General features: G+C 53.4%; 50 protein-coding genes (2 of these 50 cut by a window edge). 1 reads left to right on the top strand and 49 read right to left on the bottom strand.

Annotated features, from left to right (window positions below):
- The 3 genes in view from NST44_RS16685 to uxaC are tightly spaced (at most 2 nt apart) and all read right to left on the bottom strand, a layout consistent with a single transcriptional unit that may run on beyond the window.
- Positions 1 to 1,496, bottom strand: partial view of a UxaA family hydrolase gene (locus tag NST44_RS16685; protein WP_210095124.1) — the 5' portion only. 28 nt of this gene lie to the left of the window's left edge; only the first 1,496 of its 1,524 coding nucleotides appear in the window; the start codon lies at positions 1,494 to 1,496; its stop codon lies beyond the left edge, outside the window.
- Positions 1,493 to 3,010 (bottom strand): tagaturonate reductase, encoded by a 1,518-nt coding sequence (locus tag NST44_RS16680; RefSeq protein ID WP_213616432.1) that lies wholly within the window; start codon positions 3,008 to 3,010, stop codon positions 1,493 to 1,495. Before NST44_RS16680 ends, NST44_RS16685 begins: the two co-directional genes overlap by 4 nt.
- A 2-nt stretch (positions 3,011 to 3,012) precedes the next feature.
- Positions 3,013 to 4,440 carry a glucuronate isomerase gene (gene uxaC / locus NST44_RS16675; RefSeq protein WP_210095135.1) on the bottom strand — a complete coding sequence of 476 codons (1,428 nt, stop codon included), beginning with the start codon at positions 4,438 to 4,440 and terminating at the stop codon, positions 3,013 to 3,015.
- Between the two features lie 194 nt (positions 4,441 to 4,634).
- Here uxaC and NST44_RS16670 point away from each other — a divergent pair, with 194 nt between their 5' ends.
- Entirely contained in the window at positions 4,635 to 5,492 is an 858-nt protein-coding gene (locus NST44_RS16670; protein ID WP_210095126.1) for an AraC family transcriptional regulator, read from the top strand.
- Between the two features lie 187 nt (positions 5,493 to 5,679).
- On the opposite strand, the gene NST44_RS16665 is transcribed toward NST44_RS16670, so the two are convergent.
- The 46 genes from NST44_RS16665 to flhA form a co-directional block, all read right to left on the bottom strand.
- Positions 5,680 to 8,319 (bottom strand): FtsK/SpoIIIE family DNA translocase, encoded by a 2,640-nt coding sequence (locus tag NST44_RS16665; protein ID WP_340900169.1) that lies wholly within the window; start codon positions 8,317 to 8,319, stop codon positions 5,680 to 5,682.
- A gap of 61 nt (positions 8,320 to 8,380) precedes the next feature.
- Complete coding sequence (locus NST44_RS16660) at positions 8,381 to 8,638, bottom strand: YlzJ-like family protein (protein ID WP_213616428.1); 258 nt, start codon at positions 8,636 to 8,638, stop codon at positions 8,381 to 8,383.
- A complete protein-coding gene (locus tag NST44_RS16655; RefSeq protein WP_007128696.1) occupies positions 8,635 to 9,408 on the bottom strand; it encodes a ClpP family protease in 774 nt (257 codons plus the stop codon). Before NST44_RS16655 ends, NST44_RS16660 begins: the two co-directional genes overlap by 4 nt.
- A 391-nt stretch (positions 9,409 to 9,799) precedes the next feature.
- Positions 9,800 to 11,479, bottom strand: a complete 1,680-nt coding sequence (locus NST44_RS16650) for a ribonuclease J (RefSeq protein WP_007128697.1) — start codon at positions 11,477 to 11,479, stop codon at positions 9,800 to 9,802.
- Between the two features lie 231 nt (positions 11,480 to 11,710).
- On the bottom strand, positions 11,711 to 12,592 hold the full coding sequence (gene dapA / locus NST44_RS16645) for a 4-hydroxy-tetrahydrodipicolinate synthase (RefSeq protein ID WP_210095128.1): 882 nt from the start codon (positions 12,590 to 12,592) through the stop codon (positions 11,711 to 11,713).
- A 160-nt stretch (positions 12,593 to 12,752) separates the two neighbouring features.
- Positions 12,753 to 13,967, bottom strand: coding sequence for an aspartate kinase (gene dapG, locus NST44_RS16640; protein ID WP_213616426.1), 1,215 nt, complete (start codon positions 13,965 to 13,967; stop codon positions 12,753 to 12,755).
- Between the two features lie 167 nt (positions 13,968 to 14,134).
- Positions 14,135 to 14,725: a dipicolinate synthase subunit B gene (locus NST44_RS16635; protein WP_007128700.1), complete on the bottom strand. Its 591-nt coding sequence runs from the start codon at positions 14,723 to 14,725 to the stop codon at positions 14,135 to 14,137.
- Entirely contained in the window at positions 14,722 to 15,621 is a 900-nt protein-coding gene (dpsA, locus tag NST44_RS16630) for a dipicolinate synthase subunit DpsA (RefSeq protein ID WP_007128701.1), read from the bottom strand. The genes NST44_RS16635 and dpsA overlap by 4 nt, the downstream gene beginning before the upstream one ends.
- A 259-nt stretch (positions 15,622 to 15,880) precedes the next feature.
- Positions 15,881 to 16,327 carry a dUTP diphosphatase gene (gene dut / locus NST44_RS16625; protein WP_208604280.1) on the bottom strand — a complete coding sequence of 149 codons (447 nt, stop codon included), beginning with the start codon at positions 16,325 to 16,327 and terminating at the stop codon, positions 15,881 to 15,883.
- Positions 16,302 to 17,570 (bottom strand): M16 family metallopeptidase, encoded by a 1,269-nt coding sequence (locus NST44_RS16620; RefSeq protein ID WP_007128703.1) that lies wholly within the window; start codon positions 17,568 to 17,570, stop codon positions 16,302 to 16,304. The genes dut and NST44_RS16620 overlap by 26 nt, the downstream gene beginning before the upstream one ends.
- A 107-nt stretch (positions 17,571 to 17,677) precedes the next feature.
- Entirely contained in the window at positions 17,678 to 18,676 is a 999-nt protein-coding gene (locus NST44_RS16615) for a polysaccharide deacetylase family protein (protein ID WP_210095130.1), read from the bottom strand.
- A 189-nt stretch (positions 18,677 to 18,865) separates the two neighbouring features.
- Positions 18,866 to 20,959 carry a polyribonucleotide nucleotidyltransferase gene (gene pnp / locus NST44_RS16610; protein WP_007128705.1) on the bottom strand — a complete coding sequence of 698 codons (2,094 nt, stop codon included), beginning with the start codon at positions 20,957 to 20,959 and terminating at the stop codon, positions 18,866 to 18,868.
- A 414-nt stretch (positions 20,960 to 21,373) separates the two neighbouring features.
- Positions 21,374 to 21,643, bottom strand: a complete 270-nt coding sequence (gene rpsO, locus NST44_RS16605) for a 30S ribosomal protein S15 (protein ID WP_006211281.1) — start codon at positions 21,641 to 21,643, stop codon at positions 21,374 to 21,376.
- A 169-nt stretch (positions 21,644 to 21,812) separates the two neighbouring features.
- The gene (locus tag NST44_RS16600; RefSeq protein WP_007128706.1) at positions 21,813 to 22,766 is read right to left on the bottom strand and encodes a bifunctional riboflavin kinase/FAD synthetase; all 954 of its coding nucleotides are present in this window, start codon (positions 22,764 to 22,766) and stop codon (positions 21,813 to 21,815) included.
- A gap of 31 nt (positions 22,767 to 22,797) precedes the next feature.
- On the bottom strand, positions 22,798 to 23,712 hold the full coding sequence (gene truB / locus NST44_RS16595) for a tRNA pseudouridine(55) synthase TruB (RefSeq protein WP_007128707.1): 915 nt from the start codon (positions 23,710 to 23,712) through the stop codon (positions 22,798 to 22,800).
- A complete protein-coding gene (locus NST44_RS16590) occupies positions 23,709 to 24,686 on the bottom strand; it encodes a DHH family phosphoesterase (RefSeq protein ID WP_007128708.1) in 978 nt (325 codons plus the stop codon). The genes truB and NST44_RS16590 overlap by 4 nt, the downstream gene beginning before the upstream one ends.
- 29 nt (positions 24,687 to 24,715) lie before the next feature.
- Positions 24,716 to 25,069 (bottom strand): 30S ribosome-binding factor RbfA, encoded by a 354-nt coding sequence (rbfA, locus tag NST44_RS16585; protein WP_007128709.1) that lies wholly within the window; start codon positions 25,067 to 25,069, stop codon positions 24,716 to 24,718.
- 18 nt (positions 25,070 to 25,087) lie between these two features.
- Entirely contained in the window at positions 25,088 to 27,694 is a 2,607-nt protein-coding gene (gene infB / locus NST44_RS16580; protein ID WP_007128710.1) for a translation initiation factor IF-2, read from the bottom strand.
- Complete coding sequence (locus NST44_RS16575) at positions 27,687 to 28,010, bottom strand: YlxQ family RNA-binding protein (RefSeq protein WP_028405664.1); 324 nt, start codon at positions 28,008 to 28,010, stop codon at positions 27,687 to 27,689. Before NST44_RS16575 ends, infB begins: the two co-directional genes overlap by 8 nt.
- Entirely contained in the window at positions 28,003 to 28,314 is a 312-nt protein-coding gene (gene rnpM / locus NST44_RS16570) for an RNase P modulator RnpM (protein WP_028405665.1), read from the bottom strand. The genes NST44_RS16575 and rnpM overlap by 8 nt, the downstream gene beginning before the upstream one ends.
- Positions 28,315 to 28,342: 28 nt before the next feature.
- On the bottom strand, positions 28,343 to 29,440 hold the full coding sequence (nusA, locus tag NST44_RS16565; RefSeq protein ID WP_007128713.1) for a transcription termination factor NusA: 1,098 nt from the start codon (positions 29,438 to 29,440) through the stop codon (positions 28,343 to 28,345).
- A 32-nt stretch (positions 29,441 to 29,472) separates the two neighbouring features.
- Entirely contained in the window at positions 29,473 to 29,934 is a 462-nt protein-coding gene (gene rimP, locus NST44_RS16560; RefSeq protein ID WP_213616422.1) for a ribosome maturation factor RimP, read from the bottom strand.
- Positions 29,935 to 30,131: 197 nt separating this feature from the next.
- Entirely contained in the window at positions 30,132 to 34,448 is a 4,317-nt protein-coding gene (locus tag NST44_RS16555; protein WP_213616420.1) for a PolC-type DNA polymerase III, read from the bottom strand.
- Between the two features lie 210 nt (positions 34,449 to 34,658).
- Positions 34,659 to 36,116 (bottom strand): proline--tRNA ligase, encoded by a 1,458-nt coding sequence (proS, locus tag NST44_RS16550; RefSeq protein ID WP_213616418.1) that lies wholly within the window; start codon positions 36,114 to 36,116, stop codon positions 34,659 to 34,661.
- A gap of 259 nt (positions 36,117 to 36,375) precedes the next feature.
- Positions 36,376 to 37,650 carry an RIP metalloprotease RseP gene (gene rseP, locus NST44_RS16545; RefSeq protein ID WP_007128717.1) on the bottom strand — a complete coding sequence of 425 codons (1,275 nt, stop codon included), beginning with the start codon at positions 37,648 to 37,650 and terminating at the stop codon, positions 36,376 to 36,378.
- A 130-nt stretch (positions 37,651 to 37,780) separates the two neighbouring features.
- Entirely contained in the window at positions 37,781 to 38,920 is a 1,140-nt protein-coding gene (locus tag NST44_RS16540) for a 1-deoxy-D-xylulose-5-phosphate reductoisomerase (protein ID WP_210095132.1), read from the bottom strand.
- 20 nt (positions 38,921 to 38,940) lie between these two features.
- The gene (locus NST44_RS16535; protein WP_007128719.1) at positions 38,941 to 39,741 is read right to left on the bottom strand and encodes a phosphatidate cytidylyltransferase; all 801 of its coding nucleotides are present in this window, start codon (positions 39,739 to 39,741) and stop codon (positions 38,941 to 38,943) included.
- A gap of 20 nt (positions 39,742 to 39,761) precedes the next feature.
- Positions 39,762 to 40,529 carry an isoprenyl transferase gene (locus NST44_RS16530; RefSeq protein ID WP_007128720.1) on the bottom strand — a complete coding sequence of 256 codons (768 nt, stop codon included), beginning with the start codon at positions 40,527 to 40,529 and terminating at the stop codon, positions 39,762 to 39,764.
- A 71-nt stretch (positions 40,530 to 40,600) separates the two neighbouring features.
- On the bottom strand, positions 40,601 to 41,155 hold the full coding sequence (frr, locus tag NST44_RS16525; RefSeq protein ID WP_007128721.1) for a ribosome recycling factor: 555 nt from the start codon (positions 41,153 to 41,155) through the stop codon (positions 40,601 to 40,603).
- Positions 41,155 to 41,883 (bottom strand): UMP kinase, encoded by a 729-nt coding sequence (gene pyrH, locus NST44_RS16520; RefSeq protein WP_028405670.1) that lies wholly within the window; start codon positions 41,881 to 41,883, stop codon positions 41,155 to 41,157. Before pyrH ends, frr begins: the two co-directional genes overlap by 1 nt.
- A gap of 281 nt (positions 41,884 to 42,164) precedes the next feature.
- Positions 42,165 to 42,815 carry a translation elongation factor Ts gene (gene tsf, locus NST44_RS16515; protein WP_007128723.1) on the bottom strand — a complete coding sequence of 217 codons (651 nt, stop codon included), beginning with the start codon at positions 42,813 to 42,815 and terminating at the stop codon, positions 42,165 to 42,167.
- Between the two features lie 236 nt (positions 42,816 to 43,051).
- On the bottom strand, positions 43,052 to 43,750 hold the full coding sequence (gene rpsB / locus NST44_RS16510; protein ID WP_007128724.1) for a 30S ribosomal protein S2: 699 nt from the start codon (positions 43,748 to 43,750) through the stop codon (positions 43,052 to 43,054).
- Positions 43,751 to 43,995: 245 nt separating this feature from the next.
- On the bottom strand, positions 43,996 to 44,640 hold the full coding sequence (locus NST44_RS16505) for a hypothetical protein (RefSeq protein ID WP_007128725.1): 645 nt from the start codon (positions 44,638 to 44,640) through the stop codon (positions 43,996 to 43,998).
- Positions 44,637 to 45,173, bottom strand: coding sequence for a DUF6115 domain-containing protein (locus tag NST44_RS16500; protein WP_007128726.1), 537 nt, complete (start codon positions 45,171 to 45,173; stop codon positions 44,637 to 44,639). The genes NST44_RS16505 and NST44_RS16500 overlap by 4 nt, the downstream gene beginning before the upstream one ends.
- A 67-nt stretch (positions 45,174 to 45,240) precedes the next feature.
- Positions 45,241 to 45,555, bottom strand: a complete 315-nt coding sequence (locus NST44_RS16495; RefSeq protein ID WP_007128727.1) for a hypothetical protein — start codon at positions 45,553 to 45,555, stop codon at positions 45,241 to 45,243.
- A gap of 95 nt (positions 45,556 to 45,650) precedes the next feature.
- Positions 45,651 to 47,060 carry a DUF342 domain-containing protein gene (locus NST44_RS16490; protein WP_007128728.1) on the bottom strand — a complete coding sequence of 470 codons (1,410 nt, stop codon included), beginning with the start codon at positions 47,058 to 47,060 and terminating at the stop codon, positions 45,651 to 45,653.
- Positions 47,061 to 47,091: 31 nt separating this feature from the next.
- Entirely contained in the window at positions 47,092 to 47,880 is a 789-nt protein-coding gene (locus NST44_RS16485; protein WP_007128729.1) for a FliA/WhiG family RNA polymerase sigma factor, read from the bottom strand.
- 15 nt (positions 47,881 to 47,895) lie between these two features.
- Positions 47,896 to 48,315 (bottom strand): hypothetical protein, encoded by a 420-nt coding sequence (locus NST44_RS16480; protein WP_007128730.1) that lies wholly within the window; start codon positions 48,313 to 48,315, stop codon positions 47,896 to 47,898.
- 2 nt (positions 48,316 to 48,317) lie between these two features.
- Positions 48,318 to 48,815 (bottom strand): chemotaxis protein CheD, encoded by a 498-nt coding sequence (locus NST44_RS16475; RefSeq protein WP_007128731.1) that lies wholly within the window; start codon positions 48,813 to 48,815, stop codon positions 48,318 to 48,320.
- Positions 48,808 to 49,434 (bottom strand): chemotaxis protein CheC, encoded by a 627-nt coding sequence (locus NST44_RS16470; protein ID WP_007128732.1) that lies wholly within the window; start codon positions 49,432 to 49,434, stop codon positions 48,808 to 48,810. The genes NST44_RS16475 and NST44_RS16470 overlap by 8 nt, the downstream gene beginning before the upstream one ends.
- Before the next feature lie 2 nt (positions 49,435 to 49,436).
- Positions 49,437 to 49,898, bottom strand: coding sequence for a chemotaxis protein CheW (locus NST44_RS16465; RefSeq protein ID WP_007128733.1), 462 nt, complete (start codon positions 49,896 to 49,898; stop codon positions 49,437 to 49,439).
- 54 nt (positions 49,899 to 49,952) lie between these two features.
- Positions 49,953 to 52,034: a chemotaxis protein CheA gene (locus NST44_RS16460; protein WP_007128734.1), complete on the bottom strand. Its 2,082-nt coding sequence runs from the start codon at positions 52,032 to 52,034 to the stop codon at positions 49,953 to 49,955.
- A gap of 22 nt (positions 52,035 to 52,056) precedes the next feature.
- Positions 52,057 to 53,397, bottom strand: a complete 1,341-nt coding sequence (locus NST44_RS16455; RefSeq protein WP_007128735.1) for a protein-glutamate methylesterase/protein-glutamine glutaminase — start codon at positions 53,395 to 53,397, stop codon at positions 52,057 to 52,059.
- Positions 53,398 to 53,557: 160 nt separating this feature from the next.
- Positions 53,558 to 54,454 (bottom strand): MinD/ParA family protein, encoded by an 897-nt coding sequence (locus tag NST44_RS16450; RefSeq protein WP_007128736.1) that lies wholly within the window; start codon positions 54,452 to 54,454, stop codon positions 53,558 to 53,560.
- A complete protein-coding gene (gene flhF, locus NST44_RS16445) occupies positions 54,451 to 55,881 on the bottom strand; it encodes a flagellar biosynthesis protein FlhF (protein ID WP_007128737.1) in 1,431 nt (476 codons plus the stop codon). Before flhF ends, NST44_RS16450 begins: the two co-directional genes overlap by 4 nt.
- Positions 55,878 to 57,671: the 3' portion of a flagellar biosynthesis protein FlhA gene (flhA, locus tag NST44_RS16440; protein WP_007128738.1), read on the bottom strand. Its footprint extends 240 nt past the window's final position; 1,794 of the gene's 2,034 nt are visible here — the last part of the coding sequence; the start codon falls outside the window, past its right edge — the gene reads right to left on this strand; its stop codon occupies positions 55,878 to 55,880. The genes flhF and flhA overlap by 4 nt, the downstream gene beginning before the upstream one ends.

Genomic DNA, 57,671 nt, shown 5'->3' with positions numbered 1-57,671 from the left:
GAGATTTCCCGGAAGCCGCCCATTTCGTTATGTGTCCGCCGCACCCCCGAGGCCAGCTGAAGGATCTGATCGGTCAATGCCTCCTCGAGCTCTTCCATACGGGCTCCTTCCACCAATGTTCCCGCATTGAAATCGATCCAATGGGGCTTACGGGCGGCGAGCTCCGAATTCGTAGAAATCTTTACCGTTGGCACTGGCCCGCCGAACGGCGTTCCTCTTCCCGTCGTGAAGAGCACGAGATGCGCTCCGGCCGCTGCAAGCGCCGTAACGGACACCAAATCATTGCCGGGAGCCTGAATCAGGTTCAATCCCGGGCGGCTAGACCTTTCGCCATATGGCAGGACAGCGGAAACGATGGCCGTTCCCCCCTTCTGCGTGCATCCCAGTGATTTTTCCTCCAACGTGGTTATGCCGCCGTCTTTGTTACCAGGGGAAGGATTTTCATAGATTTGCTGGCCATGGGAAATGAAGTACTGCTTGAAATCATTAATGAGCGACGTTATCTCTTGGAATACCTGCTCATTTTCCGCCCGTTCCATCAGGATCGTCTCCGCGCCGAACATTTCGGGCACCTCCGTCAGCAGCGCAGTGCCGCCTGCCGCCGTTACCCAATCCGCGATCCGGCCGGCTAGAGGGTTGGCGGTAATGCCGGAAAGCCCGTCGGAACCGCCGCATTTAAGCCCGATCTTCAGCAGCGACAACGGAAGCTCGGAACGCTGATAGCCCTCGGCATAATTCACAAGCTCCTCGATCATCGCCAGCCCGGATGCAAGCTCGTCTTCTACGTCCTGTGCACGCATGTATCGGACTCTGTCCGGCTCGTCTTCACCGATTAACGCCTGCATCTGGTCAATTTGATTGTTTTCGCAGCCCAATCCGACGATCAGCACGCCTGCGGCATTGCCGTGCCGCGCCAAGGAAGCAAGGAGGCGCTGGGTATGGGCCAGATCGTCCCCGAGCTGGGAACAACCGTACGGATGCGGGAAATGGTAAACCCCGTCAATTCCTCTACCGCGAAACTGCTGGTCTGCCATCCGGGCGAGCTGCTCGCAGGTTTTATTGATGCAGCCGACGGTATTAATGATCCAAATTTCGTTGCGGATGCCGGCTTCGCCATTCCTGCGCAAATAGCCCTGGAACGTTGGCCCCGCTTGGGCCGGATTGCCCGCCGGAACGAATGGCGGATCGCTTGTACGGCCAGGCGTATATTGGTACTCCACCTCGCCGGCAAGTCCCGTCTTTAAATTATGCGTATGGACCCACGCCCCGGGTAAAATAAGCTGCGATGCCTTGCCGATGGAATAGCCGTACTTCAACACCGAGCGGTCCTTCTCGATGACCCGAAGCGCCACTTTATGTCCCTTCGGCACATCCTCGGCTAACTCGATAGCATGCTCTTTCCCATTGATGGTGACTACGGCATGTGCACCCGCCGTTAAAGGACGGAGCGCAACCCCTACATCATCTTTAGGGTGAAGGATAATTAAATCGGTCATGATTGCTTACGCTCCATTTCCTGAAGATTTCGGTGTACGCTCTGGACCAGCCCCGGAATATCGTTCAGCTTCTCGCCCCACAGCAGCTCCGAGCCCAAGATGGCATTCACCCGCTCGAGCCGGCTCCATTCCCCGCGGAGCTCCTTCTGCCACACGTCATGGAGAAACGCTAATGCGTCCGGATCGTCCCGGAGCAGCACCGGTTCGCCATCCAGACGGGTCCCGTGCCACTGATTATCGATCTGATGCGGCTGATAGAGCCTGATTAGCGACGACAGCGCCAGTGTGATTACGTCAGGGAGCTTGCCGTACTGATCCGCATAGCCCTTCAGGCCGGGGAGCAGCCGCACTCTGAATTTGGAAACGCTGTTCATGGCGATGTCGCCCAGCTTATGCCGGATAAAAGGGTTAAGGAACCGCTCCCAAACCGCATCGGCGTACAGCTTTGCGGATTCTGGAGGCAGCGGGACCAACGGGACGATTTCGTTCAGCATGGCTTCTCGAATCCGCGCTCCCCACATCGGGTGCTCAGCTGCCTCCCTGACCTCGCTTACACCGTGTAGCAGGCCGATCAGCGCCATTAATGTATGGGTCCCGTTCAGAATCCGCACCTTGCGGATCTGATAGGGAGACAGATCCGGAACCCATTCCACCTGCAGTCCAGCTGCTTTCAGCGGCAGCCTCCCGTCCAGAGAAGGATCCCCTTCAATCGCCCAGAAGTAATAAGGCTCTGCCGTATTCAGCAGTCGGTCCTCAAAGCCCCATTCGCGAAAATATTCCGGCGCATTGTCGGGATATCCGGTCACGATTCGATCGACCAGTGAATTCAGAAACATATTGCATTCGTCTAACCATTTCCTGAATGCGTCAGACAGTCCCCAATCGTCCGCATGCCGGAGCACAATCGCCTTCAAGGCGTCTCCGTTCCGCTCCAGCAGCTCGCACGGCATGATCATCAGGCCTTTGCCGGGATCTCCCCGGAAATGCTCGAACCGTCGATTCAGAAGCATAGTCAGCTTCCCGGGATAAGTGGCCGGCGGCTCGGAAGGAGTCCAAGGGATCTCCTCATAACAAATTCCGGCCTCGGTCGTATTGGACACAATGAGATCAAGCTCTGGGTTTTCAGCCATCGACAGGAATGTCTCCCACTCCGAATAAGGATCGATAAATCTTGAAAATATGGAAATCAGCTGCCGTTCTTCGATTTCATGTCCGTTTTGAATTCCTTTGATCAGCAGCCCATAAATTCCGTCCTGATCGCGTAGCTGGTCCAGCTTATATTTACCACCCGGCCTCGGCTGGCTGACGGCCACGCTGCCCCGGAACAATCCCTGACGGTTGCACTCAAACAGCATCCAATCGATAAACCCTCTCAAAAAATTGCCTTCTCCAATCTGCAATGCTCTTACGGGATAACTGCGGGCATCCGTCTCCGGCTTTAGCTTCCCTGCCTCCCGCTGCTGCAGCGTATGGCGGTTAAGCAGCGGAAGCGTATCTTCACGCATCGTATCCATCGTCATGCTCCTTCTCTCGACTGTCCGAATCGGAAGTAGGCTTCTGCATTGTAATAGCAAATATCCTGGACAATTCCGCCCAGCCATGGCAGATCTGCCGGGGCTTCCCCTTTCGTGACCCAGTCTCCGATGAGATCGCACAGCACCCGCCGGAAGTATTCATGACGCGTATAGGACAGAAAGCTTCTGGAATCGGTCAGCATGCCGACAAAGCGGCTGAGCAGCCCCATATTTCCGAGCTTGCTCATCTGATCCATCATGCCGTCTTTCGTATCGTTGAACCACCAGGCCGATCCGAACTGGATTTTCCCCGCAATTCCATCTCCCTGGAAGCTTCCGATGAGCGCAGCAAGAATGTCGTTGTCTCTAGGGTTCAATGAATACAGAATCGTTCTCGGAAGCGCTTGTTCTTGATCCAGGCGGTCCAATAAACGGACCAGCGGCTCGGCAATCAAGCCGTCGTGTATCGAATCATAACCGGTATCCGGACCAAGCTGCCGGAACATCCGGGTGTTATTGTTCCGATGAGCGTTAATATGAAATTGCATCGCCCATCCCAGCTTTGCGTACATCCGACCCAGCTCAAGCAGTGTTGCGGTCTTGAACTGCTCTTCTTCTTCACGGGAAACCGGACGCCCTTCAAGCGCTTTCAAAAAGATGTCTGCGACTTGACGCTCCGTTGCTTCGCGGTACGGCACAAAGTCGAGCGCATGATCCGAAACCCGTCCCCCAACCGAATGGAAAAATTGTACCCGATCCGACAACGCCTCCAAAAATTCGGTGTAGCTTCCAATGTCCTTCCCGCACCGCTCCGACAGCTGCTTCACCCAGCCCGTGAAGGTCGGACGGTTGATTTCAAGCGCCTTGTCCGGCCGGAAGGAAGGCAGCATCTGAAACCGGCTTTCCCCTTCTTGCGCTAGCTTGATATGGTATTCCAGGGAATCCGCCGGATCATCCGTCGTGCACACCACTTTCACCCCACTTGAAGCGATGAGCCCCCGTGTCGTGAAATCATCCTCCATTAAACGCGCATTGGCCGCTTCCCATATACGCGGCGCATTTTGCTCATTGATGATCTCCTGAATCCCGAACAACCGCCGCAGCTCCAGATGGGACCAATGGAATAACGGATTGCCGAGGGTTTTGGGAACCGTTTTCGACCAGGCAAGGAATCGGTCATAGTCCTGAACGCCTTCTCCTCCGGTGATATGGGCCTCATCTATGCCATTGGCCCGCATGGCCCGCCATTTGTAGTGGTCTCCGTTGATCCATGCCTCGGTCAAATTGCCGAACCTGTGGTTGTCGTAAATCATTTGCGGATTTAAGTGACAGTGGTAGTCGATGATCGGCATGTTCTTCGCATAATTATGGTATAAGTTCTGGGCTGTCTCGCTGTTCAACAAAAAATGCTCATCCATAAATGCCTTCAATGGGTTCACCTGCCATCTCTTTAGATTACTTCTAATCATACGGCATCATCGGTTGTATTTCTTCACGTTTATTGCTTACTTCGTTTAAAAATCAACATATCTTGCTTTTTTATTCCCGGCCCGCCTGATAGAATTAGAATTAAGATGATGAAACCCAAAAACTGACCGGATATTCAATAGGAGGGCACAGCGATATGCCAGTCGATCATCACATTGTCTCTTTTGGCAACGAAGAAGAGGAATTTTACTATCATCGCATTCATCGAACGCGGCCCTTCGAGCGGAATAACCATTATCACGGAACGTACGAGATCTATTATCTGATCTCCGGTGAACGCAGTTATTTCATTAAAGAAAAGCTATATTCGATCCAAGCCGGAGATCTGATCCTGATCAACAAATTCGATGTTCATAAAACATCCGGCCAAGGCGATCCCGAGCATGAGCGCATTGTCATTAATTTCAGCGACTCCTTCCTGGGCAGCGGTCATCCGTTCCTGCCCGCCAGCTTGCTGACGATGTTCGAGCTGGACCAGCCCGTACTGCGGCTGAGTCCTTCCGAGCAGAGCAGCGTCATGCAAATTCTCGACAGCATGGCTGCCGAAATTTTGAACCGGCCTTCAGCCTTCGAGCATATGCTCCGCCTGCTGCTGACAGAACTGCTGATCAAGGCGAACCGCTTGTCCGCTTCCGCCATAAAGCCTGCGTCACCGTCCTTGAACCCGCTGCATCAGAAAATTACGGATGTCGTCCAGTTTATCAACAGCCATTATCCGCTCAAAATCACGCTCAAGCAGCTCTCCGATACCTTTTACATCAGTCCGTTCTACCTCAGCCGCATATTCAAGGAAATCACCGGCTTTACGATCGTCAATTATATTCAGCTGACGCGGATCCGGGAGGCCCAGCGGCTGCTGGTCAGCACCGACCTGCGGATCGTCGATATTGCGGAGACCGTCGGATTTGAAAGCCTGACCCATTTTGACCGCACATTCAAAAAAATGACCAGCATGACCGCAAGCCGATACCGGAAGTTGAATAGCCAAGTATAAACACTCATGACGGGCAGCTCATCCTGGCCACAGTTGATGGCGATGATATCAGGAGCTAACTCATAAACCATCCCCGACTTGCTTATTACCCGCTTTTTTCGTTCATCCCATATATATAAAAAACCGGAAAGGGCGTTTCTTCATCCATAAGAAACGCCCTTTCCGGACCTGATCGGCTTAAACTTCATCAGCTTATTCGGTTTTGCTGCTGCTGATACTGCTCCATCGACATCAGCACTTCGCGTGGCTTGCTGCCCTCATAGGGACCTATAACCCCGCGGGCTTCCATGGAATCGATGAGCCGCGCCGCTCGGGTATAGCCGACGCGCATTCTCCGCTGCAGCAAGGAAACGGAGGCCTGCTTCGCTTCAAGGACGATGGTGACTGCCTGATCGTACAGCTCATCGAGCTCCTCATCCTCGGATTGCCCGGACTCCTCAATCTCCGGAACAAGCGATTCGTCATATTCCGCCTGCCCCTGATCGCGCACGAAGGAGACGATATTCTCAACCTCCTGGTCGCTCATAAAAGCTCCCTGTACGCGAATCGGTTTGGATGACCCCATTGGCATAAACAGCATGTCGCCACGGCCAAGGAGCTTCTCCGCACCGGCCATATCGAGTATGGTCCGTGAGTCGACCTGAGAGGAAACGCCAAAGGCGATCCGTGAAGGGATATTCGCTTTGATAACGCCCGTAATGACATCGACCGACGGCCGCTGCGTGGCTATGATCAGATGGATGCCCGCGGCACGGGCCATCTGCGCGAGACGGGTAATAGCATCCTCCACGTCGTTAGCCGCTACCATCATCAAGTCTGCGAGCTCGTCCACGATAACGACGATATATGGCAAAACCGCCGCCGGATTATCTTTCATTAGATTGTTATAACCTTCGATATTGCGGGTGCCTGACTTGGAGAAGAGATCGTAGCGCTTCTCCATTTCGACCACGATTTTCTTCAAGGCGAGCGACGCCCGCTTCGGATCGGTCACGACCGGTGCCATCAAATGCGGAATCCCGTTATAAACATTCAGCTCGACCATCTTCGGATCGACCATCAGGAACTTGACCTCATCCGGCTTGGCCTTATACAGAATGCTCGTAATGATCCCGTTGATACAGACCGATTTACCCGACCCTGTCGCACCTGCGACGAGCAAATGGGGCATCCGTGCCAGGTTGCCGACGATCGTCTGGCCCGAAATATCCCGGCCAAAGGCGATCGACAGCTTCGATTCGGCCTCCTGGAAGATCGGTGTCTCCATAACCTCACGCATGGTTACAATGGATACCTCATTATTCGGCACTTCGATGCCGATGGCGGATTTGCCCGGAATCGGTGCCTCCATCCGAATATCCTTGGCAGCCAGCGCAAGGGCGATGTCATCCGTCAGGTTGACGATTCGGCTGACCTTTACGCCGATATCCGGCTGGATTTCATAGCGGGTCACCGAAGGCCCTCTTACGACCTCCAGCACCTTGGCACGGACGCCGAAGCTTTCCAGCGTAGCTTCCAGCTTGCGGGCCGTCTGCATGTAATCGCTCTGATCCCCGCCTTTTCCGCCATTCTTCGGCTTGGACAGCAAACGGAAAGGAGGCAGCTTATAAGGCTTAGGCGGTGGTGCGGGAGGCGCAGCAGGGATGGATTCTTCGGCTCCATTCCCGGCACCATCCAAGCTGTTTGCGCCTGCTGCTGCCCCGTCTCCCTCTGCTTCGGCTTGGCCGCCATCGACCGCAGCTTCCGAATGCTGCAGCGATACGTCCATTCCCTGTTCGCCGATTGGCCCGTCCGAATCATCAGCCTCCTCGTGCAGGCTGCCTTCCTGCTTCACATGCTCGAAGAAATCACGGATAATCGGCGAGGAAGGAGCCCCTGAATGTTCGGCTGCTTCCGGTGACAAATGCGGTTCATCGTCATTCCGGTACAGAACCTTCTCGTCTTGATCATGAACACCGTTCCCGGCCGTAAATACCGGTGCTTGGTCATCATCATGATCATCGTTGAAATCGGGCGCTGCCTGAGCCGTTTTCTGACCCTTGCCGCCAAACAGCTGGAAAAACTGCGGGGCTTTACGACGCGGCAGCCGCAGCTCCTCCATATCGTCCAAATCATCATCAAAATCGTCCGGCAGCGGCGTCCGCTCTTCCTTCGCGGCTGTTCTGGCAGCGGCTTTGGCCTTCGTCTGCCGACTGTTCATCTTCTTCTGCAGCCGTTCTCCCGCCTTGACGACTCTTACGCGGAACATTCGCATCAAATCCACATAAGACAAGTTCGTAATCAGCATAAAGCTGATAAACAGCATGACGATGACAATAAGTCTTGCGCCAAGGCTGCCAAACAGCATGATCAACAGCGCAAACTGCAAGGCTCCGACATATCCTCCGCTGATATCTCTGCCCATAACGGGGTGTTGATCGCTGCGAACCTCCCCATGCAGAAGCTCTCCTTGCAAATCGCTATGTATCTGGCTCATCACATTCGAAGCAGTCAACTGCCCGATGGGAGCCAGCTTGGATCCCAAGCCTGCGATGCTGCTCATCAATGTGAGCGCTAAGACCAGAAGAAGAACGCCGGTTCGTCTGCTGTTCCAACGACGCGGCCATTTACGGTGAATCATCACCATTAATCCGTAATAGATACCGATCAGGGGGATGATGAAATAATATTTGCCAAGCAAATATCCCGACATCTTGGCCAGGGAACGTCCGACCGGCGCCTCTCCGGATAACGCAATCACCGAGAGGGTCATGAGCACGATCCCGTAGATTTCATACTTCAGTACGGCTGCAAAGGCAGCCTTCTTCTTTTTTCTGCGCTTCGCCAAAAAGTCTCACCCCCGAAACCATATTATAGCATAAATTCGGTGGCGTACCTATGTTCTGTTTTCAGCCTTTAGCCTCATTTTCATCGGCTGCGATCGTCGGAATATAGCGAATGATACTGCCCGGAGCATAGCTGGAATTCAAGTAATGCTCGAGCCCGCAATCCAGGAGACGGACGATCCGGGCCTGCTCCTCTCCCATCGGTTCGACTTCCATCAGGACGCCCCCGATTCGGACCTCTCTGAAGCGACTGCCCGGCTCTACATCGTCCGCACCTGGAGCCAGGCTCCGCTCAAGTGGAATAATGCTGTACCAGCTCATTGCGTGATCCCCCCCGGGCTGACTGCTTTACGTTCGGCAATCATGTGATTCAGCCGGTGCAGTGCTTGACCGATCCCTCCGACTTCATCCATCAGCCCGTATTCGACCGCATCGGAGCCCGATACCGCCGTACCGATGTCCCGGTTTAGCTCGCCGGTCTTGAACATGAGATCCTTAAACTGCTCCTCTGTGATCCGGGAGTGACTCGTGACAAACCGGACGACTCGCTCCTGCATCTTCTCCATATACTCGAACGTTTGCGGTACACCGATCACAAGGCCGCTCATCCGAATCGGATGGATCGTCATTGTCGCGCTTTCCGCGATGAACGAATGATCGGCTGCAACGGCTATCGGCACTCCGATGCTGTGCCCGCCTCCGATAACCACCGTGACGGTCGGTTTTGTCAGCGATGCGATCATCTCGGCGATGGCCAGGCCGGCCTCTACGTCTCCGCCTACTGTATTAAGAATAATGAGAAGTCCTTCAATCTTCGGATTCTGCTCGGCTGCCACGAGCTGCGGGATCATATGCTCGTATTTCGTTGTTTTATTTTGCGGAGGCAGCACGAAATGCCCCTCGATTTGGCCGATTATGGTCATGCAGAATACATTGGATTCATTTCCGACCGGCACTCCGGTTTGGCCAAGCTGGGTGATCGCTTCCGTTACGGCACTCTTCTTGCCCTCTTCGGCCGGAGCCGCCGGCGCTTCGGTTTCCCCGGTAATGCCGGCTCCCTTTCTGCCGGTAAACTCTAGCTCATTTTGCATAACGCCATCCCTGCCTTTTCACTTATTCTTGGGCTGCAGCTATATCCATAGCTGACCCTTAGTATGGCAAGCGGCGGCATAGTTTTATGCTTGCCGCAGGGATCGGCGTGCACGCCTTCATATTTTTTCAAGTTATCCTTGTGTATGAGGCGGCAGATTCCGGCACCAGCAGGCGTCCTCGACAGTACCTTCTCCCGGCAAACCCTCCGATAACATGATCGATGGCCAATCCGCCACGAACTGGATTTTCGCTTGTAGGTCGATGGAATCCCTGCGGTTTGTAAGACAACATAAAAAGCCCCTCTTTCGCGGAAACCGTCCAATTATTACCTGCGAAAGAGAGGCGACTGTGTGCCTGATTATTTTTGAGGTCGTTATGCTAAAACGACAATTACACTTCCATGATGATCGGCAGGATCATCGGTCTGCGGCGCGTCTGCTCGTACAAGAAGCGTCCGAGAGCGTCCTTGACGCTTGTTTTCAGTGACGCCCACTCGTTTACGTTCTCACTCATCAGCTTCTGAAGCGTGCTGGAAACGATACGGTTGGCCTCATCCAGGAGACCTTCAGATTCACGGACATAAACGAATCCGCGAGAAATGATATCCGGACCGGATACGATGGAGCCGTTCTGCTTGCTCAAGGTAACGACAACGACGAGGATGCCGTCTTGGGACAACAGCTTCCGGTCACGCAGCACGATGTTGCCTACGTCGCCTACACCGAGCCCGTCAATCAGAACGTTGCCTGCGGTTACCTTGCCGGCCTTGCGGGCGGCACCGCCTTGAATCTCTACGATCTCCCCGATATCGGTAATGAAGATGTTGTCCGGGTCGACGCCGACGGACTCTGCAAGCAGAGCGTGACGGCGCTGCATCCGGTATTCCCCGTGAACAGGGATGAAAAATTGCGGTTTCATCAGGTTCAGCATCAGCTTCAGCTCTTCCTGGCTTCCGTGTCCCGAAACGTGCACACCGGAATTGGAACCGCTGTAAATCACATCGGCACCGAGTCGGAACAGCTCGTCGATCGTGCGGCCGACGTACTTCTCATTGCCAGGAACCGGAGTTGCCGCAATGATAACCGTATCGCCAGGCAAAATATCCACCTTGCGGTGGGTCGAGCGCGCCATGCGCGTAAGCGCAGACATCGGCTCTCCCTGACTGCCTGTACACAATACGACCACGCGGTCGGCTGCCATCTTGTTAACCTCTTCCGGCTCGATCAGCATGCCGTCCGGGATATGAAGATATCCAAGCTCGGCTGCGATCGAGACGACGTTCACCATGCTTCTTCCGATTACCGTAACCTTGCGGCCGGTTGATTCGGCAGCATTCACCACTTGCTGGATCCGGTGCACATTCGATGCGAATGTAGCCACCACCACACGCTGCTCGGCCTTGCGGAAAATATCTTCAAGAACGATGCCCACATTTTTCTCCGATGGCGTAAAGCCGGGTCTTTCCGCATTGGTGCTGTCGGACAGAAGGGCGAGAACGCCCTTGCTTCCGATTTCAGCCATCCGCTGCAAATCCGCATATTGGTCATTGACCGGCGTATGGTCGAATTTAAAGTCCCCTGTATGCACCACATTGCCTTCAGGCGTCTCGATGCAGATGCCGACCGAATCCGGGATACTGTGGTTGGTCTTGAAGAAGGTCGCTTTCATGGTGTTTCCGAGCTTGACTTCTGAATCGGCATGAATCAGAATCCGTTTCGTTTCGCCCAGCAGATTCGCTTCCCTGAGCTTATTCTCCACCAATCCGAGCGTCAATTTCGTTCCGTACACCGGAACATTCAAGTGCTTCAACACGTACGGGAGTCCGCCGATATGGTCCTCGTGACCGTGAGTCAGCAAAATCCCTCTCACCTTGTCGCGATTTTCCGTTAAATAGCTAATATCAGGAATAACGATATCAATTCCAAGCATATCTTCTTCTGGGAACTTCAGCCCAGCATCCACGACTACGATGTCATTGGCATATTGGATGACATACATGTTTTTCCCGATCTCACCGACGCCGCCCAAGGCAAAAATCGATAGTTTATCGCTGCTTATTTTCTTAGACAAATGTATCTAACCCTCCTATAGTTTTGGACGTCGTACCATTGTTATATTTAAATTTCAAAAAAATACCGCACCCAGTCACTTGAATTCATTATACATGATGAAAAAGTGAAAACACAAGTCAGCCGCCTACGTGTCCCATAGGATGCCCGAAACGGTGCGGTTTCAAACGAAAGAAGCCGCTGCCTTGTTCAGGCAGCGGCTGTACGTTTACTCGGTTTTGAAGCAGGTATATTACAATGACGCCAGCATCGAACGGATGAACGATGCTTCGCTTTCACTCGGCGAGACGAGCGGCAGGCGGACATCCCCTACCTGATAGCCTCTTTCATTCAGGGCGAACTTAACGGCGGACGGGTTTGGAAGCGGGTCCGGACACTCGAACAGTCCCTTGAACAGCGGGAATAACGATTGGTGAAGCTTTGCAGCTTCCTGCACATTCCCGGCAACATATGCATCGATCATATCCTTCATCCGTGCACCGGCAATATGACTTGCAACACTCACGATACCATAAGCGCCTACCGCCAGAGCCGGCAGCGCTGCAGAGTCATCGCCGGAATAGACGATAAATCCTTCCGGTGCGCCTGCAGCGATCGCAGTCACCTGATCGATCGAGGCGCATTCCTTCGTGGCAACGATATTCGGCAATTGCGCCAACCGCAACGTCGTGGCGGTGCTCAAGCTGACTCCCGTGCGTCCCGGCACGTTATATAGCATGACAGGCAGCGAGGTTGCTGCTGCGATTGCCTCAAAATGCTTATACAGACCTTCTTGATTCGGTTTATTGTAATAAGGAGCAACCAGCAAAATGCCGTCGACCCCGCAAGCTTCCGCTTTCTTCGTCAATTCGACCGAATGTGCGGTATTGTTGCTGCCTGTGCCTGCGATAATTTTGCATCTTCCGGCCGCCTGCTTCACAGCGAATGCGAACAATTCGAGCTTTTCCGATTCGCTCAGCGTGGGAGACTCGCCGGTTGTGCCGGCGATCACGAGGGAGTCTGATTTTTGATCCGCAATCAAATGCTCAATTAATCTTGCCGTCTCGTCCCAATTGATCTCGCCGCTGCGATCGAACGGGGTTACCATAGCCGTAATCAATCTTCCGAAATCCACAATGATTCCTCCTTAGCTTTTTCCCGTATACGGGAAAACCTGCTTCATTCTCTACATAGCATATCCTAAATCAGGGCAATCTGCATTACCCATACCTTAATCCCGTACCGATAAATTGATAAACGATGATGTCACACAAACCTGGAAAAACGACACGGATCTATCGATGAAGCTCAAATTTGCTGTGCAGCGCGCGCAGCGCCTGAGCCATATCTTCTTTTTTGACAAGCACCCAAATCGTTGTATTGGAGTCAGCCGATTGCAAAATCGAAATATCGTGCTCGCTCAGCGATTCGACAATTTTCGCCATAATGCCAGGCACACCGTTAATGCCGCCTCCGATTACCGATACCTTCGCGCACCCGGATAAGCTTCTTGGCTTCAATCCAAGGTTCTGCAGCGCCTCGATCGCTTTTTCCGAATCGCTGTCGAATACGGTATAAACAACCCCCGTCGGGGTAACATTAATAAAGTCTACGCTGATCGAATGCTCAGCCATGGATTTGAATACCTTCAGCTGTAAGCCTTCGGTCCGATCGCACTCGACCGAAATTTGGGTAATGTTGCTCACATAAGCAACGCCGGTCACATAACGGTCTACAATACCGGATTGGATATCTCTGAATCCTTCAGGCTGGGTCACAAGCGTTCCTTCGCTATCCGAAAAGGTCGAACGGACGCGAACCGGAATTTGGGACTGCATCGCGATCTCCACCGCTCTCGGATGAATGACCTTGGCCCCCTGATGGGCCATGTTGCAAATCTCCGTGTAGCTTACATAGCTTAACGGCTTGGCATCCTCTACAATCCGGGGATCTGCCGTCAAAATGCCGTTGACATCGGTATAGATATCCACCATTTCAGCGCGAAGCGCCGCACCCAGTGCTGTTGCGGAGGTGTCACTGCCTCCTCTGCCGAGCGTCGTTAAATCACCCGACTCGGTCTGCCCCTGAAAGCCCGTCACGATCACGACCTGATATTGCTCCAGCTCCTTCAACACCCGGTCAGGCTTCACATCCTTGATGCGTGCATTGCCGAAATGATTGTCGGTTAGAAATCCGGCTTGGGCGCCCGTCAGAACCGTAGCGGTAATGCCCTCATGGTGGAGCAGGCTGCACAGGGTTGTCGCCGATATCACTTCTCCACAGCCCAGCAGCATGTCCCTTTCCCTGCTTGGTAGTGCATTTCCGTTATGCTCGATCCAATCAAGCAGGGTGTCTGTTGCGTAGGGTTCCCCACGTCGTCCCATCGCGGACACCACGACAACCAATCGATACTGATTGTCCAACTCGCGCCGGATGTGTCCGATAACATGGGTTCTCGCTTGCGGTGTGGACAACGAAGTGCCTCCGAATTTTTGAACTAAGATGCGCATGCATATTCCTCCGTTTATCTATGCCCGGGAGCGTGAAAACTCGGGGCCGACCGACTGAAACGGCCGGCTATTTAGCCTGGCCGCTTCGGTTCGTGCAGGTTGATTTCAGCAAAACTCCATGGTCTGCTGTTTTTCGAATGTTAAGGTTCTAAATGATGCCTATCGTATTAATGAGCGTATTCCACGAGCATTGGCTGCAGCTGTTTTCCTTCCAACGCCGCGTAGCAGGCTTCCGGTATCAGGTCCATTCTCGCCACGAGCGAGTTCGGCTTCTGCTGCGGGTTATCCTGGCCGAACGGAACGAAATATATATTCTTCGTAACCAGCAGTTTGGCGATATTGGCTGCATTCAGTCCCAGTCCATCATTTGTTGAAATGGCAAGCACGAGCGGTCTGCAGTTTCTCATCTGCGCCTTGGCAGCCATCAGAACAGGGCTATCCGTCATCGCGTTCGCCAGCTTGCTGGTCGTATTCCCTGTGCAAGGTGCAATGACCAGCACATCAAGAAGCTTGGAAGGTCCAAGCGGCTCCGCCTCAACAATCGTAGAAATAATATCATTCCCGGTTATATCTTTCAACTGTTTCTGCCAATTTTCCGATGTCCCAAATCGGGTATCCGTCGTCATGATGGTGCTCGATACAATCGGAATCACATTCGCTCCGCCCGATTTGAAACGCTCGATCTGCGGCATCACTTCTTCCAGCGTGCAGTGGGACCCCGTCAGGGCATAGCCCACCGTTTTTCCATTCCAATTCATTTCGCATCCCCCCGAATCTTGATTTCTTCAGAAATCAGCTCCACCAGCGCATTGGCGATAATGATGCCGGCTGTCTTAGGAGCCACGATTCCGGGTAGTCCGGGTGCGAGCATGGCTTTGATACCCCGTTTTTCGGCATAGCGAAAATCGCATCCGCCGGGTGCGGAGGCGAGATCGATGATAACGGCCTCCCGAGGCATTTTCGAGATGATTTGTGCTGTGACTATCATAGTTGGAATCGTGTTAAAAAGCAAGTCAATGCCGGCTACGTGAGTCCCCAAATCCTTTATGAGAAAAGGCTTCCAGCCCATTTCCTCCGCTCTGGCATAATGCTCCGATTTCCGTACGCCCATCATGACATTCGCACCGAGCCCCTGCAGGCTCCGCGCCATCGTAAATCCCGTCCGGCCCATGCCGAGCACCATGCTCGTGGATCCATGAATCGTAAAATCGGTATTTTGGATCGCCATCATCAGCGCTCCTTCTGCCGTCGGGATGGAGTTGTAGATCGCTACATCGTCCCGCTCAAATATTTCCACCAGCTTGATGTTATATTTGTCGCACAGCGATCGTAAATAAGGTTTGGCCATGCCGGTATAAACGACTCCGTGCTTCGGCATAGCGGCAATATGATCCTCCTGCAGCCGTAATGGACCTTCCGAAAACAGTGCGCTGACACGTCCTTCATCATCACAGCCCACTACCGGCAAAATCAGGGCATCGGCATCCGCCATCAGCTCGGTGGAAAGCGTCTCGCGCGTAACCCCTTGGAATGAATCCTGCAGCTTCTCAAAGCCCGCGATCATGACGGAAGCATCCATCTCGGCGCACTTGCGGATCACTTCAATTTGCCTTGCGTCTCCTCCAACGAAGACGGTCCGGACTCCAGTCAGCATGGAAGGCGTCGCTCCTTTCTTTCTAACCAATGTATAGACCATCTTATGCTGCGGCCCATAAGGTGGTGAGCGAATTATCCATGTAACGAGTTGGATAGCCCCTTACGCTGCGGGAAGCGAGGTTTCGGCCCTATTGGTCATCGTCGCACGGAAGACACGACAAACCGGGGATGTCCTTGGCAACGTCAAAAAAGGCCGCCTTGGCTAATCAGCCAAAACGACCTTTCCAATTCGATGTGTAGAGCTCGTAAACGCGAGCCTATTTCCCCGTGTGTCCAAATCCGCCCGTACCGCGAACGGTTTCGGACAGCTCTTCCACCTCGGCAAAGGCGACTGCAGGCACGGTCTGAAATACCATTTGCGCTATCCGCTCGTTCCGCTCGATCGTAAATGGCTCTTGTCCCAAATTAATGAGCAGCACCTTCACTTCGCCGCGATAGTCGGCATCGATGGTGCCCGGCGAATTCAAGCAGGTAATCCCGTGCTTGAACGCCAGCCCGCTGCGAGGGCGGATTTGGGCCTCCAGCTCTGCCGGCATGGCCATTGCAAAGCCAGCCGGGATCAGCTTGCGCTCGCCGGGCTGCAGAACGACCGGTTCCGGTACAGCGGCATGCAGGTCGAAGCCTGCAGCGAGCTCGGACATTTTCACAGGCAGCTTCACATCTTCATTACCGGGTAATCTATGGATTTGAACGTAGTGCAACAAATTCATTCCTCCTAAGTCCATTCAATGCTTTGTCTGAGGTTCCAACCATCGCGAGTGCATATGGAGTATTAAACATTCGGTCGAGGACGGCATTCACATCCTCCATGCTTACTTGCTCAATGCGCTTGATCAGCTCATCAAGGGTGTGATGCCGGCCCAGCATCAGCTCGTTCTTGCCAAGCCGGTTCATGCGGCTGCTGGTGCTCTCCAGACTAAGGATGAGGCTTCCCTTCAGCTGCTCCTTCCCCTTCTTGAGCTCCTGCTCCGTCATTCCGTTCGTTGCCAGATCATGCAGCATCTCGATCGTCAAATCCAGCACATCCTTCGTCTGCTTGGGCGCCGTGCCCGCATAGATGGTGAACATGCCGCTGTCCGCATGGGAGCTGTGATAGGAATATACCGAGTAAGCGAGCCCCCGCTTCTCCCGGATTTCCTGGAACAGCCGCGAGCTCATTCCGCCGCCGATGGCATTGTTCAGAAGCACCATTGCATATTGCAGATCCTCGCCGATCGAGCAGCCCGGGAACGACATGCAGATATGATTCTGCTCGGTCTTCTTCTTCCGGAACTGAACGCCGTCCAGAAATGACGGCACCTCAAGGGCTTGGGGCGCACGGCGATTGGAAAATCCGCCGAAGTGCCGCTCCAGCAGCTCGATCGTTCCTTCATTGATATTTCCGGCAAGCGCAATGACCGTATTCTCGATCGTATAGTGATGTTCCATGTAAGCGCGCAGCGCATCGGAATCCATCGCTTCCAGCCGTTCCTTCGTACCAAGGATCGGAAATGCGAGCGGGTGATCGCCATAAACGGCCGTTGACATCAGGTCGTGCACCAGATCATCCGGCGTATCCTCATACATGGCAATCTCTTCCAGGATTACATTCTTCTCCTTGGCCAGCTCTTCCGCATCCAGCTTGGAGTTGAAGAACATATCGGAGAGAACGTCGACAGCAATCGGAAAATGCTCATCCAATACCTTAGCATAATAGCAGGTATACTCTTTAGCCGTGAACGCGTTGACGTTTCCACCAATCGCATCGAACTGCTCGGCAATCGCACGGGCGTCAAACCGCTCCGTCCCTTTGAACATCATATGCTCTATAAAATGCGTAATCCCATTGATCTCCGGCGTCTCATTGCGGGATCCGGTCTTCACCCAGATGCCGAAGGATACCGAACGACTTGTGGGGATGCTCTCCATAACCACACGCAGGCCGTTTGACAATTGTATTTTTTTCACGCAAGGCCCCCCTAACTGTCCATCCAGGTTCATTTCAGCTGACCAACAGCCTCATGCCATCCATTCATTCTATCAAACTTTACCATGTGCCACAACACCCTGGACTTCTAGGTTCCACCCGGCATGATCCGGTCAGGCGAAAGCGTCTGGCTGACCGTGCCGATCGATAGACCCTTGGCCCGTATCCCGTCAATCATGCCCTTCAACGCTTTCGACGAGGAGTCTGTTGGATGCATTAGAATGAGGAAGCCCGGTTCGACTTTGCTGCTTATTTTCTGAACGACCGCTTCCGGCGCAGGATGCTGCCAGTCCACGGTGTCAAGCGTCCACAGCACCGTTTTCAGCCCCCGGGCATGGGCGATCGCTACCGTCTGCTTGTTGAAATCGCCGGAAGGGGGCGCAAACCATTTATTTTCCACCCCTAAACTGGTCTTAAGCAGCTCCTGCGTTTTCGCAATTTCCAGATCGGCGCGTTCCCTGCTTAGACGGCTCATGTTGGGATGGGTGAAAGCATGATTCTCGACTTCATGGCCCCGCTTTACAATCTCGCCTGCAAGCTCCGGATTTTTCTTGAGCCAGCTGCCGTCGAGGAAGAAGGTGGTCTTGATATTTTCCTCATCGAGCGTATTCAGCATGGGCTCCAGAAATTCGTTGCCCCAGGCAACATTAATCATGAGCGACACCATCGGTTTATTCGGGTTCCCCCGATAGATCGGGTGAGATGCAAGATCCAGGTCGTTTAGCGTTACTTTGGCCGGAATTTCACGATATACGAGCGGGAGGACCTCTCCCTTCCCCCGGTTCTTCACGGCCAGATTATATGTAGCCTCCACATCGACCTCAAGTCCGTTATAGCCGGGGATTGCCTCCCATACTCTGTCCACTCTCGCGTCAACAGGCTCTACTCTTTCCTTGGCAGCCGCAGCCTCAATCTGATTGAGCAGCTCCACGTCGACTACCGCTCCCGTAAGACTGCTGCTGTTCACGAGCTTTGTATTTGCCGCGGGCTCAAGTCCGGACACATAACCCCACGCGCCGCTGAACACGGCGGCAGCCGATACCAATGCGGTACCGGTCAGGAGCACGGCGATTTTCTTATCTTTCATGGGCTCTCCCACTCCCCCTCAGGCAGCTTTGTCCCATTTTATGTGCCGGGCTCCGGAATTATGAGCCAAAAGTAGAGCTGCGGCCTCGGTATGAGGGTGTATGGCGAGCTAGACGCAAAAAAAGAGCCAGAATCAGGTTCTGCCTCTTTCTTCATTTGCTATTTCGGACGCTCAGGCCATGGCCCGCGCTTACTTCGCTTCCGCAGTCAATACCGCTTTGCGCGACAGGTTAATGCGTCCTTGCTGATCGATTTCCGTGACCTTAACGGTGATGACGTCACCAATGGCAACAACATCCTCCACCTTCGCCACCCGCTCGGTCGACAGCTGGGAAATGTGAACCAGCCCGTCTTTATTAGGCAAAATTTCCACGAACGCGCCGAACTTCTCGATCCGTTTGACGGTACCGGTATAAATTTCGCCGACCGCGACTTCCTTCACAATGCCTTCGATAATCGTAAGGGCTTTGCGGTTCATCTCTTCATTCGAAGAAGCGATAAATACGCGTCCATCCTGTTCGATATCGATCTTCACGCCGGTTTCCTCAATGATTTTGTTGATAATTTTGCCGCCGGCTCCGATGACATCGCGGATTTTGTCCGGATTGATCTGCATCGTGATGATCTTAGGCGCATATTGGGACAAGCTTGCTCTCGGTTCTTTGATGACCTCCATCATTTTGCCGAGGATATGCATGCGTCCTTCCTTTGCTTGCTGGAGTGCTTCCTGCAAAATCGCGCGGTCAATGCCGTCGATTTTGATATCCATCTGAATGGCGGTAACCCCATCCGGCGTTCCGGCAACTTTGAAGTCCATATCGCCGAGATGGTCCTCCATTCCCTGGATGTCCGTCAGAATGGATACATGCTCTCCGTCCTTAATCAAGCCCATGGCTACACCTGCTACAGGCGCTTTGATCGGTACACCGGCATCCATCATCGCCAGCGTGCTTGCGCAAATGCTCGCCTGGGAAGTCGATCCGTTCGATTCAAGCACTTCCGATACCAGGCGGATCGTGTACGGGAACTCGGCTTCATTAGGAATAACCTTGCTCAGTGCACGCTCACCCAAAGCACCATGTCCGATCTCCCGGCGACCCGGCGCGCGGAGGGGACGAGCCTCACCTACGCTGAACGGCGGAAAGTTATAGTGGTGCATGAAGCGCTTGGTCTCTTCCAGGTCGATGCCGTCAAGAATCTGCACATCGCCGAGGGCACCCAAAGTACATACGCTGAGCGCTTGCGTTTGACCGCGCGTGAACAAGCCGGAGCCGTGGGTTCTTGGAAGCAGACCCGTGTCGCATTCGATCGGACGAATCTCGGACAGGCCGCGTCCGTCCGGACGAACCTTGTCATGCGTAATGAGACGACGGACTTCCTCCTTCACGATGTCGTGAAGAACCTCTTTAACATCCTTCAAAAGTTCCGGCGTTTCAATATACTTTTCCTCAAATACGGTATAAGTCTCTTCATTAATCGCATCGATGGCATCCTGACGGGCATGCTTCTCTTCAATGCGAACGGCTTCGACAAGGCGGGCCTCCGCAAACTCGCGAACCTCGCGATTGACGTTTTCGTCTACGGCATGGAGCTTCACTTCCATCTTTTCCTTGCCGGCAACGGCCACCAATTCCTCGATCTTCGCCACAATCTTCTTGATTTCCTCATGACCGAACATGATCGCTTCCAGCATCACTTCTTCCGGAACCTCATTCGCTTCGGCCTCAACCATCATGATCGCGTCTTTCGTACCTGCAACGACGAGATAAATGTCACTGGCTTCCTGCTCTGCAATTGTAGGGTTCACGACAAAATTGCCGTTAACGCGTCCTACCGCCACGCCGCCGATCGGTCCGTTGAACGGAACATCGGAAATGCTGAGCGCTGCAGAGGTACCGATCATCGCGGCAATTTCCGGCTCGCAGTCCTGATCCACGCTCATGACGAGATTAAGGACCTGTACATCGTTGCGGAAGCCTTCCGGGAACAGCGGCCGGATCGGACGGTCTGTCAAGCGGCTTGCAAGGATTGCTTTCTCGCTCGGTCTGCCCTCCCGCTTAATGAATCCCCCCGGGATTTTACCAACCGCATACAATCTTTCCTCATAGTTCACCGTTAACGGGAAGAAATCCAAATCCTTCGGCTCACTTGAAGCCGTCACCGTACAGAGAACCGCCGTGTCGCCGTAACGGACCATAACAGCCGCATTTGCCTGCTTGGCCAGCCGACCGGTTTCGAGTACGAGAGGTCTTCCGCCAAGCTGCATTTCAACACTAGTTTCCATGTATTCCCTCCTCATAGGGATAAATTTTTTTGTCGTCTTCTAGCTTTCAGTATTGCCTAAAAACAGCATCATCTTTAATAATGCCGCCCGTTTGATCGATCGGAGTGTTTCACTGGATTCTATTGCTCGAGCTTATGTACGACAAACAACGAACTCATCTTGGAACACTCGATGACGAAAGCGGGAAACGCCGGCAGAAGCTTAAAGCTTGTGGAAGGCGAATCGGGTATATCAATATCTATGTGAATATCTTTCGCTGCAAAGCCTCGGCTTATGAATAACAGCATGGCTTTACAGGAAAGCGGGCAAACGAAAGCAATTTCCATAATACTTAGAAAAGAGCCCGGTTGTGCCGCTGTCGTTCCAAGAAGGACAGTGGACAACCAGGCTGTTTTCGGTAAATCCTATGGATGATTAGCGACGCAATCCAAGCTTCTCGATCAAAGCACTGTAACGTTTTACATCCTTGTTTTTCAAGTATGCAAGCAACTTACGGCGTTGGCCGACCATTTTCAGCAATCCACGGCGGGAATGATGATCCTTCTTGTGCGTACGCAAGTGGTCAGTCAAGTTCGTAATGTTTTCCGTTAGGATAGCGATCTGCACCTCTGGAGATCCTGTATCGGACTCGTGAGTTTTGTGCTCGTCAATCAGTTGTTGTTTACGTTCCTGAGTCAATGCCATCCTGTTCACCTCCTTCGTCATAATCGCCGTTGGCCCAGATACCGACGGTGAGATCAAACATCCAAGCCAAGGTTAAATTGCCCGAATCCCGGGCAACCTCTAAGAGTATAGCATACTTTTCCGAAAAAAGAAAATCCGATCCGCTAATTTATCGAAAAAGCGTGCTGCCCTATTCCATGTCCTTGAGAATCCTGCGGGCTTCGACCGCATCCCGGTGAATCCACTCGACAAGCTCCTGCACCGATTCGAATTTATGCTCTTTCCGAATATATTGAACCATCTCCACCGTCATGACCTGACCGTATAAATCGCCGCTGTAGTCGAAAAGATGCACCTCGAAGATCGGCTTCGTGATGCCTTCATGGAACGTTGGCTTGACACCGACGTTCATGACCCCGGCAATCCAGCCCCCCTCCTGATCCGAACGGGCACGCACGGCGTACACGCCCAGGGCCGGGATGACGTACGGATCCGTCAGCTCGAGATTCGCCGTCGGAAAGCCGATCTGCCTTCCGCGCTTCTCGCCGTGGATTACGGTTCCCCGAATGCTGTAATTTCTGCCGAGCCACCGGTTAGCATCCGCGAGCTGTCCGGTCTGCAGGGCAATCCGGATAGAAGAGCTGCCTACCTTCTCTCCATCCACTAAGAATGGCGGAACGGTGACGACAGACATCGCCCCTTCGCTTAATGCCTGAAGCTTGACGGCATCTCCCGCTCCCTTATGACCAAAACGGAAATCGAATCCGACCACGGCCGTCTGCAGCGAGAGCGGGAGCAGCATGTCCGATACGAACGCGTCCGGACTGACTTCAGAGAACGCCTTGTTGAACTCCACAACGTACAGGATATCAATTCCCATCTCCTGCAGCAGCTTTTCCTTATCAGCTTGGGGAGTAAGGTAGCCCTCATAATTTCCTTTGCCGATCACATCTTTGGGATGGGGATAAAAGGTGATGAGAGCGGCAGGAAGCCCTTGCTCCCGCGCAATTCCGACGGCCGTCGTAATCACGCTCTCATGACCCAGATGCAGACCGTCAAATTGTCCGATGGCCGCGACCTTCGGCACGCCGGCTTCCAATACGTTCTCCGGATTTATGGGGTAGGACAACGATACAATCCTCATGTTTCTCACCTCCATTCAACTAGAACAAGCGCTATCTTGAAAATACCTTCACTGGCACGATCGCGCCTGATTCGGCTTGCCGCTTGTAGATTCCAAGAAAGCTTCCTTGGCTGTCATAGAGCCGGATCGGCTCGTCGCCTTCAACCAGAGGCTCCACGGCTCTGGCGGACAAGCGCTGTCCTTGCAGGGCAGCTTCCGCTTTCTCATCCGATACGGTATGAGCCGGAAGATGGGAGACCGCCCGGTCGACCGGAATCAGCTTATTCTGAAGCTGTCCTTCCTTCATAAGCTGTTCAATGGTTTCAAGGGTCAGGCAGTCGGCTGCCGGAATGCCGGCCGAGATCGTGCGTACAAGCCGAACCATGACGGAAGGAACGCCGAGCTTGCGGCCGATATCCACGCACAATGTGCGGATATATGTACCTTTGGAGCACAGCACCCGAAACGATATTTCGGGATAGGCGCCGCTGGCGTCATAGCCGGTCATCTCAATCTCATGAATGGTGACGGTCCGGCTTTTTCGTTCAACGGTCTTCCCTTCCCGCGCAAGCTCATACAGACGCTTGCCGTTTACCTTGACGGCGGAATACATCGGGGGAACCTGGGAGATTTCACCCACAAACGAACGCAGCGCTTCCTCCGCTTCCTCCCTCGTCACCAGTACGCTTTCTGCCTCTTCAATGACCGTACCTGTGACATCCTCCGTATCCGTAGCATATCCAAGACGCAGAACAGCCTCATACTCCTTCGGCAGCTCCTGCATATACTCCACGACTCGCGTCGCTCTGCCCAAACACAGGGGCAGCACTCCCGTAACCTCCGGATCAAGCGTACCCGTATGGCCAATCCGTTTCATGCGGACAATTCCTCTTACTTTGGCTACCACATCATGCGATGTCCAGCCGGCGGGCTTATGCACGGCCAAAATACCTTCCAACTCTGTCATAACCGTAGTCTCACCTGCTCCACAACGCGAGGGATAACATCCTCCAAAGGGCCCTCCAGACTGCAGCCTGCAGCCCGGACATGGCCGCCGCCTCCGAACCCTTGGGCAAGGGCGGCAACGTCGACTTTTCCGGCGGAACGAAGGCTAACCTTCACGATACCGGATTTCAGAAGCTTAAACAAGATTCCGACCTCGACGCCTTGAATATTGCGGGGATAATTGACAATCCCCTCCAGATCCTCACTGGCTGCGCCGCAGCGCTCCATATGGTCAGGGGTAACGTGCACCCATGCGATTTTTCCATCCTCCGACACCTGGAGCGTATTCAGCGCTTCGACAAGCACTTTCATCTGGGGAAGAGTCATCTCTTCCAGCAGGATCTCCGCGAGCTCCGGCCCGTTAACGCCATGACCTAGCAGCTCTGAGGCAATGCTCATCACTTTAGGCGACGTGTTCGTATAACGGAAACCTCCGGTATCTGTAAGAAGCCCCGTATAGACGGACGTAGCAATCTCGGCATCCCAGGTGATCCCGCATACATTCAACAAGTCATACAGAATTTCTGCCGTCGCGGCGGCTTGAGGCAGCACCAGGTTAACGGAGCCGTACCGGTCATTGGTAGGGTGGTGGTCGATGTTCACGATTCTGGCATTCTCGGCAAACAACGTCCGGATGTGCCCTACCCGGGCAAAATCCGCGCAATCCACGCAGATCACATGCGTAAACGTCCGATCCGGCAGCTCTTCCGACCCGTTGATAATATCCTCGGCATGCCACAGCATGTTCATTCGTTTCGGGATCGGCCCTTCATTGATCATCGTGAATTTCTTGCCCAGACATGAGAGAAGCCAGCCCACCGCAAGGGTGGAACTGACTGCATCTCCATCGGGCTGAACATGCGACACAACCAAATAGTCATCGTGCTCCAGCAGAAACGACTTTACCTGCTGCAGCTCTTGCTCATAGGTCTGCATTCGCCCTCTCCTTTATTTACGAACTTGCATTATTTCTCTTCGCGCTCTCCGATTTCGTTGAGCAGCTTCTCGATCCGGCTGCCATAGGCAATGGATTCGTCAAACTTGAAGATCAGCTCCGGAACATGCCGGAGACGGATCCGTTTGCCAAGCTCGGAACGGAGGAAGCCGGTGGCCTTTTCCAGACCTTTCAAGGAAGCTGCCTTCTGTTCTTCGTCACCGAGCACGCTCAAGTACACCTTGGCTTGTGACAAGTCATTCGTCACATCAACGCCGGTCACGGTAATGAAGCCGATTCTCGGATCTTTGATTTCAGTCTGAATCAGTTGGCTGAGCTCTTTCTTAATCTGCTCGCCTACGCGCCCTGTTCTGATTTTTGCCATCGTTGATCACCTCGTTTATTAGCGCTCTACCGTCTCCATGATAAAGGCTTCGATGACGTCTCCTTCTTTCACATCGCTGTAGCTGGCCAACGTAATACCGCACTCGTAGCCTTGTGCCACTTCCTTCGCGTCGTCCTTGAAACGCTTGAGGGAATCGATCTTGCCCTCATGAATGACGATGCCGTCGCGGATCAAGCGGGCTTCGGCATTGCGCGAGATTTTTCCGGAAGTAACCATACAGCCTGCAATCGTACCAATCTTGCTCACTTTAAAGGTGTTGCGGACTTCCGCATGTCCGATCACGGTTTCTTTATATTCCGGATCGAGCATCCCCTTCATAGCTTGCTCAATTTCCTCGATTACATTATAGATGACACGGTGCAGACGCACGTCAACCTTCTCCTGCTCCGATGTCTGTTTTGCTTGAACATCCGGACGGACGTTAAAGCCGATGACGATCGCATTGGAAGCAGCCGCCAAAATAATATCGGATTCCGTGATCGCTCCGACGCCGCTGTGGATGATTTTTACGCGTACGCCTTCCACTTCGATCTTGTTAAGCGAGCTCTTCAAGGCTTCAACCGAGCCCTGTACGTCACCCTTAATGATCACGTTCAGATCCTTGATCTCGCCGTCCTTGATATGCTTGAACAAGTCGTCGAGGGTTACGCGGGTATTCGTGTTAAGCTCAGACTGACGCTGCGTGACCGCACGCTTCTCGGCGATCGAACGCGCCTTGCGCTCGTCCTCGAACACCATGAACGGATCGCCTGCGCCCGGCACTTCCGTAAGACCGGTAATTTCAACCGGCGTGGATGGACCGGCTTCTTTCAGGCGGCGCCCTTTATCATTCACCATCGCCCGGATGCGGCCGAAGCAGTTGCCCGCTACAAACGCATCGCCGACTTTCAGCGTTCCGTGCTGAACAAGGATACGTGCAACCGGGCCTCTTCCCTTATCCAGCTCCGCCTCAATAACCGTACCGCGGGCACGCTTATCCGGATTGGCTTTGTATTCATTCACTTCGGCAACAAGCAGAATCATTTCGAGCAGATCCTCGAGACCCATGCGCTGTTTTGCCGAAACGTTAACGAAGATCGTATCTCCGCCCCATTCCTCCGGCACAAGCTCGTATTCGGTCAACTCCTGCTTCACCTTATCCGGGTTGGCAGACGGTTTGTCGATTTTGTTCACGGCCACGATGATCGGCAATCCTGCCGCCTTCGCATGGTTGATCGCTTCTACCGTCTGCGGCATCACGCCGTCATCGGCTGCGACAACAATAATCGTCATATCCGTAACCTGCGCACCGCGTGCACGCATAGCGGTAAACGCTTCGTGGCCCGGCGTATCCAGGAAGGTGATCTTCTTGCCGTTGATTTCAACTTGATAAGCACCGATGTGCTGTGTGATGCCGCCGGCTTCGCCGCCGCTCACGTTCGTGGAACGGATCGCATCCAGCAGCGTCGTTTTACCGTGGTCGACGTGACCCATGATGGTAACGACCGGAGGGCGCTCCTTCAAATCTTCAGGCGCGTCATTCTCTTCGACTGTCTCGAACCGGTCTTCTTCCACCGGAATCTTCACTTCAACCTCGACACCGAACTCCCCTGCAAGCAGCTGAATCGTCTCGATGTCCAGCTCCTGGTTGATCGTGGCCATCACGCCGAGGAAAATCAGCTTCTTGATGACTTCGGAAGCGTCCTTATGAAGCAGCTTCGCCGTTTCACCGACGGTCATGTCGCCACGGACGATAATTTTCTTCGGCGTGTTGTCGATTTTCTCACGAGGCGGCTGCTGGTTGTTCTGGTTCCGTCCGCGGTTATTCTTCCCACCGCGATTGTTGCCGCGGAAACCGCCCTGGCGGTTGTTATCATCAAACCGCTTGGAATTGTTGTTGTTATTGTTTCTTCCGCCCCGGTTGTTTTGACCGTTGCTGTTGTTCTGGCTGCCGGAGTCATTGCGTCCCGTTCTGCCTTGCGGACGCGAAGCGCCTTGAGCGCCGTTGTTCTGCGGACGAGCACCGCCTTGACCTCCGCCTTGCGGACGGGAGCCGGTTGCTGTACCGCCTTGCGGACGGGAGCCAGTTGCTGTTCCACCTTGTCTTGGTGCCTGGTTGCTGCGATTTTGGTTCTGGCTTCCTTGAGCCGGGCCTGATTGGTTTCTGCGAGAATCCTGTCCCTGTCCTTGTGGACGCTGGGAACCGGATGTGTTCTGGTTATTTTGATGATTTCTACTATTCATACCTACCTGCTTTTCCTGTTGTTTTTTGGGTTGACCTTGACCTTGACCTTGACCGCGCTGACCTGCATTTCGAGAGCCGTCTTGCCCGCTGCTTACTTTCGCATCAGCAGCGGAAGAGCTGGAAGCAACCGACACGGGCGGCTTGCGGCTCTCGCCGCGGGAAGCGTCCGCACCGTCACGCTTGGCTGCCGCATTCGATTTGATATCCTTAAAGAACTGCTCAACTTTGGATACCGTATCGTTCTCCATGACGCTCATGTGGTTGTTAACCGGAATGTTCAAACGCTTAAGGATCGTTATAATTTCTTTACTGCTCATATTCAGCGATTTCGCGTATTCATATACGCGAAGTTTATTGTCTTTGTTTTCTTGTTTACTCAATATACTCCACCTCCGACATTGTCTCCATTGTTCTGGAGATCATTTCTGCGAATCCTTGATCCGTAACGGCCAGCACAACCCGCTCGGGTTTACCTACACTTGTGCCCAGACTTTCCCGGTCAAATCCGATTACCAGAGGGATGTTATAAGAACCGCATTTGTCGCGGAACTTTTTTTTAGTATTATCTGAGGCGTCACCCGCAAGAATAACCAACTTTGCTTCTGAAGACCGGATGGCTTTGAGCACGATCTCATCACCCGTAACCACCTTGCCGGCCCGCATGGCCAGGCCGAGCTGAGAAAGCGCCCTATTCATCATCGGCTGCACGCTCTTTAGCAGCCAGGAATTCATCCTCAACCTTGATGAAATCCTGGGCCAATTGTTCATAGATCTCAGGTTTCACTTGCTGCTTCAACGCTCGATCCAAAGCTTTATTTTTGTGTGCAAGCTTGAAGCAGGAAACTTTGCCGCATAGATAAGCGCCGCGGCCCGACTTTTTGCCGGTCAGATCAATCATGACCGCCTCGTCGGGCGTTCTGACAATCCGGATCAGCTCTTTCTTCGGCATCATTTCCTGACATGCCACACATTTACGCAGCGGTATCTTTCTCTGTTTCAAGACGCTTACCCCCCCGCTTGTTTCGGAATTAATCCACGGAGACGGAATCCTGGTGCATTTCACCGGATTGGGATTTTGGTCTGCCAAATTCCTGCTCCGCCTGGCTTTCGCTCTTAATATCGATCTTCCAGCCTGTCAATTTAGCTGCAAGGCGCGCATTCTGGCCCTTGATGCCAATGGCCAGTGAGAGCTGGTAGTCGGGAACAATGACGCGGGCCATCTTCTCATCCTCGAACACTTGAACCTCAAGCACTTTCGAAGGACTGAGGGCGTTGGCCACGTACTCCTCAACCGAATCGGAATAGCGGACGATGTCGATCTTCTCCCCGCGGAGCTCGTTCACGATCGTCTGAACGCGCATCCCTTTCGGACCAACGCAGGAGCCTACCGGATCAACCTCTTCATTACGAGAGTAAACCGCAATCTTGGAGCGGTAGCCCGCTTCACGCGCAACCGAACGGATCTCGACGACGCCGTCGAAAATTTCCGGAACCTCCAGCTCAAACAGGCGCTTGAGCAGCCCCGGATGCGTGCGGGAGAGCATGATTTGCGGACCTTTCGTAGTGTTCTCGACCTTCGTGATATACGCCTTGATCCGATCGCCATGCTTGAACTTCTCGTTCGGCATCAGCTCCGTAAGCGGAAGCGCGGCTTCGATCTTCCCGAGGTCGATGTAGATGTTTCTAAGGTCCTGGCGCTGCAGCGTACCGGTGACGATATCGTCTTCCTTGTCGATAAACGCGCTGTAGATCAAGCCGCGCTCGGCTTCCCGAATGCGCTGCGTAACGACCTGCTTCGCCGTCTGAGCCGCGATTCGACCGAAATCGCGAGGCGTTACCTCGATCTCGGCGATATCCTCGAGCTGGAAATGCGGATTGATTTCGCGTGCCGCATGCAGCGAAATTTCCGTCCGCGGATCCAGAACCTCTTCAACGATCAGCTTCCGTGCAAACACTTTGATGACGCCGGTATTGCGGTTCATGTCCACACGGACATTTTGCGCAGTGTTGAAGTTACGCTTGTAACTCGAGATCAGCGCAGCCTCGATGGCTTCAAACAACACATCTTTGCTGATGCCCTTCTCTCTCTCCAGCTCGTTCATCGCTTCAATAAAATCCATACTCATTGAAAATCGGTTCCCCCTTTCAAAACTTCCGTCTAAAAAATGATGGCCAATCTGGCGCTGGCTACTTTTGCATATGGAATAACGTGCTGCTTCTTGCCCGTTTGAATAACAAGCTCTTCTTGCTCGAAGGACTCCAGCTTGCCCTCGAATTCCTTCAGCCCGTCGACCGGCTCGTATACCGTAACGAATACGTTCTTGCCGACAGCCTTGGCGACGTCCTCCTTCTTCTTAAGCGGACGTTCGGCGCCCGGAGAGGAAACCTCGAGAAAATAAGCGGTCGGAATCGGATCGTTCTCATCCAGCTTCTGGCTCAGATATTCGCTGATTACTCCGCAATCGTCAATATCAATGCCGCCTTCTTTATCTACAAACACACGCAGGAACCAGCTGCTTCCTTCCTTTACGTATTCCACATCGACCAGTTCGAAGCCGTGTTCATCCAGATACGGCTGCACCATTTCTTCCACAGTCGTTTTAATCTTTGATGTGCTCAAAGAACATAACCTCCAAGTTGATTTCCTATATACCAAAGAGTAAAGAGTGGGTTGCCCCACTCTTTACACAACGGTTTTATCTCCATGATTACCAAAAAAATTATAACATAGTCTGGTAATAGTGACAAGTATGACTCCTTGACTGTCAAGGAAGCCTCCTGAGCAGCAACGGGCCCGCCCTGAGAGATATGAAGAAATCAGAATAATGAGAGCTGATTGCTCTCCGGCAAACCGCGGAAGCAGCCCATCTGGGTCAGAAGTTCCACCGCCGTCTTACTCGCCTTGGACTTCTGCTGGAAATCTTCTATCGATAAAAACTCGCCGAATTCGCGCGCGGCCGCAATGTTGCGGGCGGCGTTTTCGCCGATACCGGCCAAGGCCGAGAACGGCGGGATGAGCGAATTTCCGTCAACCGTAAATTTCGTTGCATCCGAACGATAAAGATCGATGCTCTTGAAGGTAAAGCCTCTGGCCGTCATTTCCAGCGCCATTTCCAGGATCGGCAGCATGCCTTTCTCCTTCGCGCTGGCTCCGAAGCCGAGCTGCTCGATCTCCTCGATTCGGCGGTAAATCGCCTCATATCCTTGACAGCACAGCTCAATATCAATATCCTCGGCGCGGACCGAGAAGTACGTCGCATAGTATTCGATCGGATAATACAGCTTGAAATACGCGGTACGCACTGCCGAGATAACATATGCAGCCGCGTGGGCTTTCGGGAACATGTACTGGATTTTGAGACAGGAGTCAATGTACCACTGAGGCACCTTGCATCGCTTCATCTCGTCGATCCATTCCTGGGTAAGCCCCTTACCCTTCCGCACGCTCTCCGTAATCTTGAAGGCGAGGCTTGCATCCATCCCGGCCTTGTAGATCAGGAACAGCATGATATCGTCACGACAGCCGATAACCGTCTTGATGTTGCATGTGCCGTTCTTGATAAGCTCCTGCGCATTGCCGAGCCATACGCCGGTACCGTGTGAGAGGCCGGAAATTTGCAGCAGGTCGGCAAAGCTGGACGGCTGGGATTCCACAAGCATCTGCCGTACGAACTTGGTTCCCATTTCCGGAACGCCGTAGGTCGCCACCGGAGAACGGATTTGCTCCGGGGTTACCCCGAGCGCTTCCGTGGAGTTGAACATGCTCATTACCTTCGGATCATTCATCGGAATCGTCGTCGGATCGACGCCGGTCAGATCCTGCAGCATCCTCATCATCGTCGGATCATCGTGTCCCAGAATATCAAGCTTCAGCAGGTTCGCATCAAAGGCGTGGTAATCGAAATGCGTGGTCTTCCATTCGGCGTTGACATCGTCGGCCGGATACTGAACCGGGGTGATATCCTCCACCTCGATATAGTCCGGGACAACGACGATACCGCCGGGATGCTGACCGGTGCTTCGTTTCACGCCGGTACAGCCAGCGGCTAGCCGGTTCAGCTCCGCACCACGCCAACGCTTGTTATGATGCTCCTCATATTTCTTCGCAAAGCCAAACGCCGTCTTCTCGGCGACGGTACCGATCGTCCCCGCCCGAAACACGCTCTTCTCGCCGAACATTTCCTTCGTAAAGTTATGGGCATGCGGCTGATATTCCCCCGAGAAGTTCAAGTCGATATCGGGAACCTTGTCCCCTTTGAAGCCGAGGAACGTCTCAAACGGAATATCCTGTCCTTCGCCTTTCATCATGTTGCCGCAGTTCGGGCAAGCCTTGTCCGGCAAGTCGAAGCCGCTCGGCACGCTGCCGTCGAGGAACCACTCGCTGTGCTTGCACTCTTTGTTCAGGCAGATGTAATGCGCCGGCAGCGGGTTAACCTCGGAAATGCCGAGGAAGGTGGCAACGACCGAAGAGCCGACGGATCCCCGTGAGCCGACCAAGTATCCGTCGCGGTTCGATTTTTTTACCAGGCGCTCGGAGATCAGATAGTTCGCGGAGAAGCCGTATTTGATAATCGGCTCAAGCTCCTTCTCCAGCCGGGCTACGACAACCTCCGGCAGATCGTCCCCGTAAATCGACCGTGCTGTCTCATAGCAGGTGTTGCGGATCTCTTCGTCCGCTCCTTCCAGGATCGGAGTGAACAGCTTATCCGGGAACAGCTCCAGCTCTTCGAACCGGTCTGCCAGCTCCGACGTATTGGTTACGACGACTTCATAAGCCTTATCCTCGCCCAAGAACTCGAATTCCTCCAGCATCTCCTCCGTTGTCCGGAAATGCGCATCAGGCTTGCGCATATCCTTCAGCGGACTGAATCCGGTAATACCATGGATCGTAATGTCCCTGAACAGCTTGTCCCGCGGTTCCAGATAGTGCACGTTACCTGTGGCGATCACCGGCTTGTTCAGCTTCTCGCCGATCCGCACCACTTTGGATATGGCCGTCTTGATTTCTTCGGGACTGCCGACCAGGCCTTTATCCACCAAATGCATATACATCGTCAGCGGCTGGATCTCCAGCACATCATAGAAGGCCGCAATTTCTTCCGCTTCTTCCTCGGTCTTGTTGAGCACCGTCTCGAAAAACTCGCCCTTTTCGCAACCGGACAATACAAGCAAGCCTTCGCGCATCTCCTGAAGCTTGGATTTCGGTATGCAAGGCACGCGCTTAAAATACTCCGTATGCGACATCGACACCAGCTTGTACAGATTCTTCTTGCCCGTCATGTTCAAGGCATAAATGCCGCAGTGGAACGGACGCGCATTGGACAGGTCCATGCCGACGTAGTCGTTCAGCCGGTCCAGCATCTTGATCCCCTTCATTTTGTCCGCGTCCGCAAGCAGTCCGTTCAGGATGCCCGCGAGTGCAACGGTATCATCGATCGCACGGTGATGGCTTTCGAGCGCAACCTTGTATTTATCGGCAAGCGTGTTGAGCCGGTGGTTTTTCATCCCCGGATGCAAAAGCCGCGCAAGCTCCAGGGTATCCAGATACGGGTTGTCCAGTGTGTCCATGCCGGCATTTTGCAGCGATGCCTGAATGAAGCCCACGTCGAACCTTGCATTGTGCGCGACAAGCACCGCGTCCCCAACGAATTCGACGAACTCCTTCAGAACCGGTTCAAGCTCCGGCGCGTCCCTTACCATATCATCGTTGATGTTTGTCAATTGCTGAATATGGTACGGTATCCGCTCATGCGGATTGACGAATGTCGCGTACCGGTCGATTTCCTTGCCCTCATGCATTTTGACGGCGGCCAGCTCGATAATTTTGTTCGCGGTTATCGACAGACCCGTTGTCTCGATATCGAAGACGACGTAGGTTGCGCTGCTCAGCTCGATCGGCTTCGCCTGCTCCACGATATTCACCGCATCGTTAACGACGTTCGCCTCGAGTCCGTAAATCATCTTGATCCCGTTCTTCTTCGCATGCTTCGCCGCGTCGGGATAGCACTGTACACCGCCATGATCGCTGACGGCAATCGCCTTATGTCCCCAGCTCGCCGCCGTTTTGATATAGCGGTCGATCGGCGTAACGGCATCCATCGTGCTCATGGTCGTGTGGAGATGGAATTCGACCCGCTTTTCAGGCGCATTATCCTTTCGCGATGGCGGAGCTTTCACCTCGGACAAATCCGTAGGAATCATGACCAGCTCCGGCACCTGCATGAACCGGTCATATTCCACCCGGCCTCTCGCCTTAACCCATTTGCCGTCGGCAAGCAGGCTCAACACTTTCAGATCATCCTTCGTCTTGGCAAACATCTTCATCTGCAAGGAATCGCTGAAATCGGTCAAATTGAAGGTGAACAGCGTGCTGCCGTTTCGCAGTTCCTTTCGGTCCAAGCCAAAGATTGTACCTTGGATCGTAATCTTCTTCTCCTCGTCCTGGATATCCTGGATAGATACCGGCTGGTCCTTTATGTCGTAGCCGACCTGCAGCCGGTCCGGAGCCTCATCCTCGTCACCGGCATCCATCTCGGCTTCCAGGCTGCTCATGAGCTGCTCGATAACCTCCCGCTCTTCCTGCCGCTTGCGCTGCTCAAATTCCTCATAGGCAGCCTGCCCATTATCGCCGACCTGCATTTTAACGCGGAGCTGCAGATCGAAGTAATGGCTGAAGAAGCGGGTGATGGCCGTATCGATTTGCTTCTTCCGGGCAAGCTCGAGCGACATGCCGTCCGACATCGTCAGCAGCAGCTGCCCGTCCTCCACCTCGTGCCGGGCCCGGGTCATCCAGCCGTTAACGGATGGAATCTCACGGTGTACCCACTCCAGGAACAAATTCCAGTACTCCTGCACAATGTCGGCAGCCTGCACATTGCCCTGATACCGGAATACAAATACGATGCGGGCAATATGATTCATCTTCTCCTGTATTCTCAGGCAGAAGGTCCGATACACCTCGGCGGGAACGAGCGACTCCTTCAGGATCGTAATCTTCCACTCCTTGCTCGCCCGGCTCGTCTCCACCTGCTCGATGATACCGTCCAAGAAATAGGGTTCCACCAGATTGGCCGGAACTTCGCCCTGCTTCATCAGCAGTTCAAGCCGTTTCCTTTTATCTTCTGCTGTGCCCATGGTTCCCTCCCCCTAAGTTTTCACGCGAAATGCTTATAAAAACAGTAGAAGCTTCCGCCGGCAGCATCCACACGTCCTGCCTCGAAACAGAGCGATGGGTCTACTGCCATCCGGAAGCTTGCTCCAGACGCACATATTCCGGGTACAGGAGAACGAAGAAGCAATCTGCAGCCCTCCTCCCTCTACCCGGAATATCAAATTATCGGTATATTAATACGCTCTGGCAAACAGTACGGTATGCTTCGCATCATCACCGCAAACGAGACATTTCGTCTTCGTCTCGCCCGGCTCAAAAGGTATGTTCCGGCTGGTCGCCCCGGTCTCCTGCTTTACGGTATCCTCGCAAGCCCCGGAGCCGCACCAACCCGCCAGGGTAAATCCGCGCTTCTCTTCCATGCTCGCCTTCATCTCGTCCAGTGTATCCACCGAATAGAAATGATCCTCGCGGAACTGCTTCGCGCGGTTATACATTTCTTGATGCACCTGCTCCAGCATGCTCTGAACCTCTTGGACCAGATTGGCCTGCTCGACGACTTTCTTCTCGCCGGTGATTCGGGATACTAGCACGCAAACCCCGTTTTCCATATCACGGGGTCCGATCTCCAGACGCACCGGAACGCCGCGCATTTCATACTCATTAAACTTCCAGCCCGGGCGCACATCCGGATTATCGTCCACGCGAACCCGGATACCGGCCGCTTTCAATTCACGGTAGAGCTCGTCCGTACGGCCAACCACGGCATCACGAGTCTTCGGAGGACCGATCGGAATCATAATGACCTGAGTCGGCGCAACCTTCGGCGGGAGCACCAATCCTCGGTCATCCCCGTGAACCATGATCAAGGAGCCGATCAGACGCGTGCTGACGCCCCAAGATGTGGTGTGGGCATACTCCAGCGTATTTTCGCGGTTCAAATACTGAATCTCGAAGGCCTCCGCAAAATTGGTGCCCATATAATGGGACGTCCCTGCCTGGACAGCTCGTCCGTCCTTCATCATAGCTTCGATGGAGAACGTGTCGACGGCTCCGGCGAACTTCTCCGATGGCGTCTTCTGTCCTTTAATCACCGGAATAGCCAAATAGTTCTCAACAAAATCCTGGTAGATGTCCAGCATTTGCATCGTTTCTTCCCGAGCCTCGGCTTCGGTTTCATGAGCCGTGTGGCCCTCCTGCCACAGGAATTCGCTTGTACGGAGGAACGGCAGCGTTCGCTTCTCCCAACGTACCACGTTCGCCCACTGGTTGATCTTCACCGGGAGATCGCGATAGGATTGAATCCATTTGGAGTACATATGCCCGAACATCGTTTCGGACGTCGGTCGAATCGCCAGACGTTCCTCCAGCTTTTCTCCTGCCGCCTCGGTTACCCATGGCAGCTCCGGATTGAAGCCTTCTACATGCTCTTTCTCTTTCTGGAAGAAGCTTTCCGGAATGAACAGCGGGAAGTACGCATTGCGGTGCCCCGTTTCCTTGAAACGGCGATCCAGCTCCTCCTGGATATGCTCCCAAATTTCATAGCCGTCCGGCTTGAACACGATGCAGCCCCGGACCGGCGAATAATCCATCAGGTCCGCTTTTTTGATGACATCGATATACCAGCGGGAGAAGTCCTCTCCTTGCGGCATGATCTCCGTCACGAATTGTTTATCCTTCGATTCCTTCGACATAAAAATCCTGTTCCTCCCATTATTAAAACGCTTCTTCGGGCGATTGTGCTGTAAGCCTGCTTCCGAATGCGGCGCTATTGGCGATATGTGTAAGCAGGCCCTGCGAATGACGGTTCGTATCACTCGTGCATTCGGGAAGAGGCCTGCCGGTAACGGAAAACCCCAGGAGGCTAAAGATCCGAGAGCTTCAGCGTAAAGCCGCTCCTATGCAAAGAGAGCTTACGGCTGATCGCTGCACGGGTACACCCCGCTGGATGTTTTATCCGTTGATTAAGCGAAGTATGTCATTGTACGTCACGGCAATCATCAGCAGAAACAGCATCGCAAAGCCGATAAAATGCACCATGCCTTCCCGGTTCGGATCAATCGGCTTCCCGCGCAATGCCTCTATGCCGAGGAACACGAGCCGGCTGCCGTCAAGCGCCGGAATCGGCAGCAGATTGAAGATGCCGAGATACAAGCTCAATATGGCCGCCCAATAGGTCAGCTGTTCAATTCCTTGCTTCGCGATCTGTCCGGTCACTTCGAATGTGCGGACCGGGCCTCCAAGATCATCCATCGAGAATTGCTGGATCAATTGCCTGAACCCTTGGAAAATAATGCTTGTCGTGTCTACCATCGCGGTACCCGCGCCCGTAATCGTCTCACCGATGCCTGCCGATCTGGTCGGAAGCTCAGGAACGATCCCGACCTTGCCGCCTTCCTGGCCTTCCATCGTGCGCGGCGTCAGTGTCAGCTCGAAGGATTCGTCGCCGCGGCGGACGGTCCAATCCATCGGCTTGTCCTTGGATGCCGCGATCAATTCGATCATCTTCTGATAATCCGAGCCGATGGCAACACCGTTAATGCTCTCGATGATGTCACCCTTCTTCAGGTTCGCCTCATCGGCCGGCATGCCTTTTGTAATCTCTCCGATCTGCACATAAGTCGGATTTTCGACCGGAATGCCCGCCATCTGAATATGCAGCGCGAACAGAACAAAAGCCAGAATAAAGTTCATCACCGGCCCGGCAAAGATGGCCAAGGCTCTCTGTCCGACCGTCTTGCTGCCGAACTGGCGGTCTCTTGGCGCGATCTGGGTCTCAATGCCTTTGGCCACGGTCATCGCCTGCGGGTGAATCTGGTACTGCTGGTGCTCGCCGTCCACATCCAGCCGCACCGACAGCCGATCCACCATATCCATGAATTCGACCTCTCCGCGGATCACGTTCTTCCGGTTGTCGAGCTGGTCTAAATAAATCTTCTTTACCTGATTGTCCGAATTCAATCGGACCGCAATCGTCTGACCTGGATGAATTTCAACCAGTTCAGGGTCTTCGCCCGCCATGCGCGCATATCCGCCGAAAGGCAGCAGGCGAAGCGTAAACTGCGTTTCGTTGCGTTTATAAGAGAACAGCTTCGGTCCAAAGCCGATCGCAAATTCCCGCACCAAGATCCCCGCACGCCGGGCAAAGTAATAGTGCCCCCATTCATGCACTGTGACAATGACAAAAAACATGAGCACCGTTAAAAAAACGATCCGCAGCATTTCCAAATCCGTACATCCCCCTTTTCCTCTGAGAACGCAGTATGTCCCTATAGATTATCATTATTCTCCTGTCGTCCACAAGAGAATCACAAGCTGTCAGCTTTTTTCAAGGGAGATTATGATGTGACATCTGATCCTATAGTCTGGAAGCAAGCTCGCGCGCGGATTGATCGCTCGCTTCGATCGTTTCGAGCGTCGGCTCCGAATGGATCTCGTGCTGCTCAAGCACTTGCTCGATGATCTCTTCGATCCGAAGGAAGGAGATTTCCTTGCGCAGGAACCGGGCAACCGCCACCTCGTTGGCAGCATTGAATACGGTTGGCGCCGTCCCTCCCATTTTACCACATTCATAGGCAAGCCTTAAACACGGAAAGCGTTCAAAATCCATTTCTCGAAAATTCAGCCTGCCCGCTTCCGCCAACGAAAGCCTTGGTGCCGGAGAATTCCAGCGTTCCGGATACGTCAGGGCATACTGGATTGGCACTCTCATGTCCGGGTTGCCTAACTGCGCGATAATGCTGGAATCCCGAAACTCGACGAAGGAATGAATAATGCTCTCCGGATGAAGCAATACGGAAATCTGCTCGTAGGGAAGTCCATACAGCCAATGGGCTTCGATCACCTCAAGCCCCTTGTTGACCATCGTTGCCGAATCAATCGTGATCTTGGCCCCCATGGACCAATTCGGATGCTTCAATGCGTCCTCAACCGTTACGTTCACCAGCTGCTCCCGCGTGTAGTCGCGAAAGGATCCGCCGGACGCCGTTAACGTGATCCGCTCGATATCCTCGTACCGTTCCCCGTTCAAGCACTGGAATATGGCCGAATGCTCGCTGTCGATGGGAAGAAGCTTGACCCCTTTCGCCGCTGCCGCCGCAGTCACCAGATGCCCTGCCGTTACCAGTGTCTCCTTATTCGCAAGTCCGATGTTCTTCCCCGCTTCGATGGCCGCCAGGGTGGATGGGAGTCCCATGCTTCCCACGACCGCCGTGACCACCAGCTCGGCATCCGTTCCGGCGGCGATCTCGATCAAGCCTTCCCGCCCATAGAACACTTCCGTTCCGGCAGGCAGGGAATGCTTCACCAGGTCCGCGAGCTCCTTGGTTGCGACCGAAACTTTACGCGGCCCAAATTCCTTCGCCTGCTGAAGCAGCAGCTCCACGTTGCTCCCAGCAGCCAAACCTTCGATCTGAAACTGGTCCCGATGCATCCTGGCGACATCCAAAGTCTGTGTACCGATCGAGCCGGTAGACCCGAGAACGCTGATTTTCTTCATAAATACATCTTTCCTTTCCATCAGTAAGGCAGAAGGCCAAGCATATGTACGAACGGGAATACGACGATCCAGCTGTCGCAGCGATCCAGTATTCCGCCGTGCCCGGGCAGCAGGCTGCCTGAATCCTTAATGCCGTACACCCTCTTGTAGGCGGACTGCACCAGATCTCCCAGCTGACCGATGACGGCACAAGACAGACCGATCAGAACGGCTTGTCCGGCCGATAATAATCCATTCGAGAAAAAGGAAAAGATCAGGGATGTGAACACAGCGATGACGACACCGCCAAGTGCACCCTCGATCGTTTTGTTCGGACTGATGGAAGGCCACAGCTTATGCCGCCCTGCCGCCTTCCCGACAAAATAGGCCCCGGCATCGCTCGCCCAGATGGAGCCCAGCAGAAGGAACGTCCAAAAGATGCCGTGACCGTCCTCCGCATGCCGCGACTCGGCGATGAAGGAGAAGCCGATGCCGACATAGACTGCACCCAGGAACAGCAAAGCGACCCGTTGAATATCAATGGCATTCTTCGTGGTCACCGTTGCCAGCAGGAACAGCAGAAGCAGGAGCCATATCGCGTGTTCCCAAGGGAGCTGAACATCGATATTCAGCAAATTCCACGGGAACACCAGCAGCAGCACTCCTGCATAACCGATCCACGCCGTTCCACCGAACGGCGCCGTTTTCGTCATTTTCACAAACTCATAGTATCCGATGAGTGCCATGGCCAGGATAAGAAGATGGTACGACAGTCCACCGATGAAACATAATCCCAAAAAGACCGTGCCCGCTATAATTCCGGTAATCAATCGCTGCTTCAATATGACCCATCCTCCATCGGCTACGACAGTCCACCGTAGCGCCGTGTTCTATGTTGATAATCGGCAACTGCCGCGACCAAATGTTCTTTGGTAAACTCCGGCCAATAAATGTCGGTAAACCATAATTCGCTATAAGCAAGCTGCCAAAGCATGAAATTGCTCAAACGCAATTCCCCGCTCGTCCGGATAAGCAGATCCGGATCCGGCAAATCGCCTGTGAGGAGCCGCTGACCGATCAGTTCCTCGGTTATATCTTCAGGACGAAGAATTCCGTCACGCACTTCCTGCCCGAGCGCTTTAAAACTCTCGGTGATCTCTTTCCGGCTGCCGTAATTAAGCGCAAAATTCAGCACAAGCCCCGTGTTGTCCGCCGTTCTGGCAACGGCCTCTTCCATCGCGGACACCGTATGGGACGGCAGGTCCTCCGGATGCCCCATCATTCTGACCTGGACATTCTTCTCAATGAGCTCTTCCAGCTCAATGGCCAGGAACTCCTGGGGAAGCTTCATAAGAAAATCCACTTCCTCCTTCGGCCGAGTCCAGTTTTCCGTCGAAAAAGCATACATCGTCAATATTTTGATCCCTAAATCATCGGCGGCGATGGCCGCTCTTTTGACAGCCTTCATGCCGTTCTGGTGACCGACGATTCGCGGCATGCCGCGCCGTTTAGCCCAGCGTCCGTTACCGTCCATAATAATTGCCACATGATGAGGGATGTTGTCCGGAGAGAGCTGATGCGTCTGCTGACTGTCCTCCTGATTCAACCACGATCGAACCCGTTTGATCATTCCATTTCCTCCAGGCTTCTTTCTGCAAAAAAGAGACAAACCCCACCATAACCGGAGGGGCCGCAAGTCTCTTACACTTCCATAATCTCTTTTTCTTTGGCAACGAGGACTTTGTCGACTTCCGCGATAAATTTATCCGTCGTTTTCTGGATATCTTCCTGATGTCTCCGGGACTCGTCCTCGGAAATATCCGTTTTCTCCATCTTTTTGATGTCATCGTTGGCATCACGGCGAATGTTGCGGATGGCCACTTTCGCTTCCTCGCCGAATTTCTTGGTCATTTTGACCAATTCGCTTCTGCGCTCTTCCGTGAGTGCAGGAATCACCAGGCGGATTTGCATGCCGTCGTTCGCCGGCGTCAATCCGAGATCCGATTTCATGATCGCCTTTTCGATATCTGCCAAAGACGACTTATCCCAAGGCTGAATCATCAGTGTCCGGGAATCCGGCGTGCTGATGTTTGCCAGTTGGTTGATCGGCGTAGGCGCTCCGTAGTACTCAACCGTAATCCGGTCGAGAAGGGCTGGCGCTGCCCGTCCTGCGCGCAGCGTAGCCAGATCGCGTCTCAAAGCCAAAATCGCTTTTTCCATGCGTTCTTCTGCGTTCTTTTTCACTGATTGCGGCATTAATCTACACTCCCTTTGACAATCGTTCCGATTTTCTCACCCAGAACGACACGCTTGATATTGCCTTGCTCCGTTATGGCGAATACGATGAGCGGAATGTTGTTGTCCATACATAACGATGAAGCTGTAGAGTCCATTACCCCAAGGTTTTTGTTCAATACATCAAGATACGTAAGCTGCTCGTATTTCTCAGCAGTTTCATCCTTAAATGGATCAGCGGAATACACTCCGTCCACTTTGTTCTTAGCCATCAAAATCACTTCTGCTTCGATTTCCGCTGCGCGAAGCGCTGCAGTCGTATCGGTGGAGAAGTATGGGTTACCCGTTCCCGCCGCGAAAATAACGACACGGCCTTTTTCCAGATGTCTTATCGCTCTGCGACGAATATACGGTTCTGCAATTTGCTGCATGGAGATGGATGTTTGCACACGGGTCGGCACTCCGATTTGCTCCAATGCATCCTGAAGCGCCAGGGAATTCATCACGGTTGCGAGCATCCCCATATAATCCGCAGTCGCTCGGTCGATCCCGTTCGCGCTGCCGGCAATGCCGCGCCAGATGTTTCCGCCGCCGCAGACGATGGCCACTTCCACACCAAGCTCTACGACATCGCGAACCTGCTCTGCGATTGAACCGATCGTATCCGCATCAATTCCATATCCGTTCTGACCTGCAAGGGATTCCCCGCTAACTTTCAATATGACTCGTTTATATACAGGCTGTTCCAAATGATAACCCTCCACTTTAAGACGGCGCCTCGTTGTACAGACGCCCGTTTGAAAAACGACAGACAGACACACCGGCACTGCTTGACGGTTAAAAAAATCGGGTAAACACATCCGTCTCAAGTAGAAACATCCTGGTCGTCTAATCAGACTATAGTCGGTTCTCTCTAACGAGATAAGGGTAGTCTCTACTCCGGGCTGCATCGCATTCTTATCTCTCTTTAAAAAAGAAGGAACACGGGTGTGTTCCACTCTTTCCTCTTACTTATATTAGCTCATTCGAATTAATTATTCACCTGAGCCATAACTTCTTCTGCGAAGTTTTCTTGTTTCTTCTCAAGGCCTTCGCCCAGCTCGAAGCGAGCAAAACGACGGATCGAGATGTTCTCGCCGATCGTGCTGATTTTCTCGTTCAGCAGCGTATTGATGGTTTTGTCCGGATCCTTAATGAATGCCTGCTCCATCAAGCAGTTCTCTTCATAGTATTTGTTGATGCGGCCTTCAACCATTTTTTCAACGATTTTCTCAGGCTTGCCTTCGTTCAGCGCTTGGTTCTTGAGAATTTCCTTCTCTTTCTCAAGCTCCTCAGCAGGAACTTCCTCGCGTCGAACATATTTAGGGTTTGCTGCAGCGATGTGCATTGCGATATCGCGGGCAAACTCTTTGAATTGATCGGTCTTGCCGACGAAGTCGGTTTCGCAGTTGATTTCAACGAGAACGCCGATGCGTCCGCCGCCGTGGATGTAGGATTCTACAACACCTTCAGTTGCGATACGACCTGCTTTATTCGCAGCTGCCGCCAAACCTTTTTCGCGAAGAACCGCGATCGCTTTATCGATATCACCGTTTGTTTCGTCCAGCGCTTTTTTGCAATCCAGCATGCCTGCGCCTGTTCTTTCGCGAAGTTCTTTTACCGCACTAGCTGTTACTGCCATTTCAATTCCCTCCAAATTGGTATTGATGAAGCGGTAGCCTCGGTCAAGGTTTTATTCGCCGGAAACGGCGAGGTCCAACCCAAAGGCCGCTTCGCCTTCTAAGTATTCATCATTTGCAAAATCATCTTTAGATATCAGACTCTTATGTACTGACATCTTAAAAAAAGGGCGGTGAGAGGTTATCCACCTACCAACCACCCTTTTCATTTAATTCATGGTTATACGTTTAATCCCGATTAAGCGGTTGTTTCTTCACCTTGGTGAGCTTCAACAACAGCGTCGGCCATTTTGCCTGTCAGCAATTTAACCGCACGGATCGCGTCATCGTTACCTGGGATTACGTAGTCGATTTCATCCGGATCACAGTTCGTATCCACGATGCCTACGATTGGGATACCCAATTTGCGGGCTTCCGCAACAGCGATGCGCTCTTTGCGAGGGTCGATTACGAACAATGCGCTTGGAAGACCCTTCATGTTCTTGATGCCGCCCAGGAATTTCTCAAGACGATCTTTCTCTTTGCGGAGAAGGATAACTTCTTTCTTAGGCAGCACTTGGAACGTGCCGTCTTCTTCCCAAGATTCGAGCTGCTTCAAGCGGTTGATACGCTTCTGGATCGTTTCGAAGTTTGTCAGCGTTCCGCCGAGCCAGCGTTGGTTGATGTAGTACATACCGCAACGCTCTGCTTCTTCCTTAACGGAATCTTGAGCTTGCTTCTTCGTGCCGACGAACAGGATGGTTCCGTTCTCAGCAGCAATGCTTTTCACAAAGTTGAATGCTTCTTCAACTTTCTTGACCGTTTTTTGCAGGTCGATAATGTAGATACCGTTTCTTTCAGTGAAGATATATTTATCCATTTTCGGGTTCCAGCGACGAGTCTGGTGACCGAAGTGAACGCCAGCTTCCAAAAGCTGCTTCATGGAGATTACTGCCATCTTCACGCACCTCCTAAATTTGGTTTTTGTGTGTCCCTCCGCCAAGATCATTTCCCGTCAAGACTCCCGCTCTTCGCAGAAGCACCCTTTACGGAATCACTCTGGCGTGTGTTTTAACACCGTCAATTACTATAACATAACCGAAGGCAGGTTGCAATGTCTTTTGTGCATGTCCTAAACGGCCCATTTCACCCCTAAATAAGGCCCGGTTATGACTTCAAAAAAAACCGTTCGCAACCAGAAGTCTAGTTGGACGGTTTTGCCGTTATTTTCGTTATGATCGAGCCGTAATCCTCGCCCGCCGTGAACGTGTACGTTCCGCTCTGGATAAAGCGGTTAATCCTCTTCTCGGTTGCTTTGTCGATGAATCCCTGCCTGTCCTTGATCACCCCGGCTGCAAGCAGACTGTCGGCCACATCGCTGAGGTTGTTGCCGGCAGGCACGCGGACGGTTATCGGAGCATTGGCTTTAGCCGGCGCCTTGGGCTCCGAAGGTGCTGCTGCTTGCTGCATCTCCTTGGTCTTTGCGGCTTCAGGCTGATCCGGCTGTTTAGGCTGCTTCGGCGTCTTTCGCTTATCCGTCCCGGTATTGTCAGCCGGTTCCGAAGGCTTGTCTTGTTCATCAGCCTTAGGCTGCTCCCCGCCCTCAGACGTTTCCTCGCTAAGCTGCTTCTGCTTCCACTGCTCAGCGGTCAAAAGCTCCTCGGATTTGTCCAGCACTTGCATATCCATTGCTTCGGCCGCAGCCTGCAGCTCTTCCTTCGTCAGCTCCCCGGTCAATGAGGCTTTGGTCAGCTGTGCCCCTTGGCCGATCAGCATAAGCTGAAGCAGCACGGCTCCTGCCACGATGCCGAGGCCCAGTCCCATCATGAAGGTTCGGTTCCTGATCATACGGATTCCTCCTGTCTGGCCAGTTGAATAATCAGCTGAACCTCGCCGCGCTGCATACCCGAAGCCTTGGCAATCATATCGATCGATTTACCCTGATCATACCATTCGAACAGTTCGGCGTATCGCTCCTTGATTGAAGGCATATGCGGCTCCGCCTCCCTATTCGAAGCAGCGCCCGCCTGGCGATCTTCCGTCACCGATGACAGCACCTTCGCAAGCTGGTCCTCCGCAGCGCGGAGCCTGTCTTCGGATGCGGCTGCCTTCCTCTCCAATTCCACGATCCTTGCGCTCCATTGCTCCGCCTGCTCCTGCTGCTCGATCAGCTTGGCGCTCTGTTCTTCCTTCATCTTCCGGATCAGCTCTACCAGCTGCTCGTTCTCCTGCTGGATTTCGGCCATGTATCCTTCGAGCGTAGCCTCGACTTCCTTCACCAGCTGTTCCCCGGATGCGCTCTCCTCCCGGCGTTTAGGCAGCATGAACGCATACAGTACGGCCGCTGCGCCCAGCAAAACGATGTATATCCATGGATACAAAACGATTAACTCCTTTGTGTACTTAATATAAGAGGCTGTTCAAAAAGACCGACTCCTCGAACTCCCACTATAATGAGATATCCAAGTTTCTTCCTTTATAGGGATGCTCAGCCGGATGCTCGGCAGCCTCCTTCGATTCGTCGCCGTCCGCGCTCTGGCCCTGCTGTCCTTGCGACCGGCGGCTGCCATCATCGCGCACCGCGGTTTCAGACGACTCGCTGACCTCGGCGCTCCGCTTGGCTTCGGCCCGGCTGTTCTTGATCTGCTCGCCAGCAAGCAGATTTTGGTCATTTTGCGGACGCTGCTGAAGTTCATTATGCAATTTTCCAGCCTCATTCGTTCTCGGTACGGCAATTTGCATTTCGACAGATTTCAAACTCAAGTGAAGATCACCTCATTATAATAGGATCATTCCCACATGCATCTGCTCGATCAACTACATAGGCCTCATACGCAGCTCTCCTCTGCGACAAGCTCCTACAATAACGGCACCATCGTGACATCTCCCTCATGATAGTAAAAAGAAACCCGCTGCGTGGGATCCTTGATGAAGCGGGTATACCGGCCGATCACAATTTTGGCTCCGCCGTATATGGTCTTGACGACGTTAACCCTCGCTTTTCCGGTATCCTCCAGCGTCTTTTCGATTTCCAGCATCCGTTCCTTAATTGCCGTCTGTTCCGCCATATTGGACTTTCTCGTTGCATTCAGCTTGATCCGCATCGCCATCTTGTCCGGAGACAGCTGGCCGGTCGACGCCAATTGATTCAGCAAATAAAGCGCTTTATCCGTCTTGTCCACACTTTCGATCAACTGCTTCAGCTGTGCGCGAAGCTCGGCCAATTCGTTGCGCAGGTCTGGAAGCACACCGACCTCAATGACGGTCGCCGTTGACATGCTATTGCCGACAGTTCGTGCGACGACCATCTCTCCGGCTTGCAAAACGCCGCCGACGACCAAGCCTTTCGTTCCATTGCATTCGATATTCCGACCCGCGCGGATGTTGGAGTGCATAATGCTCTGGGAAACGATCACGTTCGCTCCGGCAATGACATTTCCGTCCTGGATAAAGGAGCTCTTCACATCCTGGCCGGCCTTGACGTATCCTTTGTTATAGCCGATAATGCCGCCGGAAATATCGATCGAGCCCTCTGCATCAAGCTCGGCGCCTTCCACAAAACCCGTCACCCGGATATCGCCGGCCGCCTTGATTCGAAATCCGGTCAGGACATTTCCGCGGACAACGACCGTTCCGACAAAGTCGATATTGCCGATGCTGTAATCGACGTCCCCATTAATTTCGTATACCGGAAACACGTTGATTTTTCCCTTGTCGGTCCTTGTAAGCAGACCATCGATCGCCGCATACATCGCCGTTTTCTCCGCGTTTACCACTACGTTTTTACCGATCTTGAAATGAGCTTCCTTTCCCGGCTTGCTCGGGATCTCTTCACCGGTGACCGTCGTCCCGGGCTCTCCCTTTGTCGGTGGGACTCGGGTCGCCAGCAGCTGGCCCTTCTTTACATTATTTAAACGAATGATTTCTTTATAATCGACTTTGCCGTCCTCAATCTCGAGCGGCTTTACATGGGTCTGCCCTCCGAAATCGACGGTGAATTCAATTCTTCCGTTCTGTCCGTGTACAGGCTCCGTTCCGATGGCTATCGGCGTTCTGCTGTATTGATATTCCTCCGCATGACCGGCGATGCGCTGCAGGATATCCCGCTGGATCCCGTAACGAATGCCATGACTTCGCAAGAACTGCTCCAGCGCTTCAATCGAGCAGGAGAACCCGTCCTCCCATTTCGTGAACTGAATATAGGCGATAACCTTGTCATCCGAAAACGTGACGCTCATGTACTGATCCAATGCATAATCTAGAGACAATCCAGCCAACCCCCTTCCTAAATGGCAAGCGTCAATCGTTTTGCATCAGCAAATCCCGATCTTTATCAAGCGCGCCCCGTAGTCTCATTATCGCCTTGGAGTGAAGCTGTGAAATACGCGATGGTGATAACGACATCACTTCAGCGATTTCACTAAGTGATAAGTCCTCATAATATAATAATGAAACGACGGTTCTTTCCTTTGGGGTTAATTTACTGATCCCTTTCTTCAGCGCTTCCCGCAGGTAAAATTCATGCACCTTATGATCCGGATTTTTTGCTTTCTCGTCAACCAGAACCGACATGCGTGTCTCCGACTCCTCCTCGCGAATCGGATCCTCCAGCGATGTCAGCGTCATCACCGCCACCTCCTGCAGCATGTGCCGAAATTCCTTCTCGGACACCTCCAGGTAGCTGCTCATCTCCGAATCGCTAACGCTGCGCAAATACTTTTGTTCAAGTTGCTGGTACGCAGTTTCGATCTTCTTCGCCTTCTCTCGGACGGAACGAGGCACCCAATCCCCCTGGCGAAGCGAATCAAGGATTGCGCCCCGAACCCGCCAGGAGGCATAGGTTTCGAACTGCAGACCGCGCTTGTAGTCGAATTTCTCGATGGCATCGATCAGCCCCATAACGCCGTTGCTGGCGAGATCTCCCTTCGAGACGTTCTTGGGAAGGCCGATGGCCAAGCGGCTTGAAACATAGTCAACGATGTGCAAATGATTTTCGATTAATTTCTTTTTCGCTTCCGGGTCCCCATCTTCCTTCCATGCACTCCATAAATCCGCATGATTCAGCATTGTAGCCTTACGTTCGTCCAATTGCCTTCACCCTCCTTATTTTTCCGCAAGGTGACGAACGGCCTTGGCCAGTTCCTCGGGATCTTTAGTTGAGACCAGCTTGGGCGGGTTGAGCGGAACGAATCCGCCCTTGCCTTTGCTGCCGTTTTCGGAGTGGATCATATCCATCAGCTCCTCATCTTCGTCCGGCGTAGCCAGATCAAGGACGGCCCCTCGTTCATCCTCTTGAGCCGTTCCGGTATCGGCGCTCTTCCCTGCCTTCGGGCTGTTTCCGTTTCGGCCGGCGATGATGTCCAGCAGCCCTTTCAATAAGAATGCCAGCACAAACCAGATCACGAAGGCGAGGAACGCCCGGGCCATACTGGTTGTCCATAGATTGTTGCGTATGGAAAAAATAAAAGTGAAAATAAATCCGGCAATTCCCGATAGGATATAAAAACGCAGTTTTTCCATCATCTCTACAGTTCCTTTATGCCCTTTTGTACACTTCGCACGGTAAATTTCCCCGTCGAACAGTCCAGTTCCACGGTTCTTCCGTAATTTTCTCCAGTATCCTCCGCAATGAGGGCAATGCCCATCTGCTGGAGTCCCTCTTTGCACGATTCGACATTCCGAGGGCCGATCCGCATGGTATCGCCGGCTCCGGCAAAGGAGAACATTTGCGCGCCGCCGGCCATTTTTGCAACCAACCTGGCTTGAACGGCGCCCAGTCCCTTCATTTTGTTCAGAAGGACCGGAAGGGCCGTGTCCGCATACTTCGCCAGATTCAGCTGCCCCTCCCTGGCAATCGAGGAGGACGGAAGCATGATATGGGCCAGCCCCCCGATCTTCGCAACCGGATCATACAAGGTCAGTCCGACGCAGGAGCCAAGCCCGGTCGTGCGCAATATGCCGTTTGGACCTGCGACGTTCAGATCCGCCATGGCCACCTTCACGATGCTTTGCTCATCAATCATGCTCTAAAGGCACTCCCAAGGCTTCGAATATTTGCGCGAACGAAGGTGGATCGGGTATGAGAAAAAACTGGCCTTCCACTTCATTCTGTCCCTCTAGAAACGTCGTGTTGATCAAGAGCGCATCGTCTCCCATTTCTCCGAATTGAAGGAGTCCGTAGCTTAATATGGCGCCCGCCATGTCCATGGCCAGTCCCGGAACGGTCGGCGTCATGGATAAATTGGTAAAATCCGCAAGCGAGGAAAGATAGGAACCGGCCAGGATGTTGCCGATTTCGCACAATGCCGACAGCTCCATCTCGGAGAATTGTTCGTCCTCCGACACTTCGATGCCCGCCAGGTTCTGGAGCAGATTTTTTCCCGCTTCAGGGCTCATGATAAAGAACAGATTGCCCGGTGCGCTGCCTTCCACCCGCAGGAAGACGGCCAGCACCACTTGCTCGCTGCCGCCCACGCTTTCCGCGATTTCTTTAAAAGGAAGCAGCTGCACTTTCGGTACGGCCATATCGATGGGCTTGTCCAGCAAGCGGGACAATGCCGTTGCAGCATTCCCCGCACCGATGTTCCCCACTTCCTTCAGCACATCCATCTTGACTTCCCTGCCATACTTAAACAGCTCCACGATTAATCCTCAAGGCCTTCAAGCTGAATAATTTCGCTCTTGTTCAGCACTTCGGACAGATTCAGCATGACCAGAAGGCGCTCCTCTCCTACCCGCGCGACGCCGCGAAGATATTTCGCTTTAATCCCGCCGACAACTTCTGGCGGTGAATCGATGTCGTCGGTATTAAGGTCGATGACGTCGCTGGCGGAATCGACGATAAAGCCGACCTGCATATCGCTGACCGCAACGATGATGATCCGGGTTTGATCGGTCGGCTCCACCTCAGCCAATCCGAAGCGCCCCCGCAGATCAATAACCGGGATGACTACGCCGCGAAGGTTGATCACACCTTTTACAAAAGCGTAGGTTTTCGGTACGCGCGTAATCGGCATCATCCGTTCAATCGTTTGAACCTTATCCACCTCAATGCCGTATTCCTCAGTGCCGAGCTTAAAGACGATAACCTTGATTTCTTCTCCCATGACTGAATCCTCCTTTAAATTATGTGGCCTGCCGCTATACGAATGAAACTTGTTTTACTTAATGAACGCATTCGCATCGATAATAAGAGCAACTTGTCCGTCGCCGAGGATCGTTGCCCCGGAAATTCCTTGAATCGCCGGCAAGTATTTGCCCAGATTTTTAATAACGATTTCGCTTTGGCCGATAAAATCATCGATCGCGAGCGCGGCTAGACGATCGCCTTTTCGAATCACGACAATTTCGGTTTCTTCTTCCTGCTCATCATCGAAATCCGGCACCTCGAACACCTTGCTGAGCGAAATAATCGGTATCATCGAATCGCGGAAGTGAACCATGCGGCTGCCGTGCACATTTTTGACGTGGCCGCGTTTGATGACAGCCGTTTCCACGATGGATGACAGCGGGATCGCATATTTCTCGGAGCCCATCTTGATCAGCATGGCTGCGATGATCGACAATGTCAGCGGAAGCTGTACAGAGAAGTTGGTTCCTTTCCCAGGGGTCGAATAGATGGTCACGTTGCCGCCAAGCGAAACGATCTTGGATTTGACGACGTCAAGCCCTACTCCGCGGCCCGATACGTCGGATATTTTCTCCGCCGTGCTGAATCCCGGAGCAAAGAGCAGCTGATGCACTTCTTCATCCGACATCGACTCCGCTTCGGACTCGGTAACCACACCCTTCTTGAGCGCATTCTGCAAGATCTTCTCACGGTAAATGCCCCGGCCGTCATCCTCAATCTCAATGAATACGTTGTTGCCGCTGTGGAAGGCCCGCAGATGGACCGTTCCGGTTTCCGGCTTGCCGGCGGCTATCCGGTCCGCGACAGGCTCGATGCCATGGTCAGCCGAGTTGCGCAGCAGGTGGACCAGCGGATCGCCGATTTCGTCGATAACGGTCCGATCCAGCTCCGTATCGGCCCCGGTGATAATGAGATCGATTTTTTTATCCAGTGTTTTCGCAAGGTCCCGGACCATCCGCGGAAAGCGGTTGAAAACTGTATCCACGGGAACCATGCGCAGCTTCAGCACGATATTTTGAAGATCGCTGCTGACCCGGCTCATATGCTCGACAGTATCGGTAAGCTCCTGGTTCTGGGCCTCGCTCGCCAATTGCTCAAGCCGTACCCGGTCAATAAGCAGCTCGCTGAACAGGTTCATCAGGACGTCCAGCCGTTCAATGTCCACGCGGATCGTTCGGGACGGGTTCGCCCCGCCGCTTCGGGCCGGAGCCTTCGCTTCCTTGGCGGCTGCAGGGGTGCTCTTCGACTCGGGTGCCGAAGGTGCCGAAGCTGCCGCAGCAGGCTGCTGCGCTTCCGGCTTGACGGTTTCGAGTGCTGCCGCAGCTTGTTGTACCATTTGCTGGAGCGTTTCATGATCCAGTGAGACAACCTGGGCTGTCTCGATTTCAGAAACGCCGAGGATTTGGCTCTCAATGTCCGCGGCTTCCCGCTGTGTTATGTAGTACAACGAAAATACGCGATCGAATTCACCTTGCTCAATGTCTTGAACGTCCGGATGCGTCTTTACGATTTCTCCGGATCTTTCCAGCGCCTCGAATACCATGTAGGCCCGAACCGCTTTAAGCTGGCAATCCTCGCGCAGGGTCACTTGTATATAGAGAACCTTATGGCCTTCCGAAATGGATTGTTCAAGCACCGAATACTGAAACTCGTCCAGCGTGATTCCGGGTTGGGAAGCCGATCCTTGATCAGCGCCTTGACCCTCTCCGGTTTGCGCTTGTTGCGCCGGGTTCTCTCCCCGGACGATGGACTGAAGAGCGGCCACAATCGAAGACACATCCGATTTGCCGTCACCTCCGGACGTAATATCCTGCACCATCGATTCAAGCGCGTCCAAGCTTTTGAAGAGCGTGTCGAAGATATAATCCTGCATCGTCAGCTTTTCATTCCGAACGAGGTCCAGCACATTTTCCATCTGGTGCGTTAACGAGGCGAGATCTTCGAAGCCCATCGTTGCGGCCATGCCTTTTAACGTGTGCGCCGACCGGAAAATCACTTGCACGATTCCCAAGTCGTCCGGATTGTTTTCTAATTGCAGCATGTTTTCATTTAATGATTGCAGATGATCATTTGACTCATCAATAAACATTGTCAAATATTGATTCATGTCCATTGAGAGACACCTCCTCCTGAGTTCACTTTCTGTTATTTACAGCTTGAACCACTTTGGGTGCAAGTTCCTGCAGAGGCAACACATCATTGACGCATCCGAGTTCGACAGCCGAGCGAGGCATTCCGTATACAACACAGGTTTCCTCGCTCTCCGCAAAGGTGGATTTAACGCCCGAATCGTAAAGCTTCTTCATCATTCTCGCTCCATCGCTTCCCATGCCGGTCATCAGCACCGCATGACGCGTAAGCTCCGTCAGCGGGAGCAGCGACTCGAACAGCGTATCGACAGATGGGCGATGGCCGTTGCGCGGCTCATCCATGCTTGTAGCAATCACATATCCATTCTTCTCCGTGCGTCTTACCCGGATATGGCTTCCCCCTGGAGCGATATAAGCTTTCCCCGGCTCCAAAGGCATTCCGTCGGCTGCTTCCAGCACCTCCAGCCTGCTAAATGAATTCAGGCGCTGTGCAAGAGATTTCGTAAACTTGGGCGGCATATGCTGCACGATAACGATCGGAGCATGAAAGCCGCTTGGAATCCCCTCCAGAAAAGCCTTCAGCGCCCGAGGCCCCCCAGTGGAGCAGCCCACCGCTACGAGATCCGTAATCGCCGCCAAGGATGACGGACCGTTGTCTGTAGGCCGGCTGTCAGCTCCGGCTGAAGACGGCTTTGGGGACTCCGGCTTCCTTCTTTTCTCCGGAGCGGCGGGCTTCCGGCGTAAAGGATCCGTGCCCGGAAGCACTTCCCGAATCCTCCGTTTCTCCTCGCCGACCGAAGGCGGTTCCTGACGTGCAAGGACCTCAGCAGCATTTGCCCGAATATGACCGGCCTGAGGCAGTTCCTTCGCACTCGGCTTCTTATCCGCCAGCTTGCCGAGAGGCTTGGAAGCTCGGGAAGAGGAGGTTTGACGCTGTGCAGCTTGCCGCGCCCTCTCTTCCTCCTCCCACAAGGCTCTGCGCTGCTTGGCCTGCATCGCCGCATGCAGCTGCTTCATCAGCTCTTGCCCGACCTGCTCGATCCCGAGCGCATTCGTAATGGAAGGCTTTCGTATAAAATCAAATGCGCCGGCCTCTAGGGCCAGAATCGTTTCCTTCATCCCCTCTTCATTCAAGCCGGACAGCATGATCACCGGACGAGGCCCTAACTCCATAATAAATTTCAGAGCGTCCAATCCGTTCATCTCCGGCATTTCCACGTCCAGGGTAACCGCATCCGGGTTCAATTCCTTCACTTTCCGGATGGCCTCTTGCCCGTTCTCAGCCGTTCCGACCACTTGAAAAAGTGCGTCTCGCTCGATGAAATCCGAGAATATTTTCCTCATAAATGCGGAATCGTCCACAACAAGCACACGAAAGGGCTCCACTATCAGTCCACCTCAGTTTCCAATTATCCAAGTAAGGATGATGCAAAAATCCAAAGAGCGACTATCAGTCAGCAATATATAGAGCGAAACGGTTGAATTCGTCTTTATATTGTACTCGGGAGCGGCTTGAATCAAATTTTGCAAAATCCTGAAGTAAGAATCACTTTGTCCGTTTGAGCAGGCGATGCATAAATCCCTTGATTCCTTTCGGGGCATCCGGCTCTGCAGGGACAGGAGATGCCATGCTGCGAAGAGCGATCCGTCTGACGTCGCTTGCAGCATCGCACTTCGGGAACGCTACCGTGAATGGAACCTGCCGCTTGACCGCCTGCCCGACATGCGGATCATCCGCGATCGAGCCCAGCAGCTGCATGTCCAAATCCAGAAAGCGGCGGGCCGTTAACATGATTTTATCCGCTGCTTCACGAGCCTCCCGTTCATCGCCGGCCCGATTGACGATCAGGCTGAGCGGGACTCTAGACCCGGTCCCATGCACGACTTTGATGAGAGCGTACGCATCCGTGATGGAAGTCGGCTCGGGCGTCGTTACGACGTAACAATGATCGGCCGAGGTAATGAACCGCATGTTTTCTTTTGACAAGCCTGCGCCTGTATCAAAAATGATGTAATCCATGTCGGACGATATGCGCTCAAGCTGATCGAGAAAATAATTCATGTCCGAATCGGAGAGAGAAAACAGGTCGGCAAGTCCGGATCCCCCCGCAATAAAGGCAAGCTGCTCGGGCCCATACTGGATCACGTCCTCCATGCTCTTCTCCCGCCGCAGCAAATGATAAAGGCTGTAACGGGACGACACGCCCATTAGCACATCGATATTGGCCATTCCGATATCGGCGTCAAACACCAGCACTTTTTTGCCCATCGATTGCAGCGCAAGCGCAAAGTTCAGCGAGAAATTGGATTTCCCGACACCGCCCTTGCCGCTCGTGACCGTTATGATCTTGGCGCTTCCGGCTGAGGTCTTAGGAGACATTCCCACGTTCTCGCTCCGCTGCGCAGATACGAGCTGTCTGAGTGAATGGGCTTGATCCGTCATGACCGCGTATCTCCCAGCAGCAAATCGCACAGCTGCTCGCTATTGGCCAAAAGCAGGTCGTCCGGTACATTTTGACCATTGGTCATGTAAGACAAGCGCAGGTTGTGCGCATGGAGCAGATTGAAGATCGGACCGAAGCTTCCGGTCTCATCCATCTTGGTGAATATGACTTTATCGAGTGCATATTTGCTGAAATGATCCGCGATTTCAATCATATCCCCGCTCTTGGACGTAAGGCTGAGAACAAGGTAGGTTTCGCTGTGCTCCGAATGGGAAAAGAGGCTTTGCAATTCGGAGACGAGCAGCTCGTTCCGATAATTCCGGCCGGCTGTATCCATTAAGATCAGATCACAGTCTTGAAGCGTTTGAAGCGCCCGCTGCATATCCCCTGGCGACTGGACCACCTCCATAGGGACATTCAAAATCGAGGCATAAGTCCGAAGCTGCTCTACCGCCGATATCCGGTACGTATCCGAGGTTATAAAGCCCACCTTGCGGTGATATCTGAACAGCTGCTCTGCAGCGATTTTGGCGATCGTTGTCGTCTTGCCGACACCCGTCGGCCCGGCGATGTATACGATCCGCGTGTCAGGTTGAATGCCCCCGCCGATGCGCTCATCAATAAAAGCCTTCGCCTGCTCGCGCATAATCGCCTGCAGCTGCTCGCTTCCAAGCTGCATCCCGCTCTCCCGCAGCGCTTCTTCAGCAACCTCAAGCCACTGCTCGCTGAGCCTCGCGGAAACGTCCTGTCTAAGCAGGCGATCCCTTATCGATTCCAGCGGCTCCGGCAGCTGTCTGGCTTCAAGATTGTGCCTGGACAGCTTGGCGATCCATTCCTTCATTTCCTTCAGTTCCTCGAGCACTCGCTGCTCTGATTCACTGATGCCCAGCCGGGAGCTCAAGGGCTCAACCGGAGGATCGTGCAATTTGCCTTGCGCTGCAGCTGCTGCCTTCGGGCTCGGGTAAGCGGCTTCGGCCGAAGCCGTTCCCGTCTGTATCGGTGGCGGGCTGTCCTCCCGGACCTCCTGCGCCTCCCCGGCTGCTGCGGCTTGGCTCATAATCTCGGCAAAGCGGACATAATCCGCTTCTTGTGCACCATCCTTCGGCTTCACCGCTTCCTGGACAGGAGCCTTTGACAAATCGGCTGCCGTCGGATTCGCGATTTCCGCTGCTCGCTGGTATGCCTTCGGTACGGCTGCCTTCGGCACTGCCGCAGGCGGCTTCGGCTTGGCTTTGACGGAGGATTTCGATTTCTCCTCCTGCTCAACCGCGGCGATAACCTCGATCTTCTTTCGGGAGAACATCCCTAGAAAGCCGCCTACCTTAATATCCTTCGTGCTCAATATGACCGCATCCGTACCCAAATCCGATCGGATCTGCGCCATCGCTTCCGGCATCGTGTCGACGATATACCTTTTTACTCTCATAAGTTCACCACTCCGACACTTTGAATTTCGACGTTCGGCTCAAGCTCGCTGTAGGATAGAACCGGAATATCCTGCATCCCGCGTTCAATCACCTGCCGCAAATACATGCGGATGGCCGGAGAGGTAAGCAGCACCGGCTGTTGTCCCATCTGGATAATCCGATTCACTTGCTCGCTCAGCTTCTGGAATACATTCTGCGTAGACACCGGGTCCATCGCCAAGTACGTCCCCTGTTCGCTCTGCTGCACGCTCTCCGCGATTTTCTTCTCAAGCTGCGGTCCGACGGTGATCACCTTCATGGCCTCTCCGTCTTGAGCAAACTGCTGTGTGATTTGCCTGGAGAGCGCTTGTCTTACATACTCTGTCAGCACATCCGGGTCCTTCGAATAATGCCCGTAATCCGCAAGGGTCTCCAGAATCGTAACCATGTCGCGAATGGAGATTTTCTCCCGAAGCAGCTTGGCGAGCACCTTCTGTACCTCCCCGATCGTCAGCACGGAAGGGATCAGCTCGTCGACAAGCACCGGATAGCTTTCCTTGATGTTGTCGACCAGCGCTTTTGTCTCCTGGCGCCCCAGCAGCTCATGAGCGTGCCGCTTGATCAGCTCTGTCAAATGCGTAGCTACGACGGAAGGCGGATCCACGACGGTATATCCCGCCAGATCGGCCCGTTCTTTCGTCGCCTCGTCAATCCAGAGGGCCGGCAGCCCGAATGCGGGCTCCGTCGTTTCGATTCCCGTAACGGAATCGTCCTCGTAGCCGGGACTCATGGCGAGGTAATGATTTAGTAGTAATTCCCCGCCGCCGACAGCATTCCCTTTTATTTTTATGACATATTCATTCGGTTTAAGTTGAATATTGTCGCGGATTCGGATCACCGGCACGACCAGTCCAAGTTCAAGCGCGCATTGTCTCCGGATCATAATAATCCGATCCAGCAAGTCTCCGCCCTGCTGGGTATCCGCAAGCGGGATCAAGCCGTATCCAAACTCGAATTCGATCGGATCCACCTGCAGCAGGTTGATGACACTTTCCGGACTGCGAACCTCTTCGATCTGCTGCTCCTCCTCCATCTGCTCCACCTCGACCTGCTTGCGGTCCAGATTGTTCTGCATTCTCCTTGCTGCTATAAACAGAACAAGCGCGATGGGCGCTGTCGTTATAAAATGAATCGGAGTAAACAATCCCAGCAGCAATACGGTGCCTGATACGATATACAGCAAGCGTGGATAGGAAAACAGCTGACCTGTCAGATCCTCGGCCAGATTTCCTTCGGAGGAAGCTCTGGTGACGATAAGACCTGCCGATGTCGATATGAGAAGCGCCGGAATCTGGCTGACCAGTCCATCCCCGATCGTCAGGATCGAGTACGTGCTCATCGCTTCGGGAAACGACATGCCATGAATCGAGATCCCGATAATAAATCCGCCGATCAGGTTGATCAGCAGGATGATGATCGAAGCGATGGCATCCCCTTTTACGAACTTGCTGGCACCGTCCATCGCACCGTAAAAGTCGGCCTCCCGCTCGATTTTCCGTCTGCGCTCCCGAGCTTGCTGTTCGTTGATTAGGCCTGCATTCAAATCGGCATCAATGCTCATCTGCTTACCGGGCATGGCGTCCAGCGTAAATCGTGCGGCAACCTCAGCCACGCGCTCGGAGCCTTTCGTTATGACGATAAACTGAACCACGATCAAAATTAAAAAGACGATGAACCCGACCGCGATTTCGCCATTGGCAATCCAGCTGCCGAAGGTAGCGACAACCTCACCCGCATTGGCTTCGGACAA

The sequence above is a fragment of the Paenibacillus sp. FSL W8-0919 genome (genome assembly GCF_038003785.1).
Lineage (GTDB): Bacteria > Bacillota > Bacilli > Paenibacillales > Paenibacillaceae > Paenibacillus_AQ > Paenibacillus_AQ lactis.
Note: the sequence above shows the minus strand (reverse complement) of the source record. Positions and strands in the feature narration are given on the sequence as shown.

What these genes read in the sequence shown, in the direction of transcription:
- NST44_RS16590 (WP_007128708.1), bottom strand. Translation starts at nt 24,686, where the DNA reads ATGCAGACCTATGAGCAAGAGCTGCAGCAGGTAAAGTCGTTTCTGCTG.
- rpsB (WP_007128724.1), bottom strand. Translation starts at nt 43,750, where the DNA reads ATGGCAGTAATCTCCATGAAGCAGCTTTTGGAAGCTGGCGTTCACTTC.
- NST44_RS16670 (WP_210095126.1), top strand. Translation starts at nt 4,635, where the DNA reads ATGCCAGTCGATCATCACATTGTCTCTTTTGGCAACGAAGAAGAGGAA.
- NST44_RS16555 (WP_213616420.1), bottom strand. Translation starts at nt 34,448, where the DNA reads ATGGGCACAGCAGAAGATAAAAGGAAACGGCTTGAACTGCTGATGAAG.
- rpsO (WP_006211281.1), bottom strand. Translation starts at nt 21,643, where the DNA reads ATGGCATTGACTCAGGAACGTAAACAACAACTGATTGACGAGCACAAA.
- dapG (WP_213616426.1), bottom strand. Translation starts at nt 13,967, where the DNA reads ATGCGCATCTTAGTTCAAAAATTCGGAGGCACTTCGTTGTCCACACCG.
- NST44_RS16600 (WP_007128706.1), bottom strand. Translation starts at nt 22,766, where the DNA reads ATGAGGATTGTATCGTTGTCCTACCCCATAAATCCGGAGAACGTATTG.
- NST44_RS16540 (WP_210095132.1), bottom strand. Translation starts at nt 38,920, where the DNA reads ATGAAGAAAATCAGCGTTCTCGGGTCTACCGGCTCGATCGGTACACAG.
- rbfA (WP_007128709.1), bottom strand. Translation starts at nt 25,069, where the DNA reads ATGGCAAAAATCAGAACAGGGCGCGTAGGCGAGCAGATTAAGAAAGAG.
- dpsA (WP_007128701.1), bottom strand. Translation starts at nt 15,621, where the DNA reads ATGCTGACTGGAGTCCGGACCGTCTTCGTTGGAGGAGACGCAAGGCAA.
- NST44_RS16530 (WP_007128720.1), bottom strand. Translation starts at nt 40,529, where the DNA reads ATGATCAAACGGGTTCGATCGTGGTTGAATCAGGAGGACAGTCAGCAG.
- NST44_RS16460 (WP_007128734.1), bottom strand. Translation starts at nt 52,034, where the DNA reads ATGGACATGAATCAATATTTGACAATGTTTATTGATGAGTCAAATGAT.
- NST44_RS16680 (WP_213616432.1), bottom strand. Translation starts at nt 3,010, where the DNA reads ATGGATACGATGCGTGAAGATACGCTTCCGCTGCTTAACCGCCATACG.
- nusA (WP_007128713.1), bottom strand. Translation starts at nt 29,440, where the DNA reads ATGAGTATGGATTTTATTGAAGCGATGAACGAGCTGGAGAGAGAGAAG.
- tsf (WP_007128723.1), bottom strand. Translation starts at nt 42,815, where the DNA reads ATGGCAGTAACAGCTAGTGCGGTAAAAGAACTTCGCGAAAGAACAGGC.
- NST44_RS16660 (WP_213616428.1), bottom strand. Translation starts at nt 8,638, where the DNA reads ATGAGCTGGTACAGCATTATTCCACTTGAGCGGAGCCTGGCTCCAGGT.
- proS (WP_213616418.1), bottom strand. Translation starts at nt 36,116, where the DNA reads ATGTCGAAGGAATCGAAGGATAAACAATTCGTGACGGAGATCATGCCG.
- pnp (WP_007128705.1), bottom strand. Translation starts at nt 20,959, where the DNA reads ATGGAAACTAGTGTTGAAATGCAGCTTGGCGGAAGACCTCTCGTACTC.
- NST44_RS16480 (WP_007128730.1), bottom strand. Translation starts at nt 48,315, where the DNA reads ATGATGGAAAAACTGCGTTTTTATATCCTATCGGGAATTGCCGGATTT.
- NST44_RS16635 (WP_007128700.1), bottom strand. Translation starts at nt 14,725, where the DNA reads ATGAATTGGAATGGAAAAACGGTGGGCTATGCCCTGACGGGGTCCCAC.
- NST44_RS16575 (WP_028405664.1), bottom strand. Translation starts at nt 28,010, where the DNA reads ATGAATAGGGCGCTTTCTCAGCTCGGCCTGGCCATGCGGGCCGGCAAG.
- NST44_RS16465 (WP_007128733.1), bottom strand. Translation starts at nt 49,898, where the DNA reads ATGGGAGAAGAAATCAAGGTTATCGTCTTTAAGCTCGGCACTGAGGAA.
- NST44_RS16450 (WP_007128736.1), bottom strand. Translation starts at nt 54,454, where the DNA reads ATGACGGATCAAGCCCATTCACTCAGACAGCTCGTATCTGCGCAGCGG.
- truB (WP_007128707.1), bottom strand. Translation starts at nt 23,712, where the DNA reads ATGACAGAGTTGGAAGGTATTTTGGCCGTGCATAAGCCCGCCGGCTGG.
- NST44_RS16615 (WP_210095130.1), bottom strand. Translation starts at nt 18,676, where the DNA reads ATGAAAGATAAGAAAATCGCCGTGCTCCTGACCGGTACCGCATTGGTA.
- flhF (WP_007128737.1), bottom strand. Translation starts at nt 55,881, where the DNA reads ATGAGAGTAAAAAGGTATATCGTCGACACGATGCCGGAAGCGATGGCG.
- NST44_RS16505 (WP_007128725.1), bottom strand. Translation starts at nt 44,640, where the DNA reads ATGATCAGGAACCGAACCTTCATGATGGGACTGGGCCTCGGCATCGTG.
- NST44_RS16475 (WP_007128731.1), bottom strand. Translation starts at nt 48,815, where the DNA reads ATGATTGATGAGCAAAGCATCGTGAAGGTGGCCATGGCGGATCTGAAC.
- NST44_RS16655 (WP_007128696.1), bottom strand. Translation starts at nt 9,408, where the DNA reads ATGCAAAATGAGCTAGAGTTTACCGGCAGAAAGGGAGCCGGCATTACC.
- frr (WP_007128721.1), bottom strand. Translation starts at nt 41,155, where the DNA reads ATGCCGCAATCAGTGAAAAAGAACGCAGAAGAACGCATGGAAAAAGCG.